Source organism: Micrococcus sp. TCR-5, from assembly GCF_052220525.1.
Taxonomy (GTDB): domain Bacteria; phylum Actinomycetota; class Actinomycetes; order Actinomycetales; family Micrococcaceae; genus Micrococcus; species Micrococcus luteus.
The window spans coordinates 112,439-154,509 of the sequence record NZ_JBQPDO010000005.1; the positions used below are offsets into that span (position 1 = coordinate 112,439).

Genomic DNA, 42,071 nt, shown 5'->3' on the forward strand with positions numbered 1-42,071 from the left:
TAACCGGCACGCGACACGCTCCCGCAGATCCACGGGGGTGGGGGACGGACGACAACCGGCCCCCTTTCACTGGTCCCAGTGTACCGCCTGACACCCCGAGGGCCCGCATCGACGGGGGTCCGCCACGGGAGAACACCCGCTCAGCGGCCAGGGACACGGCTCAGGACGTGCGCAGGAGACCGCCCATGCCTCCCGGGCCGTCCCCGACCCTGTGAGCGCGCCAGAGCGGCGCCCATGGCCTCGCCGCGTCCGGGACGCCGTCGTGCGCCGCGGGGGGCCGCCCCGGACTCAGCCGTAGGTGTCGCGCGGCCCGCGGCCGCCGCGCACGGTGCGCGGCCCCTTGCGCCAGCTCGGGGCCTGCGGCCCCGCCACCTCGATGCGGGTCACGACGCCGGGCCCGAGCGCCTCGTCGAAGCGCTGCAGGAGCACGGGGCTCATCAGGCGCAGCTGCGTGGCCCACGCGGTGGAGCTCGTCCGGACCCGCACCACGGAGTCCTCGAAGCTCTCCGGGCGGCAGTGCAGCGCGATCTCCGGCCCCACCAGCTCGGCCCAGCGGGTGAGCACGGAGCCGACCGCCACGGGGGTGGACCAGCCGCGGTCGCGGATGAGCCGGCCGAACACGGTGGACACCGTGGCCGGGTCCCGGTCCGCACCCCCGAACGGGCGCCGACGGTCCTGCCGCTCCCGGCCGGCCGACGGCGTGCCCGCCATGGCCCCGGCCAGGCCCGCGCCCGTCCCCCGCGCCCGCAGCGGCGCCTCGCCCCGCTCCCGGGCGGCCTCGCGGACCCGACGCAGCTGCACGAGCGCCAGGTCCGGCCGGTCCGGCTCGAACGGGGCGGGGGTCTCAGCCATCGGCGCCGCCCTCGCGCCGGGGCTCGCGGATGTCGCCCTCCACGGGGGCCGCGGCGGCCACGGCCTCGGAGCCCTCCGCGTCCTGGCGGATGAGCACGCGGTGGGCCGTGAGCTCCTCGGGGACGTCCTCGAGCGCGGCGGCCGTGACGATCACCTGCTCGGCCCGGTGCACGAGCGCGGCGAGGCGGCGGCGACGGGCGGCGTCGAGCTCCGCGAACACGTCGTCCAGGATCAGGACGGGGCGGGCGTCGGGGTCCGGGTCGTCGGCCACGAGCACGTCGTAGGCCGCCATGCGCAGGGCCAGCGCCAGCGACCACGTCTCCCCGTGGGAGGCGTAGCCGCGCGCGGGCGCCGGGCCCAGGAAGAGGGCGAGCTCGTCCCGGTGGGGGCCCACCAGGGTGAGCGCCCGCGCCCGCTCCTCCTCCCGCTGGGTCTCGAGCGTCCGGCGCATGTCCACGGCCAGGTCCGCCACGGCCGGGACCTCCGCGTGGGTGCCGCGGGCCAGCGGGACGGTGGACTCGTAGGCGTAGGCCGCCGCCTTGGAGCCGTTGGTCAGCGCCGCGTACATCTCCTGGAGGGGGCGGGCCAGCAGGCGCAGCACGTGCAGGCGGCCGTGGAGCAGGCGGGCGCCGGCGGCGCAGAGGTGCTCGTCCCAGACGGCGAGGGTCGCGTCCTCCTCGGGGCCCCAGCGGCGAGAGCCGCGGCTCGACTTGAGCAGGGCGTTGCGCTGGCGCAGCACGCGTTCGTAGTCGGCGGCGGCCTCGCCGAGGGCCGGACGCAGCTGCACCATGAGCTGGTCGAGGAGACGACGGCGGCCACCGGGCTCCCCCGTCACGAGGCTCAGGTCCTCCGGGGCGAAGACCACGGTGCGCAGGATCCCGAGGCCCTCCTTCGCCCGCACGGGGGCGCCGCGGTTGATGGCCACCCGGTTGGACCGGCCCGGCAGGATCTCCAGCTCGAGGGCGACGGCGCGCGACCCGCGGTGCACGCGTCCGGCGATCCGGGCCCGGTCCCGGCCGAAGCGCACGAGCTGAGCGTCCGAGCTGACCCGGTGGGACTGCTGGGCGCCGAGGTAGCCGATCGCCTCCACGAGGTTGGTCTTGCCCACCCCGTTGGCCCCGAGCAGCACCGTGGACCCCGGCGTCAGCTCCAGGTCGGCCCAGCGGTAGGACCGGAAGTCCGCGACGGTGAGGTGGGACAGGTACACGGGAGCGTCCAGCCCCCTGCGTCAGGCGATGCGCACCGGCATCACGAGGTAGCGGTAGTCGGAGACGACGCCGTCCTCCTGGTTCACGCCGGTGAGCAGGGCGGGCTTGGGCGCGGACGTGAACGCGAAGCGCACCTGCGGCTGGTCCACCACGGCCAGGCCCTCGGAGAGGTAGGACGGGTTGAACGCCACGGTGATGTCCTCGCCCTCGAGCGTGCACGGCACGGACTCGTTGGCGCTCGCGTCGTCGCCGGTGCCGGCGTCCAGGGTGACCTGGCCGTCCGTGAACACCATGCGCAGGGCGGTGTTGCGCTCGGCGACGAGGGCCACGCGGCGGGACGCCTCGACCAGGGCGGCGGTGTCCACCACGGCCTGGATGGGGCTGGACTCGGGGAAGAGCGAGCGGATCTTGGGGTACTCGCCGTCCACGAGCACGGAGGTGGTGCGGCGGCCGCCGGAGGCGAAGCCCACGAGGTCGGCGGTCTGGCCGAGCAGGATCTCCAGGTCGCCGCCGGAGCCGAGGGACTTGGCGACCTCGGTGAGCGTGCGCGCCTTGATGAGCAGCGACGTCGAGAGGGACGGGTCCGCCGGGGTCCAGCGGATCTCCTTCATGGCCAGCCGGTAGCGGTCCGTGGCCAGGAAGGTCATGGTGTCGCCCTCGATCTCCACCTTCACGGCGGTGAGGATCGGCAGGGTGTCGTCCTTGGAAGCGGCGACGGTGACCTGGGCGACGGCGTGGGCGAACGCGGCGCCGTCCACGGTGCCCGCGGGGGCCGGCAGCTCGGGCAGGGCCGGGTAGTCGCCCACGGGCATCGTGGCCAGGGCGAAGCGGGAGGAGCGGCAGGTGACGAGCACCTTGCCGCCGTCGAGCTCCACCGTGACCTGGGCCTGCGGCAGGGAGCGGACGATGTCGTTCAGCAGGCGGCCGGAGACGAGCACCTGGCCCGCGGTCTCGACGTCGGCCTCGATCTCCAGGCGCGCGGAGGTCTCGTAGTCGAAGCTCGCGATGGACACGACGCCGGCCTCGGCCGTGATCAGCAGGCCCGAGAGCACCGGCACCGGCGGGCGCGGGGACAGGGAGCGTGCGGCCCAGGAGACGGCGTCGGTGAGGATGTCGCGTTCGACGGTGAACTTCACGAGCTGCACTGCCTCTCTGGGGGTGATGACGGGGGTTGCGGGCCCGGGGGGAACGGCGACACGCGGGCCTCAGCATAGGCGGTCCGCGCGGCGGGTGTCAGGTCGCCGACGAATGACAGCGGTGTAATTCCAAGGATCTCGGGCGCACGGGGGCACGGGCGCAGCCCGGGCCCTCGAGGCGCTCAGCTCGGTGAGGGGCGGCGGAGATGATGTTGCTTGGCGGGATCTCTCCAGGGGGATCAGAAGGAGTGGTAGCGGGTGTGGATCCTGTGGAGAACGCCGTTCTGCCGCGTCACCATGCAGATTCGGCTGGGGGAACCGTGTGGACGCCCGCTCGTTCGGGGTGTGCATCCGGTGTGGACGAGCCCCGGAGGCCCTCCCCCGCTCTGCACAGGCCCGACCGGAGTTGTCCAGACTCGTCCCCGGATCCACCCCCCAGTTGTCCACATTCCTGTCCACAGGGCACGTCCACACCCGTCGAAACCCGCGAGATCATGCGGTTTTCGGCTGTGGAGACCTGTGGATACATGTGGGCAACCGAATGACATCCGTGTGATTCACCAGCCTGTGCGCCGTCGTCGTCCCCAGGGGTGTGGACGCGGCGTGAGCGGCCTGATTCCGCCATCCACAGGGGCGGAGGTTGTCCACAGCACCGGGGGTTCTCCACAGAGTTGTCCACACCGGTGGACAATGTGGAAGAAGACTCGAGTCCCGGTCGAAGGTTCGAACCGGGACTCGAGGGGGCAGTGGGTGGCTCAGGCGCCGCGCTGTTTCCGCTTGATCTCGTTGGTGAGCTCGGTGACCTGGTTGTAGATCGTCCGCCGCTCGGCCATCAGCTCGCGGATCTTGCGGTCCGCGTGGATGACGGTGGTGTGGTCGCGGCCGCCCAGGACCTGACCGATCTTGGGCAGCGACATCTCGGTCAGCTCGCGCAGCAGGTACATGGCGATCTGCCGCGCCGTCACCAGCGTGCGGGTGCGGGACTTGCTGGTCAGCTCCTCGAGGGTGAGATTGAAGTACTCCCCCGTGGCGTGCAGGATCAGCTCCGGCGTGATCTCGTGCGCCGTCTCGTCCGTGATCAGGTCCTTGAGCACATGCTCGGCCAGCTCGATGTCCACGGTCTGCCGGTTGAGCGAGGCGAACGCGGTCACGCGGATCAGCGCGCCCTCGAGCTCGCGGATGTTCGTGGAGATGCGCGAGGCGATGTACTCCAGCGCCTCCGGCGGGGCCACGAGACCCTCAGCCTCCGCCTTCTTCCGGAGGATCGCGATGCGCGTCTCGAGGTCCGGCGGCTGGATGTCCGTGATCAGCCCCCACTCGAAGCGGGAGCGCAGCCGGTCCTCGAACCCGGAGAGCTGCTTGGGCGGCAGGTCCGAGGTGATGACCACCTGCTTGTTGTTGTTGTAGAGCGTGTTGAAGGTGTGGAAGAACTCCTCGACCGTCGCCTCCTTGTCCGCCAGGAACTGGATGTCGTCGATCAGCAGGATGTCCACGTTGCGGTAGACCTGCTTGAACGAGGCGCCCTCGTCGTGGCGGATGGAGTTGATGAAGTCGTTGGTGAACTCCTCCGAGTTCACGTACCGCACCCGCAGGCCCGGGTAGAGGCGACGGGCGTAGTGCCCGATCGCGTGCAGCAGGTGCGTCTTGCCCAGGCCGGACTCGCCGTAGATGAACAGCGGGTTGTACGCCTTCGCCGGCGCCTCGGCCACCGCGTTCGCGGCGGCGTGCGCGAACCGGTTGGACGAGCCGATCACGAACGTCTCGAAGTGGTAGCGGTCGTTGAGGCGGCTGGTCTCCGCGGACGTCGACGGCGGCGCGGGGGTCGGCTTGCCGTTCCCGCTCGGGGCCGCGGTCGCAGCGGGCGCGACGTCGGCCGGCGGCTCGATGCGGAAGCCCGGCAGCTCCTCGGCGACGGCGCGGCGGGAGGTGGCGGCGGTCGCAGCCGGGGGCAGCTCGACGTCCGGCACCGCGGCGGCGGCCGGTCCGCCCGCGAGGGAGGAGCGGCGGGCCTCGGACGAGGGGGTCCGCGGCGGCTGCAGGTTCGCGTCGATCGAGATGGCCAGCAGGATCTCCTCGCGGAACTCCTTGGTCAGTGCGTCCGTGAGGGCGTCGGCCACCTGGGTGCCCTGGAGCGTCTCGCGGGTGGTCTCGTTCGGCACGGCCAGCAGGAGCGTGTTGCCGATGAGGCCCTGCGGCTGGGCCAGGTAGACGAAGCCCATGAGGCGGGCGCTGACCCGCGCGTCGTCCTCGAGGGAGCCCACGACGGAGCGCCACGAGCTGAGCACGGCCTGGTCTGCCACCACGGAGGCTTCCTTTCCTGGGGCAGACGTCCCCGAGGACGGGGGCGGCTGCGCGAGACGGACGACGGTGCTCGGAGTCTAACGGTTGTCCACAGGGTTGTGCACAGACGGTGGACAACCCCTATCATCCTGTGGACGACCGCCCCGGGCGCCCACGGGCGTCCGGGATCCGCGCGCACCCGTTTGACCCCTGCGTACCCCGGCCACTAGAGTTGTCTGGTCCCCCGGGTGTCGGTTGATCGTGCCCGCCGGGGATTTCATGTCAGAGCCTCACCGGTCCTTCCCCCTGGTCCACCTGCTCAGGTCGACGGTCGAAGGCACACAACACGTCGTGGAGAGATCACAGTGACCAAGCGCACGTTCCAGCCCAACAACCGCCGTCGTGCCCGCAAGCACGGCTTCCGTGCCCGCATGCGCACCCGCGCCGGCCGCGCCATCCTGTCCGCTCGCCGCGGCAAGAACCGCGCCGAGCTGTCCGCCTGAGGACCTCGGTCCAGGGACGGCGCGCCCCGTGCTGCCCCGTGACCGTCGCGTCCGCACGCCCGCGGAGTTCCGTCACCTCGGTCGCACCGGCACCCGCGCGGGTCGGCGCACCGTCGTGGTGAGCGTCGCCACGGACCCCGATCAGACCCGGTCCACGTCGCCGAGCGCCCCTCGGCCGCGGGCCGGGTTCGTCGTGTCCAAGGCCGTGGGGAACGCGGTGACCCGCAACCGGGTGAAGCGGCGGCTGCGCGCCGTCGTCGCGGATCAGATGCGCCTGCCCCCGCTGCGCGACCTGCCGGTGCTGGTGCAGGTCCGCGCGCTGCCGGCCGCCGCCGAGGCGGACTACGCGCTGCTGCGCCGCGAGACCGTCGGCGCGCTCGGCAAGGCCCTGAAGCCGCACCTGCCCGCCGCCTCGGAGCACGCGTAGATGACCGTCACGCCCTCGCCCTTCGTCGTGCTCGAGCCCTCCCGTGAGTGGGGGCCGCTGCGCGCGCTGCCGTCCGCCCTGCTGGCGGGCCTGCTCACGGTCTATCGGGCCGTGGTCTCCCCGCTGTACGGACCCGTGTGCCGGTTCTTCCCCAGCTGCTCCGCCTACGGGCTGGAGGCCGTGCACGTGCACGGCGCGGTGAAGGGGTCGTGGCTCGCCGCGCGGCGCATCGGCCGGTGCCATCCCTGGAACGACGGCGGCGTGGACCCGGTCCCGCCCGGGCACCGACGCTGGCCGCCGGGCCGGCAGCCGCGCATCCTCGCCCTGAACCACCCTCCCATCCCACCTGATCTCCCGCAGGAGGATTGACCCCCATGTTCGAAGCCATCCTCTCCCCGTTCCGCTGGCTGATGTCCTGGCTGCTCGGGGCGTTCCACAGCATCCTGGAGTTTGCGGGCCTGCCCGCGGACTCCGGCTGGACGTGGGCCCTGTCCATCCTCCTGCTGGTGGTGCTCATCCGCACCCTGCTGATCCCGCTGTTCGTCAAGCAGATCAAGGCGCAGCGCGCCATGCAGGCCATCCAGCCCGAGCTGCAGAAGCTGCAGGCCAAGTACAAGGGCAAGAAGGACCAGCTCTCCCGCCAGGCCATGGCCATGGAGCAGCAGGCGCTCATGAAGGAGCACAAGGCGAACCCGTTCGCCGCCTGCCTGCCGCTGCTGATCCAGATGCCGTTCTTCTTCGCGCTGTACCAGGTGCTGATCGGCGCCCGCGGCGCGGCCGAGCGCGGCGAAGCCATGGACGCCCTGTCCGCGGACCAGATCCGCTCCTTCGAGGGCTCCACGATCTTCGGCGCCCGCATGTCGGACACCTTCATGAACTCGCTCGGCGCGCCGGGCAGCACGCCCGTGATCGTCACGGCGATCGTGCTGATCCTGCTGATGTCGGGCTCGATGTTCTTCATGCAGAAGATGCTCATGACGAAGAACATGACGCAGCAGGCCCTCTCCGGGCCCATGATGCAGACGCAGCAGGTCATGCTCTACGCCATGCCCCTGATCTTCGGCATCGGCGGCATCAACTTCCCCATCGGCGTGCTCCTGTACTGGACCTACTCCAACTTCTGGGCCGTCGGCCAGCAGTGGTGGATCATCCGCAACAACCCGACCCCGGGCTCCCTCGCCGAGAAGGAGCTCAACGAGCGCCGCGCCGCCAAGGGCCTGCCCCCCGTGGGCCAGAAGGTGTCGAACGCCGAGGCCACGCCCTCGTCCGCGCACACCCAGGCGGGCCGCGGCGGTGCCGTGCTGAACGGTGAGGTCGTCCGCCAGTCGGGTCAGCGCGTCCAGCCCCAGCGCAAGAACCGCAGGAGGAAGTGAGCATGTCCGCCGAGAACGTGACCCCGGCCCCCGAGGCCGAGGACGCCGTCGTCGAGACCCCCGCGGGCCAGGGCTCTCGCGTCGCGGAGCAGGACGATGCCGCCGTCTCGGAGGCGGTGCGCCGCCTCGAGCAGGAGGGCGACGTCGCCGCGGACTACGTCGAGGAGCTGCTCGACATCGCGGACCTGGACGGGGACATCGACATCGAGGTCCGCGACGGGCGCACGTACGTGTCCGTCGTCTCCGAGGACCACGACGAGCGCCTGGACGGCCTCGTCGGCCCCGACGGCCGCACCCTGGAGGCCCTGCAGGAGCTCGTCCGGCTGGCCGTGCTCGCCGCCACGGGGCACCGCTCCCGGCTGATCCTGGACGTCTGCGGGCACCGGGAACGCCGAAACGTCGCCCTGCGCACCGCCGCCCAGGCGGCCGTCGAGCGCGTCCGCGTCGGCGAGGGTCCCGTGCACCTCGAGCCCATGGGCGCGTACGAGCGCAAGATCGTCCACGACGTCGTCGCGGACGCCGGCCTGACCTCGGAGTCGGAGGGCGAGGGCGCCCGCCGCCACGTGGTCATCTCCGCCGATGACTGAGCGGGGCTCGGCCTACGAGCGGCGCCCCGGGCTGGATCCGCCGGACCGGGGCGACCGCCCCGCGCCCGTGGGGCAGCCGGCGCCGCCGCTGACCGACGCGCTGCGGCCGGCCGCCGTCGAGCTGTTCGGCGAGGCCCTCCCCCGGGCCAAGGCATACGTGGCCCACCTGGCGGACACCGGCATCGAGTGGGGCCTGATCGGCCCGCGCGAGGCACCCCGTCTCTGGGAGCGCCACGTCCTGAACTGCGCCGTGGTCGAGGAGCTCCTCCCGCAGGGCGCGCTCGTGGCCGACGTCGGCTCCGGCGCGGGCCTGCCCGGCCTGTGCCTCGCGCTCGCGCGCCCCGACTGCCAGTTCCTGCTCATCGAGCCGCTCGAGCGGCGCGTGGAGTGGCTGGACAGGGTGGTCGCCGACCTCGGCCTGGAGAACGTGGACGTGATCCGCGGCCGCGCCGAGCAGGTCTCCGGGAACCTCGACGTCGACGTCGTGACCGCCCGCGCCGTGTCCGCGCTGAAGACCCTCGTGCCGCTGACCATGCCGATGCTGCAGGGCGCCGGGGAGCTGCTGGCCATCAAGGGCCGCTCCGCGGCCGACGAGATCGCCGCCGCCCGCAAGGTCCTGCGCAAGTATGGTGGTGCCGAGCCCGAGATCCTCACGGTGGGCGAGGGCCTGCTGCCCGAGACCACCACCGTCGTGCGCGTCAGCGCGCGTCCCCGCTGACCCCTCCCCCACCGGGACGGGACGGGCCGGGCGGCAGCAGATCCGCACACCCGCGACCCAGGAGGTAGAGCCGCATGGCGCAGGAGCAGGAGAGCCGGGGTGGGGCCTGGAGGGCCCTGCGCCAGAAGTGGACCGGCCGGACCGCCGAGAAGGGCGGCGCCGACGCCGAGGAGCCCGCGCGGCTCCAGCGTCGCCGTCTGACGCGCCCCGACCGCACCCGCGTGTTCACGACGTCCAACCAGAAGGGCGGCGTCGGCAAGACGACGACGACGGTCAACCTGGCCGCGGCCCTCGCCCGCGCGGGCATGCGGGTGATGGTGGTGGACATCGACCCGCAGGGCAATGCGTCCACCGCGCTGAACATCCCCCACACCGGAGACGTGGCCTCCGTGTACGACGTGCTCCTGGGCGAGATGGAGATCCAGGACGTCGTGCAGGACGCCCCGGACGTGGACGGCCTGCAGGTGGTGCCCGCGACGATCGACCTGGCCGGTGCCGAGATCGAGCTGGTCTCGCTGGTGGCCCGCGAACAGCGACTGTCGCGGGCGCTCGAGGCGTACACCGCCTGGCGCGAGGAGGACGGCCAGGAGCGGCTGGACTACGTGTTCATCGACTGCCCGCCGTCCCTGGGCCTGCTGACGGTCAACGCGTTCGTGGCGGCCGAGGAGGTGCTCATCCCGATCCAGGCCGAGTACTACGCCCTCGAGGGCCTCTCCCAGCTGCTCAAGAACGTGCAGATGATCCAGAAGCACCTGAACCCGCGTCTCCAGGTGAGCACCATCCTGCTGACGATGTTCGACGCGCGGACCAACCTCGCCGTGCAGGTGGCGGAGGAGGTCCGGACGCACTTCCCGGAGCAGCTGCTGAACACCGCGATCCCCCGCAACGTCCGCATCTCCGAGGCACCCAGCTATCAGCAGACGGTGCTGACCTACGACCCGGCCTCGGCGGGCGCCGTGGCGTATCGGGAGGCGGCCGCGGAGATCGCCGGCCGCGGTGCCCCGGCCGTGAAGGGCTGACGCCCAGGCGGTCCGCTGCGGTGATCGCCGGGTGGTGCCGCTGACGACGACGTAAGCCCGCCGGAGGGAGCAGTCCCCCGGCGGGTTTCGTCGTGAGTGAGTGCGGCCCGGAAGATGGGGGGTGAAAAGACAAGCGGAAACGCTGGGCATATCGGAAGTTCGTGTTTCACGTGCAACGACCTTCTCCGAGGGTGCGCGCGTGGTGCCGCCGCGGCGGGACGATGGGGAGGGGTGCCCGTGGTGGACTGCTTCCGTCTGACACGCTCCCCTCTCCTTCGCTGGGCCGGCCCCTCCGCCGCCGGCCAGGCGCACCTGTCGCGAGGCCTGGGTGCAGCCGCGGGCGGCGACGCACGAACTCACGGGGCGAACGGCATGGCGGCGGGGCGGAGACGGCGGCTGTGAGGGCCGGCGGTGCACGCTGCGTTGAAGTGCTCCGCGAGGGCTGCGCGACGCGTGGGGAACGTCCACGCCGCCGGGCGCGGCCGTGCAGGGTATGGTCCGTCCCTCCTCCTTCACCCGGGTGCGCTGCAGCCTCGAGGATGCAGCCAGCGAGCAGGCCGGGTGCTGTGACTGGGTGCCCCCTCCCCCCACGTCAGACCTCCTCGCCGTCGGTGACGTGCAGGGAATCGGGGGCCAGAGCGGAGCACGAGTCAGAGTGCCGTCGCGGGGGTGCGCGGCCGGTCTGTCAGTCGGCGTGTCCGAGAGGGCACGTGAGCGGCGAGGTGGTCTCCTGTGATTCGTCTGAGTTGGAGGGGCCGATTGGGGGCGCCTGAAGGTCAGTTCGGCTGTGCATTCCTGTGTGCGGAGAAAGAGAGCCTCCAGTGAGGAAGCGCGGTCGTGTGCCCCCAATATTTACAGAGACAAGTGGTTGAGCTGGCCAACAAGCGTCTTGACGTGGTCACCAGCGAACGTCGATGTTGATATGTGGACAACATCTGTGGACAGTGTACGTCTAGGGTGTGCGGCCGTAGATGCCTCTGCGGTGCTGATGAGCCCTGCTCAGTCTCCTGTTGCGTCTGACGACTGGGCACGGGGACGGCGTGTGAATGGTGACTGCGGTGGAGGCCCCCCGGGAAGCCCGCGGCGGCTCCGTGCGGGATGGGGCGGGCCGTGTGGTTCTGTCTTGCAGCGACGTGGGAACCAGGGCGTCGAGTAATCGGCCGGTCGCCGGGGGTTTCACGTGAAACACGGTGGTTCCGCGCTCACCTAGCGTCGATCCCTGACCGCAGCTGTACGCGGATGGAGGCATTGAGGACCCAGTTTCCCCACGAGGCGGTCCTGAAACTTTGATGGGCGGCCTCAGCTGACAGGACGGATGGAGTCAGTGGGTGGGGTGGAGCGCCGGCCGCGTCACTGTACTGCCGCCCGTGACATCGGCGACCACATCGAGCAGTACTGTCAACGGCGGAAGTGGATGCTCGCTGCCCCGACATGCGACCCGCGACCCGACGTTCCCTCCCAGCCGTTTCACGTGAAACTGAACGACCGGTGATCGGGGCTCACTAGATCGAGCCAGTACCATCAGCGACGCGGCAAGTCTGAACCTCTCAAGATATAGAGGACCCTGCGCACGCCGGCCTCGGGGTGCGACCCGCTGGTGGGCGAGCTTCCATGGATGAGCGCACGGTCGAATCTTCGAACGATACGTTTCACGTGAAACGAGCTTCGGGTGAAAGCGCCGTGCCGCGAGGTCACAATCCCAGGCGATCCAGGGAGCACACGATCCGTGCCGGGAGCGAGCTGACCGAGAATGGCGCAGGAATGTGGCACTGACTTGCGGGTGAGCGAGCACGTGGCCCACCCGAACTCATGTCGTACTTGGATGACAGACTCGTCCGTGTTTCACGTGAAACGCGGATGGTGAAGCAGCGTTCAATTCGTGAGCTGCGCGGGTGTGAGGAAGCACTGACGGCGAAGCGACGAGCAGGCCGAGCTCATCCGTTCGGCGATTCGAGTGTTCACATCACACCGCGGGGAAGTCGGACGAGTGCTTCGCTGCTGGTCCGCCATTGCGCGTCCGATGAAGCACATCATCATGCGGGTAGCCAGCGATCTGAGTACCGTCCGCACGGAGGGCTGATCGGCCCGGGAGTACATGAAAAACAAACTGAACAACCGTGATTCTGATACCGCCCGCCCGTCGTCGCGGGCTCGCGTTTCATGTGAAACGAGTGAACCTCGAGAGGGAACACGAGGAGGTCTTGAGGATTGCAGCGGCACCCTTCCGAAGCGCCCCCACTCGGAGTGTTCCACGTGAAACACTCACGCTCGCGGCAGGTGCTGTCCGCGCGCCCGCATCCTGCCATCCGGGCCCAATGCGGACGTCTCACCCCAGAACCGAGGCCCGAACCTCGCCGCGCCCCTTGCACGTGTCAGCCCCTCGCGCGCCCCCCGGCGGTCAGGGCCAGAGCACCTTGAGAAGTGTCTTCCCGCCGCCCGGGACCATCGAGACCAGGCCGCTCACCTACACTGATCGCAGACCCACTCACTGCAGGAGGACCCGTTGAAGACGAGCCGTCGAGGAGGCCTGGGGCGAGGCCTCGGCGCCCTGATCCAGAGCACTGTAGAAGCCCCGGAAGAGAACGCCGAGGCCTCCTCCCCGAGGGACTCTGCGGTGCCGGTGAAGAGCGGCCCGAAGGCTGCCGCGGCAGCGGAGGCAACCACGACATCGACGCGGAGCACCGCGACGACCGAGACGCCAGGGGAGTCCAACGAGCCCGCCCCGTCGGCCTCGCAGCGGAAGACCGCGGGCCGAACGACACAGGCCGGGAAATCAACGGCTGCGACTGGCCGGAACGCCACGTCCGCCACGAAGGCAGGGCCCACCTCGTCGAAGCGTGCCTCGCGACCCGCGCAGCGTCCCGTCGACGTGTTCTTCTCCGCAGACTCCGAGGATGCACCCGCGGCGCGGCCGACCAAGGGGCGTCCGGCCATGCCGACGGTGAAGGCGCCCAGCAAGCGTGCCACCTCCGCGACGTCGTCGAGGAAGGAACCGGCGGACTCGACCGCGGACCCCGTCGCGACCGAGGGGACCGTGTCCGCGGACATCGCGGTCCTGCGGGAGATCCCGGTGGGGGACATCCACCCCAACCCGCGGCAGCCGCGTGAGGTGTTCGACGAGGACCACATGGCGGAACTGGTCACCTCGATCCGCGAGGTCGGCATCCTGCAGCCGATCGTCGTGCGCGAGGTGGACGGCCCCACCCCCTATGAGCTGATCATGGGCGAGCGCCGGTGGCGCGCCACCCAGAAGGCCGGCCTGGACACCATCCCGGCGATCGTCCGCCAGACCCCGGACCAGGACCTCCTGCGGGACGCCCTGCTGGAGAACCTGCACCGCTCCCAGCTGAACCCGCTCGAAGAGGCCGCCGCCTACCAGCAGCTCATGGAGGACTTCGCCTGCACGCAGGAGGAGCTCTCCCAGCGCATCGGCCGCTCCCGTCCGCAGATCTCCAACACGCTGCGGCTGCTCAAGCTGCCGCCCCTCGTGCAGCGTCGCGTGGCCGCCGGCACGCTCTCGGCCGGCCATGCGCGTGCGCTGCTCGGTCTCACGGACCCGTCGGACATGGAGCGTCTGGCGCAGCGGATCCAGTCGGAGGGCTTGTCCGTCCGGGCCACGGAGGAGGCTGTCGCGCAACTGCAGGGCGGGCTCCGGCCGGGCCGCACGCCGCGGCGCAGCACGGACGACGCCCGCCACGAGCGCCTGGACCACTACGCCACCGCGCTCACCAGCCGCCTGGACACCGCCGTGAAGATCACCCTCGGCGCGCGCAAGGGTCGCATCGCCATCGACTTCACCACCGTGGAGGACCTGAACCGCATCATGGACCTCATCCAGGGCGGTCAGGACGGCAAGGGGAAGGGCAAGAAGTCCTGATCCGGACTTCCCGCGGACGGCGTCCACGGGCACCCGCCGCTGGTCCTGAAGATCGACGCACGACGGCCCCGTCACCCTCTCGGGTGACGGGGCCGTCGTGGTGAGTGGGGGAGGGGCTCAGCCGAGCAGGGCCGAGAACTCCTTCTCCAGCGCGGCCTTGGGCTTGGCGCCCACGGACTCGACGACCTTCTCGCCGTTCTGGAAGCCCACGACGAGCGGGATGGAGGTGACGCCGTAGCGCGCGGCGATGGCCGGGTTCTCATCCACGTTGAGCTTGGCGATCACGGCCTTGCCCTCGTGCTCCACGGCCATGTCCTCCAGGACGGGCCCGAGCATGCGGCACGGGCCGCACCACTCGGCCCAGAAGTCCACGAGGACGGGCAGCTCGGACTGGAGGACCTTCTGGTCGAAGTCGGCGTCGGTGACGGTGATGGTGCTCATGGCAGCCTCCGGGGGATTGTTCTGTGTCTGACGAGGGTGGACAGGGGTGTTATCGACATGACTCATGACGCTCTGTCAGGGGTCATGAGTCAGTGGCTCATGCCGGAACCGCGTCCGACTCCGGGCCGGCCGGCGCGGCCTCCTCCACGTCGGCCACGGTCGCGAGGTAGTGCTCCACGTCCTGGGCGGCCACGCAGCCCGAGCCGGCGGCGGTGATGGCCTGGCGGTAGGTGTGGTCCGTGACGTCGCCGGCGGCGAAGACGCCCGGCTGGGAGGTCCGCGAGGACGGATGGTCGATGCGGATGGTGCCGTGCTCCGTGAGCTCCACCTGGCCCTGCACCAGGTCCGTGCGCGGGTCCTGGCCGATGGCCACGAACAGGCCGGTCACGTCCAGCGTGGACGCCTCGCCGGTGCGGGTGTCCCGCAGGCGGAGGGTGTTGACCTTGTCGTCACCCGTCACCTCCGTGACCTCGGTGTTCCAGCGGAACTCGATCTTCTCGTTCTCCATGGCACGGTGGGCCATCACCTTGGAGGCGCGCAGCTCGTCCTTGCGGACCAGCACGGTCACCTTGGACGCGAACTTCGTGAGGAACAGGGCCTCCTCCATGGCGGAGTCGCCGCCGCCCACGACCGCGATCTCCTGCTCGCGGAAGAAGAAGCCGTCGCACGTGGCGCACCAGCTGACGCCGTGGCCGGAGAGGCGCTCCTCGCCGGGAACGCCGAGCTTCCGGTAGGCGGAGCCGGTCGTGAGGATGACCGCGTGGGTGCGCAGCTGGGTGCCGTCGCCGAGCGTGAGCACCTTGGGGTTCGACGTCAGGTCGGCCTGCACGACGTCGTCGTAGACCACCTCCGTGTTGAACCGGCGGGCCTGGGCCTCGAGGTTCGCCATCAGCTCGGGCCCCTGCACACCCTCCGGGAAGCCCGGGAAGTTCTCCACCTCGGTGGTGTTCATCAGCTCGCCGCCCGCGGTCACCGCCCCGGCCACGAGGACGGGGGAGAGGTCGGCGCGGGCGGTGTAGATCGCCGCGGTGTATCCGGCGGGGCCGGATCCGACGATCACGACGTTGTGGACGCTCTGGTCCTGGGCGGTGGGGGCCACGGGTTCCTCCAGTGGATCGGGGTGGTGGACGCTCCTCCAGGACAACGGCGGAGCCACGGGCGGGTATTCCGCGGTGTCGGGCCGCGGTGCAGCGACGTCCGGCGACGGCGGCCGGAAGGTCCGGCGCGCCGTCGCCTGGGCGCGGGGTCAGCGGACGGCGATCTCGCCGAGGCGCAGGCCGAACGGGAGGTCCGACGTCGTGCCCTCCAGCTGGGGCAGCGAGGTGAGGCTGACGATCACGTACTCGGCCTCGGCCTCGGTGCCCTCGAACGGCACGGGGATGGAGACGGTGTCCTGGTCGAAGGTGCCGTTGCCGATCTCCTGGGCGTTCGCGCCCTCGGGGGAGTCGGCGATGTACGCGAACCAGGCGCCACCGGTGGCCCCCGTGCTCTGCAGGGTCACCTCGTTCACCTCGGTGCGCTCCTCGAGCTGGACCACGAGGTTCATGCTCTCCACATAGCCGCCGAAGTTCGGCCGTGCGTAGGCGAAGGTGCGCCACACGGTGGTGGGGTCGCCGTCGATGAGGTTGCTCAGGTCCGCGTCGTGCTCGGCCTCGTGCTCCGGCAGGTCCGGCACCGAGCGCAGGGCCTGGACGGGCTGCGGGGCGGCCGCGGCGCTCTCGCTGGTCGGGGTGGGGGAGGGGCTGGTGCTCTCCGACGGCGACGGGGTGTCCGATGCGGACTCGGACGACCCGGACCCGGACGACGCGGCCGCGGCCTGCGGGGTCGGCCCGCCGCGCAGGTTCTGGGCCAGCAGCACCCCGCCCACGACGAGTGCGGCGAGCAGGCCGACCACGAGGACCAGAGCCAGCGGACCGCCGCCGCGCGTGCGGCCGTGGCCGTCGCCCGGGTCGGCCACCGTGGCGCCGTCACCACTCCCGGTGGTGGCCGGGGCGGCCAGGACATCCGGAGCCGCGGCGGCGGCCGTCGAACCGGCAGCCGCGGCACCCGCCGCCGTTGCGGCCCCGGCCGCGGCAGCCACCGGCGCGGCCGTGCTGCGGGACTCCTCGTGGACGGGCGGCGCGGACTCGGCCACGATCGCTCGGCGGGGGACGGGGCGCTGACGCCGCACCGGGATCGCCTCGGTGTCCGGGGCGACCGGCTCCGGCGCGTCGGTCTTCTCGGCCGCCACGGGCTCGACGGGCTCGGTGGGCGGCGTGGCCCCGTCGGCATCGGCGTCGGTGGTCTGCGCGGCGGCGGCCCCCGCCGCGACAGCCGGGAGTGCGGCGGTGCCCGCCTGGGCCTCGCGCTTCTCAGCTTCGCGCTCCGCGGCCTCGCGTTCCTGGGCCGCGCGCTTCTCAGCCTCGCGCCGCTCGGCCTCCCGGGCGCGCTCCTCCTCGGCACGACGGCGGGCCTCGGTCCGGCGCTCGAGCTCGCGGCGCTCGGCCTCCTCCCGCTCCGCGGCCAGCCGGGCCTGCTCGGCCTCCCGCTCGCGCGCGGCCCGCTCCTCCGCCTCCTGCTCCGCCTGGCGACGGGCGCGCTCGGCCTCGGCGCGGCGCTCCTCCTCGGCACGCTCCTCCGCCTCCCGGTGCTCGCGTTCTGCGCGTTCGGCGGCTTCCTTGCGCTCCCGCTCGGCCCGCTCCGCGGCCTCCCGTTCGGCGCGTGCCTTCTCCTCGGCCTCCTTGCGCTCCCGCTCGGCCCGCTCGGCGGCCTCCCGCTCGGCCCGCTCGCGCTCCTCCTGCTGCTTCCGGGTGGCGGCGTCCGCCGCGGCCAGGGCCGACGCCCCGGCGGCCGCCTTCGCCGCGGTGCCGTCGGAGGGACGGACCCGCTCGGCGAGGCGCTCGGAGAGGCGGTTCAGGAACCCGGGACGACGCTGGGCCTCGTCCTCGTCCGCGCGGAGCCGGCGGTCGAGGTCGGTGTAGTACGCCTCGTCGTCGTCGTAGGCGTGGGGGTCTCCGGTCCGCGACTCGCCGAACAGCTCGGAGCCGAGGCTGTCCGTCTGGAACGGCTCCACGTACAGCTCCTGCGGGTACGCCAGACCCAGCAGGACGTCCGGGTCGGGGTCCCCGCCGGCGATCAGGTACGTGCGGCCCTCGGACAGCCCCAGGTCGAGCACCTGCACGTCGTCGGTGCGCTCGCCCGTGGCCAGCTCCCGCGCGGACGAGGCCACCTGCGTGGCGTTCTCACGTGAGGCCACGAGCACGGTGACGCGGCGGTTGAGCACCTGGTCCGTGCCCAGGAACACCATGTCCTGGTCCGCGGACGTCACCACGTGCTGGGTGATGCGATAGCGGCCGCCCAGGACGGCGCCGACGGCGATGGGCTGGGGCACGGGCTCTTCTCCTGACGACGGGGTCGGAATCCGATGATACGTGGCGTGGCCGTCGCGGCCAGAGATCAGCCGACGCGCAGCAGACGACCCAGCGCCGGCACGCGGGCGACGAGCGGCCGGAGGGCGTCGTCCAGCTCGGGGAACCGCATGGCCCGCAGCACCACCAGGTACACCGGACCCATCGCCACGGCCGCCACCGCGCACGTGAGCAGCGCCGTCCCGATGGAGTTCCACGCGAACCCGCCGGTGTACCCGCCCAGCAGCCACACGACGACGACGCCCGCGGCCGCCGCGGCCAGCGCGGCCAGGCCCGTCTGGACGTGGGCACGCAGCACGGACGCGAGGCCGTAGTCCCCGAACCGGCGCACGGTGAGCACATGGGTCAGGACGAACTGGTACACGTACGAGACGGACGAGGCGAACGCGACCCACAGGGCCATGGACCACAGCGGCAGCAGCATCGCGCCCGCCCAGGAGAGCAACAGCATCAGGAGCGAGCCGCTGACCTGGACCACCATCGGCACCTTGGCGTCCTCGGCGGCGTAGAACACGCGCAGCAGATAGAAGGAGCCCGAGCGGAACGGAATGGACAGCGCCAGCGCGAGCAGGACCGAGCCCACCGCGATGCCGGCCACCATCGCCGTCTCGGCCGTCGAGCCGAAGACGCGGCCCAGGGGGCCCGCCAGGACCACCACGCCGGCGAGGCAGAACATCAGCGGCACGGTGAACGCGCGCAGACCCTGCGCCGTCGTGCGCCGGACCGCGGACATGTCCTGGCGGCCCATGGCGCGGGCCAGCCGGTTGAAGAGCACGGTGGCCAGGGAGAGCACGAACACCGAATGGGGCAGCACGGCCATCAGCATCGCCATGTTGTACGCGGCCACACCGGGGATGGCCGCCTGCGCCATCTCGGCGCTCCAGGTCTCGGTGCCTGGGATGCGCAGCTCACCGCGGTCGCGGGCCTCCGTGGCGGAGGTGACGTACCGCTGGCACAGCAGGAGCACCACGTTCGTGGCGACCATCGTGACCAGGGTGTACCCGGCGATCCGGCCGGTGTCCCGCAGGCCGATGCCCTTCCATCCGAACCGCGGGCGCAGACCCAGGCCGAGCCCGCGCAGCGGCAGGAAGAGGATCACCGCCTGCAGCGCGACACCCAGGGTGTGGCCGCCGGCCAGCACGACCGTCTGCGCGGTCGTCCACCCGGCGAGGTCGTCCCCGGCCCGGTACGCCCCGAACATGCCCAGGTACAGCACGATCGCACCGATCGCGACGACGTTGTTCAGCACCGGCGCCCACATGTAGGCACCGAAGCGCCCGTTGGCGTTGAGCACCTGCCCCACCAGCGCGTACATGCCGTAGAAGAACACCTGGGGCAGACACCACAGGGCGAACACGGTGGCCATCTCGAGCTTCTCCGGCGACCAGCCGCGGGTCAGGGCCGTCATGAGCGGGGCCGCCGCCAGCATGACCACCACCGTGCCGGCGAGCATCACGAGCGTGCCGAGCGTCATCAGGCGGGAGGTGTAGTCCGCGCCCCGGTCGGCGTCGCGGGCGTGCTTGATCAGCTGCGGCACGAGCACGACGTTGAACACGCCGCCCACCAGGAGCAGGTAGATCACGTTCGGCAGGGAGTTGGCGATCTCGAAGATGTCGGCCATGTCCGCGGACAGGCCGATCGCCACCGTCACCAGCGTCGCACGGACGAGGCCCAGCACGCGGGAGAGGAGCGTGCCGGAGGCCATGATCGCGGTGGACCGGCCGGCGCGGCGCTCGCCCTCGGGGGTCTCGTCCGCGGGGTCCACGGCGGCCGGATCCGTGGCGGGGGCGGGGTCCGTCGTCGTCGGCTCCTCGTCGGCGACGCCGGCGTGGGCGGGGTCCTGCGCTGGGCGCGGGGCGGGTCTGCTGCTCAAGGGTCACCCAATCGTGGTCGGAAGGCCCCGTGCCGGGGGCGGTGGATCAGGGGCGGGGGCTCCGGGCGCCGCCCGGGGGGAAGTGCTGGTCGACCACCTGGCGGGCCAGGTCGACGATCCGGCGCTCGTTGGCGAAGGAGAGGCGGCGCGCGACGTCCTCAAGGCGCACCCACGCGACGTCCACGGCCTCGTGGTCCGGGTCGTTCTCCGTGGTCAGCTCGCCGCCCGTGGCGCGCAGCAGGAAGTGGTGCACGGTCTTGTGGACGCGGTGCCGGGCGACCGTGAACCAGTAGTCGATCGCGCCGAGCGGCTCGAGGATGTGGCCGGCGATCCCGGTCTCCTCCTCCACCTCGCGCACGGCCGCCTGCCGGTGGTCCTCCTCGCCCTCGGGATGGCCCTTGGGCAGGCACCACTCGAGCCGGCCACCGCGGTTGTAGCGGGCGATCACGGCCACCTCGAGGCCGCCGTCGTGCTCGCGGACGATGACGCCGCCGGCGGAGACCTCCTCCACCGTGGGCAGGGAGGCGGCAGCGGCGGAACGGGGTCCCGCGGGGGCCGGGGTGACGGGGCGCAGAGGCGGCTGCGGCCGGCGACGCCACGCCCCCAGCGCGGAGGGCAGGGGGGCGCCCCGGTGCGCGGAGGGATCGGGGCGGGTCATGCCGTCAACTCTAGCCCGGCCCGCGCGGGCCCGTGCCGGGACCGTCTGGCACCCTTGTAGGCATCATGGATCTGACCACCGCCACCCACGCGCTGCCCCCCGGCTTCCCCGCGGACGCCACCCTGCCCGCCGTCGTCGTGGAGCTGGGGCGGAGGTTCGAGGCCGCCGGCCACGAGCTCTCCCTGGTGGGCGGCCCGGTCCGCGACCTCTTCCTGGGGCGGCCGTCGCTGGACCTGGACTTCACCACGGACGCCGACCCGGACGCGTCCGAGGCCGTCGGCGCCGGCTGGGCGGACGCCACGTGGGACGTGGGGCGGCGGTTCGGGACCATCGGCTTCCGCAAGGCCGGCTGGCAGCTCGAGGTCACCACCTATCGGGCCGAGCAGTACGACCCGGCCAGCCGCAAGCCGCAGGTGGCCTTCGGCGACAGCCTCGAGGACGACCTGCTGCGCCGCGACTTCACCGTCAACGCCATGGCCCTGCGCCTGCCCGCCCTCGAGCTCGTGGACCCCTTCGGCGGCATGCAGGACCTGCACGCCGGCGTGCTGCGCACCCCCGGCACCCCCGAGGACTCCTTCTCCGACGATCCGCTGCGCATGATGCGCGCCGCCCGGTTCGCCTCCCAGCTCGGCTTCGCCGTGGCCCCCGAGGTGGAGCAGGCCATGACCGCGATGGCCGAGCGGATCACGATCATCTCCGCCGAACGCGTCCGCGAGGAGCTCGTCAAGCTCGTGTGCGGTGCGCACCCGCGCGCCGGCCTCGACCTGCTCGTGCGCACCGGCCTGGCCGACCACGTCCTGCCCGAGCTGCCCGCCCTGCAGCTCGAGTCGGACGAGCACCACCGCCACAAGGACGTCTACGCCCACTCCCTGACCGTGCTGGAGCAGGCCATGGAGCTGGAGGGCGAGTACGCGCCGTCGACCCCCGACCCCGTGCTGCGCCTGGCGGCGCTGCTGCACGACGTCGGCAAGCCGGCCACGCGTCGCTTCGAGAAGGGCGGGGCCGTCACCTTCCGGCACCACGAGACCGTGGGCGCCAAGCTCGTCCGCAAGCGGCTGCGCGCCCTGAAGTTCGACAACGACACGATCAAGGCGGTGGCCCGTCTGGTGGAGCTGCACATGCGGTTCTACGGCTACGGCGACGCCGGCTGGACCGACTCCGCCGTCCGCCGGTACGCCCACGACGCCGGCGACCTGCTGCCCCGCCTGCACGCGCTGACCCGCTCGGACGTGACCACCCGCAACCGGCGCAAGGCCGAGCGGCTGGCCCACGCGTACGACGACCTCGAGCGGCGCATCGCCGAGATCGCCGAGGCCGAGGAGCTCGCGGCTGTGCGGCCGGACCTGGACGGGCAGCAGATCATGGCGCTGCTGGGGATCCGCCCGGGCCCGGTGGTGGGCCGGGCGTACACCCACCTGCTCGAGTGGCGCCTGGACGAGGGGCCGCATGAGCCGGCCGAGGCCGAGGCGGAGCTGCGGCGCTGGTGGGCCGAGCAGCCGGAGGCCCAGCAGGACTGAGGCGGCGCGGCGGATCTTCCACCCGTCGTCGGGCCGGGACCACACTGGCCGCATGGCTGAGAAGAAGACCGAGAAGAACGGCGCCCCCATGGGCCCCGGCACCTCCAGCATCAAGGACCCCGAGGTCTACGAGGCGCTGCGCCGCGAGGGCGCGAGCGAGGAGAAGGCCGCGCGGATCGCCAACGCGTCCGCCCGAGACGGCCGGGACGAGGTCGCCGAGCGCGGCGGCGAGGCCGGCTCCTACGAGGACTGGACCAAGGACGAGCTCGCGAAGCGGGCCCGCGAACTCGACATCGAGGGCCGCTCCACCATGACCAAGGACGAGCTCATCGAGGCGCTGCGCGACCACTGACCGGCGCCCGCACCCCCGCTTCCGGGGGCGGAAATCGGTGCTTTGGGAGTGGAATACCACCGGAAACCGCCCCCAACGCGGTGGGGCGGGTGGGGGATAGCCGGAGGCTTTGGCCCATCCAGGTCGGGATGGAATGATCGACCGCTGTGAGTTCCGACCAGCGCACCGCGCCCGTGCCCCGCCATGCCCTGTCGCCCCAGGACGGCGTGCCCGCCGTCAAGGTCGGCACGCGGGTCAGTCGCGGCCCCGGACGGGTCACCGCCCTCGACGGGCTGCGGGGGATCGCGGTGCTCGCCGTGCTCGTCTTCCACGCCTGGCCCACCTTCCTGCGCGGCGGGTTCGTGGGCGTGGACATGTTCTTCGTGCTCTCCGGCTTCCTCATCACCACCGGCCTGGTCCGTGGTGTGGACGCGGGCCGGGGCGTGGCGCTGGGCACCTTCTGGATGAAGCGCGTCCGACGCCTCATCCCGGCCATGCTGATGGCGCTCGTGGGCACCACCGCGCTCGCGTGGCTGGCGGTGGACGAGTTCCCCGCGGGCCTGGGCCGCCAATGGTTCGGCGCCCTGACCTACACCAGCAACTGGGTGATGATCCTCGAGGGCGGGGACTACTTCAACCGCGCCTCGCCGCCACTGTTCGAGCACCTGTGGTCCCTGGCGATCGAGGAGCAGTTCTACATCCTCTGGCCCCTGCTCCTCTGGGGGCTGCTCCTGCTCACCTGGCCGCCGCGCAGCACGGTGAACTCGGGGCGGGTGGCGGACCGACGCCGCATCCTCGCGGTCGCGGTCGCGGCCGTGGCCTCCGCGGCGTGGATGGCCTGGGGCTCGTGGCACGGGTTCGAGCAGGCCCGCCTCTACTTCGGCACGGACACCCACGCCTTCGGCCTGCTGTTCGGCGCGTGCGTGGCGATCGGTCTGGCCCACGTGCCCCGGCCCGAGCACGGCGGCCCCGAGCCGCGGACCTCGGCCACGCGGGTGGCCGTCGCGTGGGGCGCCGTCGCGGTGCTCGCGGCGGGCTTCGCCCTGGTCGACGGCGGCCACGCGAGCACGTACCGCGGGGTGCTGGCGGGCCTGTCCGCCGTCGTCGCGTTCATCGTCTGGCACGTCGTGCAGGGCGACCGGCGCGACTCGCTCTCGCGCGTGCTGGGCAACAGGTTCCTGCGCTGGTGGGGGCGCCGCTCCTACGCCGCGTACCTGTGGCACTGGCCGCTGCTCGTGATCATGCGCGTGATGGTGCCCGTGGACGCCCCCGGGTGGGTCGAGCCCGTGGCCGCCGGCGCGATCCTGCTGCTGACCGCCCTGATCGCCGACCTGAGCACCCGGCTGATCGAGGAGCCCATCCTCCACGAGGGGTTCAGGGGTGCCTTCGGTCGCTGGGGCGCAGCCGCTCGGCGGGCGTTCACGGGCGGGGCCGGGCCGATCGGCCGGCTCGCGGCCGCCGCCACGGCGCTGGGGCTCGTGGCCGTCCCCGCGGCGGCCGTGGCCGCCGTGGTGCACTCGCCCGCGCAGACCCAGCTCGAGCAGGACATCGCCCAGGCGGAGGAGTCCCTCAAGGCCGCCCAGGCGGCCCAGCAGGCGGCCCGCGAGTCCCGGGCGGCGGAGCAGTCGAAGCGGGCCGAGGCATCGGCCTCGGCCTCGCCCGGCTCGGCCGCCCCCGGGGACGCGGAGGGCTCCGCCGGTGCGACGTCCTCGCCCGGGTCGTCCGCCGAGCCGTCCGGGCTCGGGCTCGGCGACCCGGCTGTCGCGCGCCCCACGTACTCCAAGGAGCAGCTCACCGCGGCCCTGCCGCCGTCCGAGCTCGGCCCGGACGTCACCCTGATCGGCGACTCCGTCTCGCTCTCGGCCGCGCCCACGCTCCTGGAGCAGCTGCCGGGGATGCTGCTCGAGGCGGAGGTGGGCTACCAGATCTGGGACGCCGCGGACGAGATCGAGAAGCTCAAGGCGGACGGCCAGCTGAGCGACGTCGTCGTGGTGGCCCTGGGCGCCAACGGCACCACCCACCGGGGCGACTGGGAGAAGATCCTGGCGGCCGTCGGCGAGGACCGGCTGCTCGTGCTCGTGGTGCCGCACGGCCCGATGGACTGGATCGCGGACGTGCAGGTGCAGATGGAGGCGCAGGCCACGGCCCACCCGGACCGGATCGTCCTGGCGGACTGGGACGCCGCGGCGAAGCAGCACGTCACGGACTTCTCCGCCGACGGCGTGCACCCCCGCGCCGACGGCCAGGCCATATACGCCCAGCTCGTCCGGCTCACCATCGAGGACCGGCTCGGCACGCGGCGCTGAGCGCGGTGGCCGGGGCGGCACGCGCCCCCACGACGACGCCGGCCCGTCACCTCCACGGGGAAGGTGACGGGCCGGCGTCGTGCGCGGTCCGCGGGGACCGGGCTCGTCAGCGCTCGATGTCGCCGCGGATGAAGGCCTCCACGAGCTCGTGCGCCGCGTCGTCGTTGTGCTGCACGGGCGGGGACTTCATGAAGTAGGACGAGGCCGAGAGGATCGGCCCGCCGATGCCGCGGTCCAGGGCGATCTTCGCGGCGCGCACGGCGTCGATGATCACGCCGGCCGAGTTGGGGGAGTCCCACACCTCGAGCTTGTACTCGAGCGAGACGGGGGCGTCGCCGAAGTTGCGGCCCTCGAGGCGCACGAACGCCCACTTGCGGTCGTCGAGCCAGGCCACGTAGTCGGACGGGCCGATGTGCACGTCCTTCTCGCCCAGCTGCGCGGAGGTGTTGGAGGTGACGGCCTGCGTCTTGGAGATCTTCTTGGACTCCAGGCGCTCGCGCTCGAGCATGTTCTTGAAGTCCATGTTGCCGCCCACGTTGAGCTGGTAGGTGCGGTCCAGGGTGACGCCGCGGTCCTGGAACAGCTTGGCCATCACGCGGTGGGTGATGGTGGCGCCGATCTGGGACTTGATGTCGTCGCCCACGATCGGCACGCCCGCGGCGGTGAACTTCTCGGCCCACTCCGGGGTGCCGGCGATGAACACGGGCAGGGCGTTCACGAACGCGACGCCGGCGTCGATCGCGGCCTGGGCGTAGTGCTCGGTGGCCCGCTGCGAGCCGACGGGCAGGTAGCAGACCAGCACGTCCACCTTCGCGTCGCGGAGGGCCTGGGCCACGTCCACGGGCTCGACGTCCGACTCCTCGATGGTCTCGGCGTAGTACTTGCCGAGGCCGTCCAGGGTGGGGCCGCGCTGGACGGTGACGTCCGCGTGGGGCACGTCCGCGATCTTGATGGTGTTGTTCTCGGAGGCGGTGATGGCCTCGGACAGGTCCAGGCCGACCTTCTTCGCGTCCACGTCGAACGCGGCCACGAACTCGAGGTCGGACACGTGGTAGTCGCCGAACTGCACGTGCATCAGGCCCGGGACCGTGTCCGTGGCCTTCGCCTCGCGGTAGTACTCCACGCCCTGGATGAGGGATGTTGCGCAGTTGCCCACGCCGGCGATGGCGACGCGGATGGGGTTGGTGGCCACGGTCTGGTTCTCTCCTCGACTGTCCGGAACGGGTGCAGGCGCGCGGGGCACGCACAGGTGGCCCACGCCGTTCGGCGGAGCGCTCACCCGGGGATCAACCCTGCCAGTCTACGACCGACGACGGCGGCCCCGCCCGTCCGGTGTCCGGGCGGCTTCCTAGGATGGGGGCATGAGAACGGCCCCCGCGCACGCCGCGACCCCCAGCGAGCCGCCCACTCACGCCCCGGACGGCGCCCCGAGCGACGCCGTGACCACCCCGGGCGCCCCCGCCGGGCGTTCCGCTGACAGCGCACCGTCCGGTGCCCTGCCCGCCCCCGGTGAGCGCGGCGGCCGCTTCCAGCTCGCCGGCGGCCTCGCGGCGAACGGCCCCGGACGGGGGACCGGCTCCTGGGCCGGGCCCGTGGCGCTGACGGGGCTGCTGGTGGCTCTGGCCGCCGTCGTGACCGTGCTGCAGAAGTCGCCGTGCCTGCTGCACGGCTGGGGCGCCCCGGACGTCTACTACGCGGGCTGCTACTCGGACTGGGCCGCGCTCTACGGCGGGCGCGGGTTCGCGGCGGACCCGTGGGCGCCGTTCCGGGCGGGCTCCACGTTCGAGTACCCCGTGCTGATGTCCGTCGTGGGCTCGGTGGCGGCCTGGATCACGCAGGCGCTGCCGTTCTCGCCGGAGCAGGGCACGGTGGTGTTCTGGCTCGTGAACCTCGGGTTCGTGGTGGTGCTGTGGGCCGTCGTCGCGGTGCTGACCGTCCGGATGGCGGGGCGCCGGTGGACGGACGGGCTCATGGTGGCCGTGGCCCCGGGGATCGTGCTGGCCGGCACCATCAACTGGGACCTGTGGGCCGTGGCCCTGCTGGCGTGCGGCATGTACGCGTGGTCGCGCGGCCGGTCCCTGACGGCGGGGGTGCTGTTCGGCCTCGGCGCGGCCATGAAGCTGTATCCGCTGCTGATCCTGGGGCCGCTGCTGATCCTGGCGGTGCGCTCGCGGCGGTGGCGGCCGTTCCTGCTCGCGGCCGGGGGCACGGTGGCGGCGTGGGCGGCGGTCAACGTGCCGCTCATGGCCGTGAACTTCCAGGCGTGGTCCGTGTTCTTCACCTTCTCCGGCGAGCGCGGGCCGGGCCTGTCCAGCGTGTGGCACGCGTGGGACGTGACCGCCGCGCAGGCCGGGTGGGCGTTCGTGCCGGAGGACTCCCTGACCCTGCTGGCCTACGGCACCTTCGCGGTGTGCTGCCTCGGGATCTTCGTGCTCGGCGTGCGGGTGCGGCACACCCCGCGGCTGGCCCAGCTGACGTTCCTGGTGGTGGCGGCGTTCGTGCTCACCAACAAGGTGTACTCACCGCAGTTCGTGGTCTGGCTGATCCCGCTCCTGGCGCTCGCCCTGCCGCGCTGGCGGGACTTCTGGGTGTGGCAGACGGTGGAGGCGCTGCACTTCTTCGCCGTGTGGATGTACCTGGCCAAGGGGGTGGCCGAGACCCCGCCGCAGCACTCCATGGACGACTCCGTCTACGTGGCCGCGATCCTCGCCCACATGCTCGCGGTGCTGTGGCTGTGCGGGCGCGTCGTGTGGGAGATGCTGCACCCGGCAGAAGACCTCGTGAAGCGCGACCACGGCGGCCACCCGGACACCGACCCGCTCGCCGGCGCATACGCCGGTCCGGCCCGGGGGCGCTCAGACCGGCCGGCCGCGGTTCAGGCGTAGTCCCAGCGGTGGATCGGGCAGTCCGGGGACGACGGCGGCGCGGTCGTCCCCGCTGCGGCGGCACTGTCCTCGCGGGGCGGCGGTGGACAGACGCACTGCGCCCCGGAGGCGGCCGTGGCCGCCTTCATCTGCTCGCGCCAGATCACGTGGGGGTCGGTGGCCGGGTCCGCGGCCGCGCCGGGGTGCGCCGGACGCGCGGCGCCGTCGTCGTGGGCGGGGGTGCGGGCCGCGTCGCCGTCCCGGGTGAAGCCCATCCGCACGATGGCCCAGCCGCCCACGGTCCACGCCACCAGGAGGAAGACCCCCACGGCGACAGCGATCATGATGTCCACGGCGGGCTCCTCCTGCGCTGACGGGGCGGGCGATGCGGCGGGCCCGCTTTCGGGCCAGGGTAGCCGGACGGGGTGACGGGGCGCGGTACGGTCGGGGCATGACCCCCGTGACCCGTGACATTGTCGCCGAGATGCCCGCCCACCTGCGGGACCTGGCCGAGTTCGTGACCGCCTCGCCCTCCAGCTACCACGCCGCGGAGGAGGTCGCACGCCGTCTGGAGGCCGTCGGCTTCACCCGGCTGGACGAGACGGTCGACTTCCCGTCGGCCCCGGGCGGCTATGTGGTGGTGCGCGACGGCGCGGCGGTGGCCTGGATCGTGCCGACGGGCGCCGGGGCGCTGGGCCGGGCCGCGGGCGCTGAGCCGCGCGTGGCCGGGCCGGACGAGGCGGGGCCGAGCGCCGGCGTCGTGCCGGTGTTCCGCGTGCTCGGCGCGCACACGGACTCGCCGGGGTTCAAGCTCAAGCCGAACCCGGCCACCGTGACGGCCGACGGCTGGGTGCAGGCCGGTGTCGAGGTGTACGGCGGCCCGCTGCTGAACTCGTGGCTGGATCGCGAGCTGCGGTTCGCCGGGCGTCTCGCCCTCGACGACGGCACGCAGGTGCTCGCCGCGACCGGGCCCGTGGGGCGCATCCCGCAGCTGGCCATCCATCTGGACCGCGAGGTCAACGAGGGGCTGACGCTGAAGCGGCAGCGGCACACGAACCCCGTCGTGGGGGCGCTCGACCCGCGCGGCGAGGGCGCCGACGAGGCGGAGGCCGACGGTCTGGCCGCCCGCGTGCCCGGTGACGTGCTGACCGCGCTCGCGGCCGCCGCCGGTGTGGACCCGGCCGCGGTGCGCGGGCACGACGTCGTGGTGGCCGACGCCCAGGCGCCCGGACTCTTCGGGCTGGCGGGCGAGTTCTTCGCGTCGGGCCGGCTGGACAACCTGAGCTCGGTGCACGCGGGCCTCGTGGCGCTCGAGGAGCTGGCGCGCGAACACGGTGGCGCTGAGGGGGCGATCGCGTACGAGGGGACCGTCGCGGGCGGGGTGGCCGGTGAGGCGGCCGGCGCCCCGGTGATCCCGCTGCTCGCCGCGTTCGACCACGAGGAGCTGGGGTCGGCGTCGCGGTCCGGGGCGGCCGGGCCGCTGCTCGAGGAGGTCATGGGGCGCGTGCTCGAGGTGCTCGGCGTGGCCGGGCAGGGCCGGGCGCGGGCGATCGCGGGGTCCTGGCTGCTGTCCGCGGACGCCGGCCACCTGGTGCACCCGAACTACGCCGAGCGGCACGATCCCGTGAACCACCCGCGCGTGAACCACGGCCCGCTGCTGAAGATCAACGCCAACCAGCGCTACGCCACCGACGCGGGGGGAGAGGCCGCGTTCGCCCGTTGGTGCGGCGTGGCGGGGGTGCCGTTCCAGGAGTTCGTCTCCCACAACGACGTCCCCTGCGGCTCCACCATCGGCCCGATCTCGGCGACCCGCCTGGGCATCCGGACCGTGGACGTGGGCCTGGGCCTGCTGTCCATGCACTCGGCGCGCGAGATGTGCGGCGTGCGGGACGTGGAGCATCTGACGGCGGCCGTGCGGGAGTTCTTCCGCGGGGTGTGAGGCGCGGCGGGGGATGACGGCTGCCACGTGCGGCGTGCGCGGGGCTGCGTCAGCCGGCGGGGCCCGGGGTCACAGCGTCCGAAAGCCGCCGACATTGTCCAAGGTCATGCCGTTCACGACGGCACTGCCGCGGCCGCTGACCGACACGCCGGCGAGGGTTGTGCTGCAGTTGCTGTACCACCCGATGCGCGGCAGGGTGATGGTGCCTGAGACGGGGGCGGGTACCGGGGTGGAGAGCTTGCTGACGTAGCGGTAGTACTGGGTGCCGTTGTTGGGGTACAGGACCGGACTGCCGGTCCCGGAGACCTCACGGATGGGGGCGCTCCAGTCCGTCGTGGCGCTCGTCCAGGTGAGGGGGTTCCGAGACCCCATCGCATCCACCATGTCCTTCTGCACCAGGACGGAGGCGGTCACATCCGTCACCGTGGAGCCGGTGCGCACATTGGCGATCCGGTAGTAGGTATTGACGTCGTCCGTGGTGACGCTCAAGCGGGTCGAACCCGAGCCGCAGGCCGACACCGACGCGCCGGGCACGGCTGCTGTGGTGGCGCGGCGGATACTGAACACGCGGTCGATCCGCGGGAGAGGGCTGGCCGCCTCGGCGGGGGCAGCGGCGGCGGCGACGACGGTCGGCACCGCCCACGCGAGGCTGCTGGCGACTCGGCGGCGGGAGGGGACGGACTGGGACGGCTGGGGCGCTGCCGACGTGGACTCTGACATGGATGCTCCGAAACGTGAGAGGGGTTTGACACAGGATGTGTGTCCTCCTTCCAAGGTACGTCGTCGTCGACCGAGGGCAAGCCCCGGCCACCCCACGGCCCCCTAGGGGTGGCACCTCATCTGCGGAGGCGCAATGCTGGTATTCTTGACGGGATCCCCTGCGTGCCGCCGAAGAGTGCGGATGCATGCGTAAGGGGAGAACGCAGAACCTCCTGCCGCGGAGAGACCGCGGCCGCAAGCCCAGAGGAGGTGGGTTCGCATGCGTGCTTATGAGCTGATGGTGCTGATCGACCCTGAGGTCGACGAGCGCACCGTGGAGCCGACCCTGAAGAAGTACCTCGAGGTCGTCACGAACGCCGGCGGCACCGTCGACAACATCGACGTGTGGGGTCGCCGCAAGACCGCCTACGAGATCCAGAAGAAGTCCGAGGCCATCTACGTGGTCGTCAACTTCCAGTCGGAGCCGGCCGCCACCCAGGAGCTGGACCGTCTGCTGAACCTCAACGAGACGATCCTGCGCACCAAGATCATCCGTCCGGAGGAGCAGAAGATCACCGCTGAGTGATCCTCGTACCGTGTCCGGAGGGTCTGAGAGCATCGGATCAGTCCCCGACGCCCCCACCGGAACCCCGCTGAGCAGTCCCGGATCCCCGGATCCGGTCACTGACCGGCAGAACCCCCGAAGACAGGAGTGACCATGGCAGGCGAGACCGTCATCACCGTGGTCGGCAACCTCACCGCCGACCCGGAGCTGCGCTTCACCCCGAACGGCGCGGCCGTCGCGAACTTCACCGTCGCGTCCACGCCCCGCACGTTCGACCGCCAGACCAACGAGTGGAAGGACGGCGAAGCGCTGTTCCTGCGCTGCTCGGTCTGGCGCGAGGCCGCGGAGAACGTGGCGGAGTCGCTGACCAAGGGCATGCGCGTGATCGTGCAGGGCCGCCTCAGGGCGCGCTCCTACGACGACCGGGACGGCAACCGTCGCACCAGCTGGGAGCTGGACGTGGACGAGGTCGGCCCGGCGCTGCGGTTCGCCACGGCCAAGGTCACCCGCGCCCAGCGCGGCGGTGGTGGCGGCGGTGGCTTCGGCGGCGGCCAGCAGGGGGGCGGCGTCGGCGGCGCCCCGGCCGGCGGCGGCTTCGGGGGGAACAACGACGGCGGCTTCGGCGGCGCCCAGCAGGGCGGCGGTTGGGGCGGCCAGCAGCAGGGCGGCGGCCAGGCCGCGCCGCAGGACCCCTGGTCCGGCGGCGGTGGCGGCGGCGGATGGGACACCCCGTCCTCCAACGAGCCCCCGTTCTGATCCTGCACTGACCGGACGCGGCCCCCACGGCCGCGACGGACACGGACCACCACGGACCTCTCCGTCCGGGCGCACGTCGCCCGGAGGGCCGCCCCGGCGGCCCATCCCACCCGCGACCCGGCACCGCCGGGCCGCACTGCACACGGCCCCGTGCCCCGCACGGGACACCGCGTGATCCCATCCCGCAGAACCGTTCTGCGGGCTCCAGAGAACTCTGAAGGAGCACCACGATGGCGAAGGCTGAACTCCGCAAGCCCAAACCGAAGTCCAACCCGCTCAAGGCCGCCAAGATCACCGAGATCGACTACAAGGACGTGGCCCTGCTGCGCAAGTTCATCTCCGACCGCGGCAAGATCCGCGCCCGTCGCGTGACCGGCGTGACCGTCCAGGAGCAGCGCAAGATCGCCCAGGCCGTCAAGAACGCCCGCGAGGTGGCCCTGCTGCCCTACGCCGGCGCCGGCCGCGGCTGATCGAGCGAGCGAAGGAAGGAACACCCAGATGGCAAAGCTCATCCTGACCCAGGAAGTGGCCGGTCTCGGCACCTCCGGTGACGTGGTCGAGGTCAAGAACGGGTACGCCCGCAACTACCTGCTCCCGCGCGGTTTCGCCACCGTGTGGACCAAGGGCGGGGAGAAGCAGGTCGAGTCCCTGCAGAAGGCCCGCGCGGCCCGCGCCACGGCGAACCTGGAGGACGCGCAGGCCCAGGCCGCGCAGCTCCAGTCCGCCACCGTGAAGCTCGAGCGCACCGCCGGTGCGGAGGGCCGCCTGTTCGGCGCCGTCCAGACCGCCGACGTCGCCGAGGCGATCGAGGCCGCCGGCCTCGGCTCCGTGGACAAGCGCTCGATCACCCTGCCGGCGCACATCAAGTCCGTGGGCAACCACGAGGCCCAGGTCCGCCTGCACGAGGACGTCATCGCGACCGTCCAGCTGGTGGTCGTGGCCGCCAAGGCCAAGAAGTGATCATCCGCTTCTGAACCCGTCGCGCACGCGACGCACCCGAGGCCCCGGTCTGCTCTTCACGAGCGGGCCGGGGCCTCGTGCCGTGGGGGAACATGGAGATCATGCCCTCCGCCCCACCGCCCTCCGACCCCGCCGGCTCGACGGCGGCCCCGCGCCCGCCCCTGTGGACGCGCCCGTTCATCCTCGTCAGCGCCACCTACCTGTTCGTGGCGATGATCTTCTACACGCTCATGACCGCCATGGCGCTCTACGCCGTCACGTCCTTCGGCGCGTCGGACGCGGAGGCCGGCGTCGTGGTGGGGGCGTTCGTGCTGGGCGCGGTCCTCACCCGCATGACGACGACGCCCGCCACCTTCGCGTGGGGGCGGCGGCGGGTCCTGCTCGTCGCCTTGGCCTGCTACGTCCTCACGACGGCGGCGTACTTGTGGGCGGACTCCCTGGCCGCACTGACCGTGGTACGGCTGCTCAACGGCATGTGCTTCGGCGCGGCCGGCACCGTGCTGGCCACGGCCGTGCAGCGGATCGTCCCGCCCGTGCGCCGCTCCGAGGGCACCGGCTGGTTCTCCACGTCCATGACGCTCGCGGGCGCCGTCGGGCCGATGGTGGCCCTGCAGCTGAGCACGGCCCTCGGCTACGACGCCCTGTTCCGGGCGTGCATCGGCTTCACGGGCATGGCCCTGCTGATCGCCCTGTTCCTGCGCGTGCCCGAGCCGCCGCTGACGGGCCGGTTCCGGCTGCACCGGGCGGACGTGTTCTCCGCGGAGGTGGCGCCGGCGGCGGGCGTGGCCCTGGCCTCCGGGTTCATGTACGGCGGCATCCTCGCGTTCATGGCCACGTTCGCGCAGCAGCAGGGCTACCCGGCGATGGTGCCGAGCCTGTTCTTCCTGCTCTTCGCCGCGGGCACCATCGTGGGCCGCGCCGTCCTGGGCGTGCTGCACGACCGGCACGGGGACAACGCCGTCGCCTACCCGATCCTCGCGGGCATGGCCGTCTCCTACGCGGTGCTGGCGCTGTGGCGGGAGCCGGCGGGCATGCTCGTGGCCGGCGCCCTGCTGGGGCTGACCTACGGGCCCGTGGTGAGCGTGTTCCAGACCATCGCGATCAAGGTGGTCCGGCCCACCGAGATCGGCGTCGCCACGGGCACGTTCTTCCTGCTCCTGGACCTCGGCACCGGCCTCGGCCCCATGGTGCTCGGCGCGGTGGTGGCCGCCGTCGGGATCCCGGTGATGTACCTGCTCTCCGGCGGCGTCGGGGTGGCGCTGCTGCTCTACTACCGGCTCGTGCACGGCGGCCGGGCCATCGCCCGGCGCCCGTCCCCGGCCTGAGCCGGGCGGCTCCGACGCGCGGACGGCGCCCCGCCGCTGCTCATGCGTCCCATCCCCCGATGTGCACGAGGGCGTCGCCGCGGTGCACCAGGGGTGCCTCGGTGCGGCCGATGACCACGCCGGTCAGCTCGGCCTTCACGTGCGCGAGGCGGCGGCCGAACGAGTTGTAGAGCGCGCCGATCCGGTCCCCGGCGCTCACGCGTTCGCCGAGCGCGACGTCCAGGTGCACGAGGCCGTCCGCGCGGGCGCGCACCCACGTGGAGTGCCACACCAGGTACGGGGCGTCCTGCTCGCCGTCGACGACGTCGGGGTGCACGGCGGCGGTGTCCTCGCCGGTGGCGTCGGTCGCCTCGGGCACGTCCGTGGTCCGCTCCTCGGGGACCTCGCCGGGCAGCGGACCGGGGGCGTCGACGACGGCGTCCGGCCCGGGCTCGGTGAGCCCGACGTCCGCGGGATCCACCATGTCCAGGGCCGCGAGCACGCGCAGGACCCCGTCCACGCCGGGGGCGATCGCGTACTCGTCGAACCGCCAGGCCTCACCGGCCTCGTAGAGCAGCACGCGCGCGCCGGTCTCGCGGGCCGCGGCGCGCAGGGAGCCGTCCCGCAGGCGGGCGTGGAAGAGCACGGGCGCGCCGAACGCCTCGGCGAGCGCGCGGGTCTGGGGGTCCTCCAGGTCACAGCGGATCTGCGGCAGGTTGGAGCGGCGGTCCGCGCCGGTGTGCAGGTCGATGCCCACGGTGCAGCGGCCGATCACCTCGGTCATCATCAGGTGCGCGATGCGCGAGGCCAGCGAGCCCCGGGCGGAGCCGGGGAAGGAGCGGTTCAGGTCGCGGCGGTCCGGCAGGTAGCGGTCCCCGGCCATCACGCCGAGCACGTTGACGATGGGCACGGCCAGCAGGGTGCCGCGCAGCTGCGTGGGCTGCAGGCGCTCCAGGACGCGGCGGACGATCTCGACGCCGGCCACCTCGTCCCCGTGGATCGCGGCGGAGACCCACACGGTGGGCCCGTCCTCGCGGCCGTGCAGCACGTGCACGGGCAAGGTGACGTCCGCACCCGTGACGAGCTGGGAGATCGGCAGGGACAGCTCGTGGCGGCGGCCGGCCGGCACCTCGACCCCGCCGAACGCGAAGGGGGCGCGGGCGGGGCGACGGCTCACGCGCGTCCCCGGTTCCGGCGGCGCACGCCGCGCGGCGGCTGCCCGCCCACGTACGAGGCGGCGGGGTCCACGAGGAGGCCGCCGGCGGCCAGCGCGGTGCGCCCCACGAGCATGCGGAAGCCCATCTCGTCCCGGTGGGTCAGGGTCACCTCCGCCTCGATCGTCCGGCCGGCCAGGGTCAGCGGCATCACGACGACGACGCGCTCCTGCGCCTCGCCGTTCGAGGAGCGGACCGTGCGCAGATCGGCCACCGGCAGCTCGGCCGTCCGCGCATCCGCGGCCGAGGTCTGCCACGGGTGCACCTCGAACCGGACCCACGCGGCGCCGTCGCGGGCGAACCGCTCGATGCCGAAGGCGTGGAGCGCGGAGGTGCGGGCGCCGGTGTCGATCTTGGCCTTGATCCAGGGGGTGTGGGCGGCGGGCAGGCCGACCCATTCGCGCCAGCCCACCAGCCCCGGGCGAGCGGCGCCGTCGTCGGTGGGGGGCACGCCGTGGGGGGCCGGGGCCGTGTGCTTAGATTCAGACACGCCCCTCATCCTCCCAGGAAAGCGGTCATGAAGCTCGCCATCCTCTCCCGTTCCCTGCGCGCCTACTCGACGCAGCGCCTCAAGACCGCGGCGCTCGAGCGCGGCCACCAGGTGAAGGTCCTGGACACCCTGCGCTTCGGCATCGACCTCAGCTCGGACGAGCCCGATCTGATGTTCCGCGGCCGCCCCCTCTCCGGCTACGACGCCGTCCTGCCGCGCATCGGCAACTCGGTGACCTACTTCGGCACCGCCGTGGTGCGCCAGTTCGAGCAGATGGACGTCTACACGCCCAACACGGCCGCCGGGATCATGAACTCGCGGGACAAGCTGCGGGCCACCCAGATCCTCTCCCGCCACGAGATCGACATGCCCGCCACCGTGTTCGTGCGCAACCGCGGCGAGGTCTCCACGGCGATCGACATGGTGGGCGGGGCGCCCGTGGTGATCAAGCTGCTCGAGGGCACCCAGGGCATCGGCGTGATCCTGGCGCCGACCAAGAAGGTGGCCGAGGCGATCATCGAGACGCTGCACGGCACCAACCAGCAGGTGCTCATCCAGCGGTTCGTGGAGGAGTCCAAGGGCACGGACATCCGCGCGCTCGTGGTGGGGGACCGCGTGGTGGCCGCGATGCGCCGCCGGGCCCAGGGGGACGAGTTCCGCTCCAACGTGCACCGCGGCGGCACCGTGGAGCGCGTCGAGCTCTCGCCCGAGTACGCGGAGACCGCCGTGCGGGCGGCCCACATCATGGGCCTGCGCGTGGCCGGGGTGGACATGCTCGAGGGCGAGCACGGCCCGCTGGTCATGGAGGTGAACTCCTCCCCGGGGCTGCAGGGCATCGAGGCCGCCACGGACCTGGACGTGGCCGGTGCGATCATCGACTACGTGGCGGACCAGGCCGGCTTCCCCGACATCGACGTGCGCCAGCGCCTGGCCGTGTCCACCGGGTACGGGGTCGGTGAGATCACCGTGCACGCCGGCTCCGGCTGGGTGGGCCAGTCCATCGAGGACTCCGGGCTGCTCGCGAAGGACCTGCAAGTGCTCACCCTGCACCGCGGCACCTCCGTGTTCCCCAACCCCGCGGACACCAAGGTCCTCGAGGAGGGCGACCGGCTGCTCTGCTTCGGCAAGACCGAGAACATGCGCGCCCTCATCCCCGCCCGCGCCCGCCGCCCCAAGCGCGTGCGGAAGCTGCCGGCCACCCCGATCCTCGCCTCCGTCGCCGAGGAGGCCCCGGCGCCCGAGGCGCCCGCCGACGACGCCTGAGCCCGGGGGCGGGGCTCAGCGGGCCGGGGCGAACGCGCCGATGCCCGTGAGGTGCCGGCCGAGCGTGAGCTGGTGGACCTCGTCCGTGCCCTCGTAGGTGCGCACGGACTCGAGGTTGTTCGCGTGCCGCAGCGGCGAGTGCTCCAGGGTGATGCCGTTGCCGCCGAGCATCTCGCGGGCCTCCCGCGCGATGCCGATGGCCACGCGGCAGTTGTCCAGCTTGCCGGCGGAGATCATGGCGGGGGTGAGCGGGCCGGCGTCCTTGGCGCGGCCGATCTGGTGCGCCAGCAGGTAGCCCTTGCCGATGGCCACGGCCATGTCCGCGAGCTTGGCCTGCGTCAGCTGGTGGGAGGCCAGCGGCACCCCGAATTGCTGCCGCTGCATCGCGTAGTCGAGGACGGCGTCGAAGGAGTCGCGGGCGGCGCCCATCGCGCCCCAGATGATCCCGTAGCGGGCCTCGTTGAGGCACTGGAAGGGGCCCTTGAGCCCGACGGCGGAGTCGGACGGCAGCATCGCCGAGGCGGGCAGGCGCACGCCGTCGAGGTGGATCTCGCACTGCACCGAGGCCCGCATGGACAGCTTCTGGGTGATCGCCTCGGCACGGAAGCCGGGGGTGTCCGTGGGGACCACGAAGCCGCGCACCCCGCGCCCGTCACCGGGCTCGCCGGTCTGCGCCCAGATGATCGCGACGTCGGCCAGGGTGGCCAGCCCGATCCACCGCTTGACCCCGTCGAGCACCCAGTCGCCGCCGGGCTCCTGGCGGGCCGTCGTCGTCATGGAGGCCGGGTCCGAGCCGGCGCCCGGCTCGGTGAGGCCGAAGCAGCCGACCGCCTCGCCGGTGGTCATGCGCGGCAGCCACTGTGCCTTCTGCTCCTCGGAGCCGTGCTTGTGGATCGCGCCCATCGCGAGCGAGCCCTGCACGGAGACGAAGGTGCGCAGGCCGGAGTCGCCGGCCTCGAGCTCCTGCGCGGCGAGGCCGTACTCCACCGCCGAACGGCCGGGCATGCCGTGGCCCTCGTAGGGCATGCCGAGCACGCCGAGGCGGCCCAGCTCGGGGACGATCTCGCGCGGGAACACGGCGTCGTCGTACCAGCGGGCGATGTGCGGGCGGATGTGCTCGTCCACGAAGCCGCGCACCTGCAGTGCGACGGCCTTCTCCTCGGCGGAGAACAGGGAGTCCAGGCCGACGACGTCGGCGCGGCCGAGGAACGAGTCGGCTTCGGCGTGGAACGGGGTGGTCATGGCGGGGGTCCTCTCTGCGGGGTGGTCAGCGGGCGTCGAGCCAGGTGTTGACGGCCGCCGTGTCCGCGCCGAGCGCGGGCGGCGCGTGGCGCGGGTGCGCGACGGGCGGGTCCCACTGCACCGGGTGGCGGAACTGCCGGCCGGCGGGGGTGCCGGAGCGGTCCTGGACCTCGATGGTCGGCTCGAGGCCGAGGGACTCGGCCAGCTCGACGCCCTCGGCGACGGTGGACACGAGGCCGACCGGGAGCCGCTCGGCCTGCAGCACGTCCCGCCAGTGGGCGGCCGTCTCGGCCGAGAGCGCGTCCTCCAGGGCGGTGCGCAGCTCCTCGCGGTGCTCGACGCGCTCCGTGTTCGTGGTGAAGCGCGGGTCCTCGGCGAGCTCGGGGACGCCGAGGGCCGCGGCGAAGGTGCGGAACTGCGCGTCGTTGCCGATGGCGACGGCGAGCGGCGCGTCCCGGCACGCCAGCAGCTGATAGGGGGCGATCGAGGGGTGGTCGTTGCCCATCCGCCGCGGGACGACGTCGGCGCCGAGCCAGGCCTGGCCCTGGTTGGCGAGCGCCCCCTGCAGCGAGGAGAGCAGGTTCAGCCGCAGGTGGGCGCCCTCCCCGGTGCGCTCGCGGCGCAGCAGGGCAGCGAGCACGCCGGCGGTGAGGTCCTTGGCCGTGAGCACGTCCACGAGGGCGACGCCCGCCTTCATCGGGGCGTCCGGTTCGCCGGTGATGCTCATGAGCCCGCCCGCGGCCTGGACGATGAAGTCGTAGCCGGGCAGGTCCCGGCCCTCGCGGTCGCCGAAGCCGGAGACGGCGGCGTAGACCACGGACGGGTTCTCCCGCGCGACGTCGTCGTAGCCCAGGCCGAGGCGCTCCATGGTGCCGGGCTTGAGGTTGTGGACCACGACGTCGGCCCGGGCGGCCAGGGCGGCGGCCCGCCGCTGGTCCTCGGGGTCCTTCAGATCCCAGCCGACCGACTCCTTGTTGCGGTTCACGGACTCGAAGTAGGTGGCACCCGTCGCCGAGCGGGGCGGGGCCCAGCCGCGGGTGTCGTCGCCGCGCTCGGGGTGCTCCACCTTGATGACGCGCGCTCCGAGGTCCGCCAGGGTCATGGTGGCGAGCGGGCCGGCGAGGACGCGGGAGAAGTCGGCGACGAGGACGCCGTCGAGGGGGAGCGAGGCCGGGGAGGGGGCGGTGGTGGCCGGGGGCACGGCGGACTCCTCACTGTGGCGGACGACACGATGATGCATCCCACCCAAGCACCGTGCTTTCATTCCGTCCAATGACTCTTGTGGGGGTCACTGATGCGCCGGAGTCATCGGTGCGGGGCGGCCCGGGGCGGCCGGGAGAGGAGGGCCCGTGGAGGTCCACCATGCGCGGGCGTTCCTGGCCGTCGCCGAAGAGCTGCACTTCGGCCGGGCAGCCCAGCGGGTGAACCTGACGCAGCCCGCACTGAGTCGGCTCGTGAAAGGCCTCGAGCGAACCCTCGGCGCCGCGCTGTTCGAGCGGACGACGCGGAAGGTGGCGCTGACGCCCGCCGGGGAGGTGCTCGTGCCGGTGGCCGAGGACCTGGTGCACGCCGCCGAGCGGGCGGGGGAGGCCGTACGCGGTGCGGTCGCGGGGGAGACGGGGGCGGGTGCGTCTCGGTTTCGCGAGCGCGTCGGCCATCCGGCCCGTGGCGCGACTCGCCCGTGAGGTGCAGTCGCGGGCCCCCGGGCTGCGGCTCGAGTTGGAGAGCGCGCACTTCTCGCCGCAGGGGCTCGAACGGGTGCTCGAGGGGGAGCTCGATCTGTGCCTCGGCCGGTGGGACTACGTGCCGCCCGCCGTCGACGCGCGGGTGCTCGCCCAGGAGCGCCTCGTGGTCGCCCTGCCACCGGGGCATCGGCTGTGGGGCGCCGCGACGGTGGCGCTCGCGGACCTCGCCGAGGACCGCTGGATCACCATCCCCGGCGGGCCCGCCTCCGCGCTGGGCGCCCGGCTGCCCGCGCTCGCGCAGGCGGCCGGCTTCGTGCCGCGCATCGTGCAGCAGGCCCCCGACTCCTGGTCCCAGGTGGTGCTCGTCGACGCCGGCGTCGGGCTGGCCCTGACCGTGGACTCGGTGCGGGAGAACATCCGTGGCGAGGCCGTGGGCTGGGCCGAACTGGAGGATGCCGGACCGCCGTTGGACGTGCAGCTGATCTGGCGGGCCGGCCGCGGGGACCCCGCCGTCGCGCGCGTGGTGGCCATCGCGGCGGCCCTGTTCGGTGGCGACGGACAGGGCGACGACGGCGGCCAGGACGGCCCGGAGAGGGCGCGTTGACCTGCGACGCGGGCCGCGCGCAGACGCTGTCAACTTCGCCGTCCCCAGATCCGGGCACCTTGTCCACAGGAGTTGTCCACAGATGTGGAGGGTGTGGACGACGGTGTGGATAGGCGTGTACCAGGCGGTGTGATGAGGGCGCAAACGAGGGTGCTGTCAAGTTGGATCGACGGGGCCGAAAGGGGGGGTGGAGAATCTTCCTCCACAGCGCTGGGGATCGCATCGTCCCAGGTCAGAGCCGGATTCTGGGAGTGGTCGAGCGGTTGTCCCCAGCGCGGTCCCCAGGCGATCCACACGACACGCCGCTGAATCCACACGTTGTCCACAAGGCCTGTGGGAAACGCGGTTGCCCAGCCTCCACGGCGCGCGTAGTGTCGCGTGGTATCCCCAACGCGAGGGCGGGTATTGGCCGCAGGTGACCACTGACAGGCGCGCATCCGCTCGGACCGTCGCCCCGGGGACCGTCGCACCGTCCGCCTGCAGGAGGGTGCGGCGGCACGGGCGGTGACAACAGAGGAATCAGGGCCGGGAAGACCGGCGAGGGCCGCCGTCGTGCGGGCTGTGGGAAGGGAGTCTCCGGACGTTGACTGAGAACTACGGAGACTCGGGCTCCTACGACGGCGGCCGTTCCTCTGAACGCTTCCTGCCGCCCCAGGACCTGGAGGCGGAGCGTTCGGTGCTGGGCGGCATGATGCTCTCCAAGGACGCGATCGCGGACGTGGTGGAGCTGCTGCGCGGCCACGACTTCTACCGGCCCAGCCACGAGATGATCTACGAGGCGATCATCGACCTCTACGGCCGCGGTGAGCCCGCGGACGCCGTCACCGTGGCGGACCTGCTGAACAAGCGCCAGGAGCTCAGCCGCGTGGGCGGCCCCGCCGTGCTGCACGAGCTCATCCAGTCCGTGCCCACGGCCGCCAACGCGAGCTTCTATGCGGAGATCGTGGCGGAGAAGGCCGTCCTGCGGCGCCTCGTCACCGCCGGCACCAAGATCACCCAGCTGGGGTATCAGGGCGACGGCGAGGTCGAGGAGATCGTCAACGAGGCGCAGTCCGAGATCTACAAGGTGGCGGAGAACCGCCAGTCCGAGGACTACGTGCGCCTCGCGGAGATCATGGAGCACGCCGTCGACGAGATCGAGGCGGCCGGCAACCAGGGGGAGGGCCTGACGGGCGTCCCCACCGACTTCTACGACTTCGACGAGCTGACGCAGGGCCTGCACGGCGGACAGATGATCGTGATCGCGGCGCGCCCCGCCGTCGGCAAGTCCACGCTCGCGCTGGACTTCGCGCGGGCCGCGGCCATCCACCACAACATGGCCACCGTGTTCTTCAGCCTCGAGATGGGCAAGAACGAGATCGCCATGAGGCTCTTGAGCGCCGAGGCGACGATCGCGCTGCAGGACCTGCGCAAGGGCACCATCCGGGACGACCAGTGGTCCAAGATCGCCGCGACCGTGGGGCGGCTGAACGAGGCGCCGTTCTTCATCGACGACTCCCCGAACATGACCATGATGGAGATCCGCGCCAAGTGCCGGCGGCTCAAGCAGAAGAACAACCTCAAGATGGTGGTGCTGGACTACCTGCAGCTCATGAGCTCGGGCAAGAAGGTCGAGTCCCGTCAGCAGGAGGTCGCCGAGTTCTCCCGTGCCCTGAAGCTGCTGGCCAAGGAGCTCGACGTGCCGGTGATCGCGTTGAGCCAGCTGAACCGTGGGTCCGAGCAGAGGACGGACAAGCGGCCGCAGGTGTCCGACCTGCGCGAGTCCGGCTCGATCGAGCAGGACGCGGACATGGTGATCCTGCTGCACCGCGAGGACGTGTACGACAAGGAGTCCCCCCGCGCCGGCGAGGCGGACCTGATCGTGGCCAAGCACCGCAACGGGCCCACGAAGACCATTGTGGTGGGGTTCCAGGGGCACTACAGTCGCTTCAGCAACCTCGCACAGGATGGCGGGGGCGGCGGGGGGTTCTAGC

The 42,071-nt window shown here is 72.4% G+C and carries 38 protein-coding genes; 22 read left to right on the forward strand and 16 right to left on the reverse strand.

All coding sequences use genetic code 11. The annotated features are described in order from the left end of the window. Positions 1–288: 288 nt before the first annotated feature. The 4 genes from ACTSKS_RS04700 to dnaA form a co-directional block, all read right to left on the reverse strand. Positions 289–852, reverse strand: coding sequence for a DUF721 domain-containing protein (locus ACTSKS_RS04700; RefSeq protein ID WP_044659941.1), 564 nt, complete (start codon positions 850–852; stop codon positions 289–291). Further along, positions 845–2,059, reverse strand: a complete 1,215-nt coding sequence (recF, locus tag ACTSKS_RS04705) for a DNA replication/repair protein RecF (RefSeq protein WP_049145013.1) — start codon at positions 2,057–2,059, stop codon at positions 845–847. Before recF ends, ACTSKS_RS04700 begins: the two co-directional genes overlap by 8 nt. Before the next feature lie 21 nt (positions 2,060–2,080). Next, positions 2,081–3,196: a DNA polymerase III subunit beta gene (gene dnaN, locus ACTSKS_RS04710; RefSeq protein ID WP_002856446.1), complete on the reverse strand. Its 1,116-nt coding sequence runs from the start codon at positions 3,194–3,196 to the stop codon at positions 2,081–2,083. 755 nt (positions 3,197–3,951) lie between these two features. Beyond that, on the reverse strand, positions 3,952–5,499 hold the full coding sequence (gene dnaA, locus ACTSKS_RS04715; protein WP_044659943.1) for a chromosomal replication initiator protein DnaA: 1,548 nt from the start codon (positions 5,497–5,499) through the stop codon (positions 3,952–3,954). A 342-nt stretch (positions 5,500–5,841) separates the two neighbouring features. On the opposite strand from dnaA, the gene rpmH reads away from it, so the two are divergent. The 8 genes from rpmH to ACTSKS_RS04755 all read left to right on the forward strand — a co-directional run bounded on the left by rpmH (position 5,842) and on the right by ACTSKS_RS04755 (position 13,980). Beyond that, the gene (rpmH, locus tag ACTSKS_RS04720; protein WP_002856443.1) at positions 5,842–5,979 is read left to right on the forward strand and encodes a 50S ribosomal protein L34; all 138 of its coding nucleotides are present in this window, start codon (positions 5,842–5,844) and stop codon (positions 5,977–5,979) included. A 28-nt stretch (positions 5,980–6,007) separates the two neighbouring features. After that, positions 6,008–6,406 carry a ribonuclease P protein component gene (rnpA, locus tag ACTSKS_RS04725; protein WP_002856442.1) on the forward strand — a complete coding sequence of 133 codons (399 nt, stop codon included), beginning with the start codon at positions 6,008–6,010 and terminating at the stop codon, positions 6,404–6,406. Next, positions 6,407–6,775 carry a membrane protein insertion efficiency factor YidD gene (gene yidD / locus ACTSKS_RS04730; RefSeq protein ID WP_002856440.1) on the forward strand — a complete coding sequence of 123 codons (369 nt, stop codon included), beginning with the start codon at positions 6,407–6,409 and terminating at the stop codon, positions 6,773–6,775. A 5-nt stretch (positions 6,776–6,780) separates the two neighbouring features. Next, the gene (gene yidC / locus ACTSKS_RS04735) at positions 6,781–7,779 is read left to right on the forward strand and encodes a membrane protein insertase YidC (protein WP_102708250.1); all 999 of its coding nucleotides are present in this window, start codon (positions 6,781–6,783) and stop codon (positions 7,777–7,779) included. A 2-nt stretch (positions 7,780–7,781) separates the two neighbouring features. Beyond that, positions 7,782–8,366, forward strand: a complete 585-nt coding sequence (locus ACTSKS_RS04740; protein WP_069941255.1) for a Jag family protein — start codon at positions 7,782–7,784, stop codon at positions 8,364–8,366. Continuing rightward, positions 8,359–9,084 (forward strand): 16S rRNA (guanine(527)-N(7))-methyltransferase RsmG, encoded by a 726-nt coding sequence (rsmG, locus tag ACTSKS_RS04745; RefSeq protein ID WP_442927325.1) that lies wholly within the window; start codon positions 8,359–8,361, stop codon positions 9,082–9,084. The genes ACTSKS_RS04740 and rsmG overlap by 8 nt, the downstream gene beginning before the upstream one ends. A gap of 74 nt (positions 9,085–9,158) precedes the next feature. Continuing rightward, positions 9,159–10,103, forward strand: a complete 945-nt coding sequence (locus tag ACTSKS_RS04750; RefSeq protein WP_049145027.1) for a ParA family protein — start codon at positions 9,159–9,161, stop codon at positions 10,101–10,103. A 2,503-nt stretch (positions 10,104–12,606) separates the two neighbouring features. After that, a complete protein-coding gene (locus tag ACTSKS_RS04755; RefSeq protein WP_237069396.1) occupies positions 12,607–13,980 on the forward strand; it encodes a ParB/RepB/Spo0J family partition protein in 1,374 nt (457 codons plus the stop codon). Between the two features lie 117 nt (positions 13,981–14,097). On the opposite strand, the gene trxA is transcribed toward ACTSKS_RS04755, so the two are convergent. The 5 genes from trxA to ACTSKS_RS04780 form a co-directional block, all read right to left on the reverse strand. Then, positions 14,098–14,421 carry a thioredoxin gene (gene trxA, locus ACTSKS_RS04760; protein WP_020621897.1) on the reverse strand — a complete coding sequence of 108 codons (324 nt, stop codon included), beginning with the start codon at positions 14,419–14,421 and terminating at the stop codon, positions 14,098–14,100. 97 nt (positions 14,422–14,518) lie between these two features. Beyond that, on the reverse strand, positions 14,519–15,520 hold the full coding sequence (gene trxB, locus ACTSKS_RS04765) for a thioredoxin-disulfide reductase (RefSeq protein WP_036337321.1): 1,002 nt from the start codon (positions 15,518–15,520) through the stop codon (positions 14,519–14,521). 147 nt (positions 15,521–15,667) lie between these two features. After that, entirely contained in the window at positions 15,668–17,791 is a 2,124-nt protein-coding gene (locus ACTSKS_RS04770) for a hypothetical protein (protein ID WP_442927327.1), read from the reverse strand. Between the two features lie 65 nt (positions 17,792–17,856). Beyond that, the gene (murJ, locus tag ACTSKS_RS04775; protein WP_256748698.1) at positions 17,857–19,701 is read right to left on the reverse strand and encodes a murein biosynthesis integral membrane protein MurJ; all 1,845 of its coding nucleotides are present in this window, start codon (positions 19,699–19,701) and stop codon (positions 17,857–17,859) included. 46 nt (positions 19,702–19,747) lie between these two features. Next, complete coding sequence (locus ACTSKS_RS04780) at positions 19,748–20,359, reverse strand: NUDIX hydrolase (RefSeq protein WP_069941261.1); 612 nt, start codon at positions 20,357–20,359, stop codon at positions 19,748–19,750. 65 nt (positions 20,360–20,424) lie between these two features. Between ACTSKS_RS04780 and ACTSKS_RS04785 the strand changes: the two genes are divergently transcribed. From ACTSKS_RS04785 to ACTSKS_RS04795, 3 genes are all read left to right on the forward strand, one after another. After that, entirely contained in the window at positions 20,425–21,876 is a 1,452-nt protein-coding gene (locus ACTSKS_RS04785; protein WP_101965677.1) for a CCA tRNA nucleotidyltransferase, read from the forward strand. Positions 21,877–21,928: 52 nt separating this feature from the next. Beyond that, complete coding sequence (locus ACTSKS_RS04790; RefSeq protein WP_070708933.1) at positions 21,929–22,228, forward strand: DUF7218 family protein; 300 nt, start codon at positions 21,929–21,931, stop codon at positions 22,226–22,228. A gap of 146 nt (positions 22,229–22,374) precedes the next feature. Further along, on the forward strand, positions 22,375–24,513 hold the full coding sequence (locus tag ACTSKS_RS04795; protein WP_442927328.1) for an acyltransferase family protein: 2,139 nt from the start codon (positions 22,375–22,377) through the stop codon (positions 24,511–24,513). Positions 24,514–24,619: 106 nt separating this feature from the next. Here ACTSKS_RS04795 and ACTSKS_RS04800 read toward each other — a convergent pair whose 3' ends face one another. Beyond that, complete coding sequence (locus ACTSKS_RS04800) at positions 24,620–25,705, reverse strand: inositol-3-phosphate synthase (RefSeq protein ID WP_041102498.1); 1,086 nt, start codon at positions 25,703–25,705, stop codon at positions 24,620–24,622. Positions 25,706–25,874: 169 nt separating this feature from the next. On the opposite strand from ACTSKS_RS04800, the gene ACTSKS_RS04805 reads away from it, so the two are divergent. Beyond that, positions 25,875–27,398, forward strand: a complete 1,524-nt coding sequence (locus ACTSKS_RS04805; RefSeq protein WP_442927329.1) for a glycosyltransferase family 87 protein — start codon at positions 25,875–25,877, stop codon at positions 27,396–27,398. Here ACTSKS_RS04805 and ACTSKS_RS04810 read toward each other — a convergent pair. Next, entirely contained in the window at positions 27,389–27,721 is a 333-nt protein-coding gene (locus tag ACTSKS_RS04810; RefSeq protein WP_442927335.1) for a hypothetical protein, read from the reverse strand. The two genes, ACTSKS_RS04805 and ACTSKS_RS04810, sit on opposite strands and share 10 nt — an antisense overlap. Before the next feature lie 107 nt (positions 27,722–27,828). On the opposite strand from ACTSKS_RS04810, the gene ACTSKS_RS04815 reads away from it, so the two are divergent. Further along, the gene (locus tag ACTSKS_RS04815) at positions 27,829–29,316 is read left to right on the forward strand and encodes a M18 family aminopeptidase (RefSeq protein WP_442927330.1); all 1,488 of its coding nucleotides are present in this window, start codon (positions 27,829–27,831) and stop codon (positions 29,314–29,316) included. Between the two features lie 69 nt (positions 29,317–29,385). Here the strand turns inward: ACTSKS_RS04815 and ACTSKS_RS04820 are convergent, their stop codons facing one another. Next, on the reverse strand, positions 29,386–29,952 hold the full coding sequence (locus ACTSKS_RS04820) for a hypothetical protein (RefSeq protein WP_144860102.1): 567 nt from the start codon (positions 29,950–29,952) through the stop codon (positions 29,386–29,388). Positions 29,953–30,295: 343 nt separating this feature from the next. Here ACTSKS_RS04820 and rpsF point away from each other — a divergent pair, with 343 nt between their 5' ends. From rpsF to ACTSKS_RS04845, 5 genes are all read left to right on the forward strand, one after another. Beyond that, positions 30,296–30,601 carry a 30S ribosomal protein S6 gene (gene rpsF, locus ACTSKS_RS04825; RefSeq protein ID WP_002857790.1) on the forward strand — a complete coding sequence of 102 codons (306 nt, stop codon included), beginning with the start codon at positions 30,296–30,298 and terminating at the stop codon, positions 30,599–30,601. A 132-nt stretch (positions 30,602–30,733) separates the two neighbouring features. Then, positions 30,734–31,336 (forward strand): single-stranded DNA-binding protein, encoded by a 603-nt coding sequence (locus tag ACTSKS_RS04830; RefSeq protein ID WP_144860105.1) that lies wholly within the window; start codon positions 30,734–30,736, stop codon positions 31,334–31,336. A 230-nt stretch (positions 31,337–31,566) separates the two neighbouring features. Further along, positions 31,567–31,806 carry a 30S ribosomal protein S18 gene (gene rpsR, locus ACTSKS_RS04835; RefSeq protein WP_002857788.1) on the forward strand — a complete coding sequence of 80 codons (240 nt, stop codon included), beginning with the start codon at positions 31,567–31,569 and terminating at the stop codon, positions 31,804–31,806. Positions 31,807–31,834: 28 nt separating this feature from the next. After that, the gene (gene rplI / locus ACTSKS_RS04840; RefSeq protein WP_036338484.1) at positions 31,835–32,296 is read left to right on the forward strand and encodes a 50S ribosomal protein L9; all 462 of its coding nucleotides are present in this window, start codon (positions 31,835–31,837) and stop codon (positions 32,294–32,296) included. 101 nt (positions 32,297–32,397) lie between these two features. Continuing rightward, positions 32,398–33,621 (forward strand): MFS transporter, encoded by a 1,224-nt coding sequence (locus tag ACTSKS_RS04845; RefSeq protein ID WP_442927331.1) that lies wholly within the window; start codon positions 32,398–32,400, stop codon positions 33,619–33,621. A gap of 40 nt (positions 33,622–33,661) precedes the next feature. Here the strand turns inward: ACTSKS_RS04845 and ACTSKS_RS04850 are convergent, their stop codons facing one another. Next, a complete protein-coding gene (locus ACTSKS_RS04850) occupies positions 33,662–34,777 on the reverse strand; it encodes a succinylglutamate desuccinylase/aspartoacylase family protein (RefSeq protein WP_442927332.1) in 1,116 nt (371 codons plus the stop codon). Continuing rightward, the gene (locus ACTSKS_RS04855; protein ID WP_063188563.1) at positions 34,774–35,304 is read right to left on the reverse strand and encodes an ATP-dependent zinc protease family protein; all 531 of its coding nucleotides are present in this window, start codon (positions 35,302–35,304) and stop codon (positions 34,774–34,776) included. Before ACTSKS_RS04855 ends, ACTSKS_RS04850 begins: the two co-directional genes overlap by 4 nt. 27 nt (positions 35,305–35,331) lie before the next feature. Here ACTSKS_RS04855 and rimK point away from each other — a divergent pair, with 27 nt between their 5' ends. Further along, positions 35,332–36,567 (forward strand): 30S ribosomal protein S6--L-glutamate ligase, encoded by a 1,236-nt coding sequence (rimK, locus tag ACTSKS_RS04860; protein WP_036314384.1) that lies wholly within the window; start codon positions 35,332–35,334, stop codon positions 36,565–36,567. Between the two features lie 15 nt (positions 36,568–36,582). On the opposite strand, the gene ACTSKS_RS04865 is transcribed toward rimK, so the two are convergent. Both ACTSKS_RS04865 and ACTSKS_RS04870 read right to left on the reverse strand, forming a co-directional pair. Continuing rightward, complete coding sequence (locus ACTSKS_RS04865; RefSeq protein WP_442927333.1) at positions 36,583–37,809, reverse strand: acyl-CoA dehydrogenase family protein; 1,227 nt, start codon at positions 37,807–37,809, stop codon at positions 36,583–36,585. A gap of 25 nt (positions 37,810–37,834) precedes the next feature. Further along, on the reverse strand, positions 37,835–39,010 hold the full coding sequence (locus ACTSKS_RS04870; RefSeq protein WP_442927334.1) for a CaiB/BaiF CoA transferase family protein: 1,176 nt from the start codon (positions 39,008–39,010) through the stop codon (positions 37,835–37,837). A 148-nt stretch (positions 39,011–39,158) separates the two neighbouring features. Between ACTSKS_RS04870 and ACTSKS_RS04875 the strand changes: the two genes are divergently transcribed. The 3 genes from ACTSKS_RS04875 (at position 39,159) to dnaB (ending at position 42,070) form a co-directional block, all read left to right on the forward strand. Continuing rightward, positions 39,159–39,494 (forward strand): LysR family transcriptional regulator, encoded by a 336-nt coding sequence (locus tag ACTSKS_RS04875; RefSeq protein WP_391520229.1) that lies wholly within the window; start codon positions 39,159–39,161, stop codon positions 39,492–39,494. Then, positions 39,475–40,098, forward strand: a complete 624-nt coding sequence (locus ACTSKS_RS04880; protein WP_258183800.1) for a LysR family substrate-binding domain-containing protein — start codon at positions 39,475–39,477, stop codon at positions 40,096–40,098. The genes ACTSKS_RS04875 and ACTSKS_RS04880 overlap by 20 nt, the downstream gene beginning before the upstream one ends. A gap of 583 nt (positions 40,099–40,681) precedes the next feature. After that, complete coding sequence (gene dnaB, locus ACTSKS_RS04885; RefSeq protein WP_078025355.1) at positions 40,682–42,070, forward strand: replicative DNA helicase; 1,389 nt, start codon at positions 40,682–40,684, stop codon at positions 42,068–42,070. Position 42,071 lies beyond the last annotated feature (1 nt).

What these genes read in the sequence shown, in the direction of transcription:
- ACTSKS_RS04780 (WP_069941261.1), bottom strand. Translation starts at nt 20,359, where the DNA reads ATGACCCGCCCCGATCCCTCCGCGCACCGGGGCGCCCCCCTGCCCTCC.
- ACTSKS_RS04740 (WP_069941255.1), top strand. Translation starts at nt 7,782, where the DNA reads ATGTCCGCCGAGAACGTGACCCCGGCCCCCGAGGCCGAGGACGCCGTC.
- ACTSKS_RS04700 (WP_044659941.1), bottom strand. Translation starts at nt 852, where the DNA reads ATGGCTGAGACCCCCGCCCCGTTCGAGCCGGACCGGCCGGACCTGGCG.
- yidD (WP_002856440.1), top strand. Translation starts at nt 6,407, where the DNA reads ATGACCGTCACGCCCTCGCCCTTCGTCGTGCTCGAGCCCTCCCGTGAG.
- rsmG (WP_442927325.1), top strand. Translation starts at nt 8,359, where the DNA reads ATGACTGAGCGGGGCTCGGCCTACGAGCGGCGCCCCGGGCTGGATCCG.
- ACTSKS_RS04810 (WP_442927335.1), bottom strand. Translation starts at nt 27,721, where the DNA reads ATGATCGCTGTCGCCGTGGGGGTCTTCCTCCTGGTGGCGTGGACCGTG.
- rpsR (WP_002857788.1), top strand. Translation starts at nt 31,567, where the DNA reads ATGGCGAAGGCTGAACTCCGCAAGCCCAAACCGAAGTCCAACCCGCTC.
- ACTSKS_RS04845 (WP_442927331.1), top strand. Translation starts at nt 32,398, where the DNA reads ATGCCCTCCGCCCCACCGCCCTCCGACCCCGCCGGCTCGACGGCGGCC.
- rpsF (WP_002857790.1), top strand. Translation starts at nt 30,296, where the DNA reads ATGCGTGCTTATGAGCTGATGGTGCTGATCGACCCTGAGGTCGACGAG.
- rplI (WP_036338484.1), top strand. Translation starts at nt 31,835, where the DNA reads ATGGCAAAGCTCATCCTGACCCAGGAAGTGGCCGGTCTCGGCACCTCC.
- ACTSKS_RS04815 (WP_442927330.1), top strand. Translation starts at nt 27,829, where the DNA reads ATGACCCCCGTGACCCGTGACATTGTCGCCGAGATGCCCGCCCACCTG.
- ACTSKS_RS04790 (WP_070708933.1), top strand. Translation starts at nt 21,929, where the DNA reads ATGGCTGAGAAGAAGACCGAGAAGAACGGCGCCCCCATGGGCCCCGGC.
- rimK (WP_036314384.1), top strand. Translation starts at nt 35,332, where the DNA reads ATGAAGCTCGCCATCCTCTCCCGTTCCCTGCGCGCCTACTCGACGCAG.
- ACTSKS_RS04785 (WP_101965677.1), top strand. Translation starts at nt 20,425, where the DNA reads ATGGATCTGACCACCGCCACCCACGCGCTGCCCCCCGGCTTCCCCGCG.
- ACTSKS_RS04865 (WP_442927333.1), bottom strand. Translation starts at nt 37,809, where the DNA reads ATGACCACCCCGTTCCACGCCGAAGCCGACTCGTTCCTCGGCCGCGCC.
- trxA (WP_020621897.1), bottom strand. Translation starts at nt 14,421, where the DNA reads ATGAGCACCATCACCGTCACCGACGCCGACTTCGACCAGAAGGTCCTC.
- ACTSKS_RS04805 (WP_442927329.1), top strand. Translation starts at nt 25,875, where the DNA reads ATGAGAACGGCCCCCGCGCACGCCGCGACCCCCAGCGAGCCGCCCACT.
- ACTSKS_RS04750 (WP_049145027.1), top strand. Translation starts at nt 9,159, where the DNA reads ATGGCGCAGGAGCAGGAGAGCCGGGGTGGGGCCTGGAGGGCCCTGCGC.
- yidC (WP_102708250.1), top strand. Translation starts at nt 6,781, where the DNA reads ATGTTCGAAGCCATCCTCTCCCCGTTCCGCTGGCTGATGTCCTGGCTG.
- ACTSKS_RS04830 (WP_144860105.1), top strand. Translation starts at nt 30,734, where the DNA reads ATGGCAGGCGAGACCGTCATCACCGTGGTCGGCAACCTCACCGCCGAC.